Genomic DNA, 57,671 nt, shown 5'->3' with positions numbered 1-57,671 from the left:
CGCTGGAGAAGCACGGCGCCGTGCCGGAGAAGTGGACGGACCCGGATGTCGTCGAGGCGACGGAGGGGTACCTCCGCGTCCGGGCCGTCCTGAGTGAGGTGCTGCCCGAGCGGCAGCACGAGGCCTACGTGCTGCGTCACGTCGGCAAGTTCGAGAACGCCGAGATCGCCGAGATGCTGGGCATCAAGGTCACCTCGGTACGCAAGGACCTGTCCCTGGCGCAGGCCGCCCTCAAGGACGAAAAGGTGCGTCAGCGCCTGCGTGAGCACCTGCAGGACTAGGGCCTGGGGGTATCCCTTCGCGGGCCAACGGATGGCGCGGATCGGTCCGATCCCCTCCGCGTTCATCGGCTGGCCCGAGTGGGGCTATCGCCGATCGCCCTGAACCCCACGACCAAGAAGGACAGAAGCACGACCAAGAACGTGACCACGGATTACAAGCCCATCGAGAAGGAGACCAACCCCGTGCTCAACCGCATCTTGTTCATCGTCTCGATCGTCGTCACTGCCGTGACGTCGTTCATCGCCAGCATCGTCAGGCGCATTCGGGCCGCCCGCACTCCCGTAGCAGTGTGGGACGACCCGACCCTCAAGGCTCCGCAGTCGGCGGGGCTTACCCCGCGCAGGTCACAGCCCGCCCGTACACCCGTTACGTCGGAGCCCAAGAGGGCTTAGCAGCATGCGACCTGATGCCACGTCGAGAGGAGCGCGCATGGTAGGACGCTTCCGTTAGACGATCGCCGTACGGGCCGGGACCTGCGACTTCACAGTCGGGTCCCGGCCCTTCGTCGTATCGGGCGTAGGACGAAACCGAGCACAGGAGCACCATCATGAGCGCCTCCCCCGCCCACCGGATCGAGGTCATCGAGACCGGCTTCGACATGCGGCTCGCCGCGCTGAAGACGGCCGTCGACACCAAGGAGGACGACGAGGTCACCGACGCCATTGCCGCGCTCCTCGCCACGGTGGACACCGGCCTCGACGCCCACGACGTGACGGAGGCGTTCTCCGCGCTGCTCTCCGCGATGGAGGCCGACCTCGACGTCAAGAAGAACGACGTGCGGGCCGCACGGGGACGCGTACGCCAAGTCGCCCACCTGCGCCGCGCCCACCGCCGCCGCCAGCTGCGGGAGAAGGCCGCCCGGGTCGCGCCGCGCATCGCCTTCTACGTCTTCACCGTGATCGGCACGATCGTTTTCGGCATCGCCGTCGTGTTGATCCTGCTCGGCAACCTCGCCGCGGCCCTCCCGCTGTTCCCCGCCGCCGGCGCCGCCTGGGGCCTCGCCCGCGTCATGACCTGGGCCCTGCGCCGATAACCCTCCTGGGCGATAGGCGGCTTCATGAAGGGACGTGCATCATGGAGCCGGGCAGCGACTGCTGGTTATGGGCCGAGCCGACCGCCCGCCCGGCTCCGGGCCGGGCCGGGCCCCGGCACCCGAAAGGCCCCCATGAACACCAGCGAGATCGCCGCGATCATCAGCGGCACCACGTCCTTGATGGCCGCCCTCATCAACCTCATCACCTCAATCCGAGGCAGGTAACGGTCAGTGCCCCGGGCTCCGGTGGCAGCCCGGGGCACCGCCACGAGGATGGCCAAGTACCTCAACGTCCCCGAAGTCCAGCTGCCGCTCCCGCACCTGAGACGCGGATGTCCGGGCGCCAGGTGGGCCGGGCAAGGGCCCGCCACGGCTGCCCGGGCTTCCAGCCCTCCCCGCGAGGGCGCTCGCGCAGCTTGCCGATACCGTCCTTCACGGTCGCCTTGATCGCCGACACCACGATCGCCAGCTGCGGGTCACGCTGCCGGTAGCCGTCCATCGCCGCGAGGAAGTCGGCCGGCGGCATGTCCGCGTGCACGCCGATGTCGGCCATCGTGGCGAGGTAGGCGTCGCGCAGCCGGTTGTACCAGCCGTCCAGGTAACGGCCGTTGTCGTAGCGCACCCACGCCTCGATCGGCGTGACGTCGTAGCCGAGCTCCACCGCGTACGCCACGGCCGGCGTGGCGTACCAGGCCACCACCGTCGGGCGCTCACCCTTCGGCGTGAACGGGCTAGGCAGCAGGTCAGCGTCCAGGTCCGCCCACTTGTCCTTGGCGACCTTCACCCTCAACAGGTCGACGTGGGAAAGGTCGACCAGCCACGCACCGGGCAACTTCGCGTCGAACACCGGCGCTTTGATGTACGACGGCGCACCGAGGCCGACCAGGAGGCCGTTGGCGCCGGCGGCGAAGGCCATGTTCACGTCGACGCCCACCAGGTGCCGAAGGGTGCATTCGGCGTCGGTGAGCGGCCGTGCCCAGTCGTACGCCTCCTCCACCAGGACCTCGGCCGGGTGCGGCGGTGGAAGCGCGGCAGATCCTTCAGCTGTGGGTGCCCGTCGGGGGCCTCGCACGGCGCGCAGTCCACCGGGTCCTTGCCCAGCGAACCGGGGTTGTGCTCGGAATGCCGCCTACCCGTCGCGTCCGGCTCGGAGGCGCGGGTCGGCCGATGCAGCGCGGTCATCAGCTCCAGGCCCGTGACGGCGGTGGAGCCGCGCGGCGTCATCACCCGGGCCGCATAGGTGCCCAGCATCCGCGCGAGGTCTGCCGGCGGCAGCTGGGCGGCGTCGGCCCAGTGCCGGGTGTCGCTCACCGAACTATGGGCGCACCTCAGTGAAGTTGTCAGGCGTCGCGGTACTGGTTCCGGGCAACACGGACGACGCGGCCGGCCTTAAGCAGACCGTCTATGTAGACGGAGACGCCGTTGCGGTTGGCTTGCTTGCCCCCGGCGGTCAAAGCATCCGCAATATCACCGAGAGACATGGGCTGAGGCGACGCCCTGAGGATCTTGACGATGGCATCCGCCTTGGTGAGGTCTTGGACCGCCGACCCCGGCTCGGACACCGCTGCACTCAGCTTCTTGAAGGCGTCCCGCTTGGCCTTGAGCCCCTCGATATGAGCTCCGAGTCGGTCACGCTCGAGTTCGGCTTCACGGAGTTCACGCTCGACGCTGGCGAGGTCCTCGCTGTAGGAGTTCACGAGGAGAAGACTATAGAAACCTAGTAGAAGTTAGCTAGCTTTTCTTAAAGACGGACGCTGCTCGACCAGCTGGGTGCCGCGCGAACCCTACGGAGCGGCGATCAGGTTCAGTGAGACGAGCTCAGGCTCGAGATAGGACAGCAGAGTCAGTAGCCGAGGACCCGCAGGGATGTCTCGCGTACGCCGGAACTGGCCAAAGGCAACGGGCCAGTGTGAAAGACCTGAGGGAGCAGACGGCCGCTGTGCGGCGGCAGAACGGCTCGGGGGGAGGACATGGGAGAGATCGTCAAAGGGCTTGAGCGAGCGCTGCTGAGCCGTCCGGTGCCTACTGGTGACGCCGCTGTGCGTTTCCTGCTCAGGGCGCAGAAGGGCTCCACGAAGAACATGGCTGTCCTCCTGGGGATCTCCCAGCGCACGGTACAAAGGTGGGTCACGACCCGGCCGGGAATGCGTCGCCGTCCAAGTGCTGTGCATGCGGGGTTGATCGATGAGGCCGTCAGGGCACGGTGGCAGCCCCTGGTGCGCGCCCGCCGACGGGCCCGGGCCGAGGCCGACGGGTTTGTCTTCCACACCAGGGCGCGGTTCGGTTTCGCCGCTCCGGCAGGCTCGTCGGACGATCCGCGGGTACGGCTGATCACCCAGTACCTGTCGGGAGAAGTGGCCCGCGAGCTGTTCGCCGCCCGGGACGCCGGCGGGGGTGAGCAGCAGCAGATGGTGATCCTCGCCCGTGCTTTGGGGCATGCCTACTTCCGGGACGGAGGCCTGCGTGCCCATGGGCTCGGAATCGCCTTCACCGACGTGGAGTTCGCCGTTTTCTCCATCGACTGACGTGCACGCGGGTTCGAGCTCAGAGCGAGGGCGGCATCTGGTGCCGTGTCAGCATCGTGTCGTAGCACTGTGCTTCCTTTCGTTCGCGCCAGTCCCACTGGATGCGGCCGACAGGGCCGGTGCGCTGACCGACAGGCGGCTGCGGCGGGCGGAGCCTGGCCGCCTCCGCCATGCGCAGCAGGTGGACGCGGTCGTGGGGGCCGGCCAGCAGATGCTGGTCCTGGCCGGGCGCGAGCTGAGCGAAGGACACGGCGGCCTTCAGGGAGACGCGTGCCCACGGCGGCACCCGGTGCGAGGCGCAGCCGTCGGTGTAGCGGGTCCGGTCGTGCAGGGCCAGGGTGGCCGCGGCGGCGTCGTAGTCGCCGGGGCGGGCGGTGGCGAGCTGCTGGATGGATGCGCCGGTAAAGAGGGCGGCGGCGAGGGCGGCGGCCAGGCGGGGGTGGGCGGTCACGGTGGAGAGGCGTCGGGCGACTTCCTGTACTGCCTGCTCGGTGAGGGGTGTCGGTGGCGGGCGGTGCCGGAAGGTGATCGGCGGCGGTACGCACGGGGCGGTACAGGGGGCAGGGCTGTCGTAGGAGACCAGGCGGTCCAGTGCGGGCAGGGTGAGCCACCGGTTGGCCGGCCGGGCGGGCTCCTCCGCAGGCCGGGGTACGGGAGCGGTTGTGCCGTAGTAGTGGCGGCGGGCGGCCTGGAAGTCGGCGGTGATGGCGAAGTCGGCCGTCTGCAGGGCCTGGTGCAGGGCGGCGGGCAGGTGAGGGCGGTGGCAGACCAGGGTCAGGTGAATGCCGGTCAGGGCGCGCAGCTCCAGGAGGCGCATCGTGCGGCGGGCGGTGAGGCGGTGGGCGCGCAGGACGGTCAGCCGGTTCACGGGCAGGGCGTTGATCCAGGCGGTGGCGGCTTCCCAGGCGGGCTGACGGCCGGCGGGGAAACGGCCCGGGAGCAGGGGCGGTTTGCCCAGAGCGGCCAGAAGGTCGTGGGCGAGGCCGGTTTCGCTGGTGGTGCCCGGGCCGGGGTGCAGGGTGATCCGGCCGGACGGCGGATGGTGGGCGGCCAGGGCGGTGTGCGTGTGGATCGCGTCGTCGCCCGGGTCGAGGACCACGGCGACGGACGGTGGCACGGCTGGCGGCATGGTGACGTGGTGGTCAGGCGAGGCGGCTGAAGGCCCAGCGCAGCAGCTCCTGATCCACCCGGGGCGGCCGGTGCGGGCCAGGGCAGTGCGGGTGTGGGCAGTCAACTGGGCCCAGGCGCGGAAATTGCCGTGCGCGGCGTGCTGGTCGGCGAACGTGATGTCATCGGGGTCGGCGTCGACCCAGACCGGATGAAACAGCGGGATGGCCTCCAGGACCTCGCTGGGGGTGAGGCGGGTGAAGTGCTGCCAGATGAAGATGCGGGAGGACAGCATCGGTTCACGGCGCAGCACGGTGTGGCAGCCCTCCCCGCCGACGAAGATGATCGCGAGCTGGGTTGAGGGTTCGTCCCACAGATAGCGGAAGTACTCGAATGCCTCCCCGTTGAGCCACTGGGCCTCGTCCACGAGGAAGGTGCGGGGACGTTCAGCCAGGGCCGTCTTCAGCAGGCGGTCGAACTCACTGGGATGACGCGGCGGTTCACCGGCCAGGTCGAGCGCGGTGAACAGCTCGTAGCGCACCGCACGGGCGGTGGGACGGGCCCGGAAAGTGATCTTGCGGACGTCCTCGTGAGGCTCGAGTCCCCGCAGGCAGATGTTGACGGCGAGGGTCTTGCCGAAGCCGGCGCCGCCGTGGATGCACATCATGGCGCGGGCGGCGACGGTGTCGGAGATGTTCTCCCGGGCGGTGAGCAGGGCACGGGTGGTGACCACGGACGCATCGGGCAGGTCGACGTACTGGTAGGTGGCCGCGGTCACGAGGCGTCTCCGTCTTCAGCAGTCTGTGCATTGGGTTCGAGTGGGCCGTCGGAGGCAGGTTCGGACGGGACGGGAGCAGGCAGGCAGGGCGTGGTCCGGGTGGCGAGGGAAGGCGGGGTACGCCAGTCGGCCGGGGGCGCGGCGGGCGGGATGAGGTCCGGCATTGCGAGCTGCGCGAGGTCGGTCCCGGCAGTCTGGGCGAGTTCGGCCTCGGCCTGCGCGGTGGTCAGCGCGCCGAGCCGCTGAGGTGCCTCGGGCTGGATGGCGGCGGCGTAGCGCTCGCGCTGGGAAGCCTCCAGGTCCTTCTTCAGACGGCGCGCACGGGCGGCCCGTGCTCGCCGTACGGCGCTGACCTGTTCCTCGGTGGCCTGGTCGGCCAGGTCCGCGGGACCCAGATAGCGGCCAGTGGCCGCGTGGTACACCTCGATGCGGTGGTCGTGGTGGGGCATGAAGCGGATGCGGACCTGGATCCCGGTCTGGCCGGTCATCCACGGCCCCACGTAGTCGCGTTTCCTGAAGCGGATGCCGCGGGTGGTCAGCGTGCGGGTGCCGGCGTCCTCCAGGGTGAACGTCCACAGATCCGTCGCGGGCACGTCCCGCAGCGGAGTGGGATCCCCCTGCCACGCCTCAAGCGGAGTCTTTCCCCGCAACGGCGCCGGGCGGTGCTCGGTGTTCCACCAGAGCGTCCAGGCCAGCAGCCGGGCGGTGAAGTCCTCGAAGCCGAGCAGCACTTCGTCCTTCGGGCGGGAAGCCCGTTTGCCGGGGCGCGGCTGGCGGGCATAGCCGGGCAGCGCGGCCAGGAACATACTCTCCACCGCCCGGTTCAGGCCCTCCACGGTGCCCTTGAGGTGGGGGGTGTAGGCGGGCAGGTCCTCCACCGTCACGTCGAGGAGATCGAACGCGGCGGTCACCGTCCGGGACAGGAAGTCCTTACCGCGGTCCACCCGTACCTTCTCGGGCAGGCCGCCGATCGGGCCGTAGGGGTCCTCGCGCAGGACCGCGGAGCGCAGCGCGGCCAGTACCGACTCCCGCGACGGATCCCCCGGCGTGACCGCGACACCGGTGATCGCGTTCGTCGCGCAGTCGGTGAACCAGGTGATCCACGGCCTGCGGGCCTTGCCCTCGACGTCGACCAGCACCGCCGCTTGGACGTGGTCGGTCTCCCACACCTGGTTGCGCCAGCCGCGCGCCCGGGCCAGGAACACATCGTGCTTGCGTGCCGCACGTTCCCCTCCCGCAAGCCCCGCCCGCTCCCCCGGCGTCAGATCCCGCTGGATCGCCCGGTGCAGCGTCGGGATCGACGGAGGAGGCTCCCCCTCGCCCTTGGCCGCGCGAGCGGTCAGCTCACGATGGACCGCCGCGACGTTGCCCTTCCACAAGGCCAGCAGGCGGCGCACCTCCGGAGTGACGGAGAAGCGCCCTTGCTCTGGGCCCGCGCCCCGGGCTCCGCAGCCGCGGACTCGTCACGCTCGGCAGCGGCAAGCCACCGCCACACCGTGCGCTCGGTCACCTCCAACGACTCCGCCATCAGCCGTACATGGCGGGACGTCAGTTTCTGGTCCTGCCGCAGGGCGAGCAGCCGGCGCACGGCAGGGCCGCGCAGCGCCGACAGGGAGGAAGAAGGCAGACCTCCCCGCGCGTGCCCGTCCTCGTGGCTGCCAGCCTCTCCCATCCCGGAGGCGCCGGTCACAGCGGCCCCATGAGCCGTGCGCAGGCCCGCTCCAGCATCCGGCGGTCCACTACCGCACGGCTCTTGCCGTAGATCTCGGCGGTCAGGTGCGAGGTGAGCTTCGCCCAGGTCCGGAAATTGCCGTGGCCCACATGCTCGTCCACCCACGCGACATCGTCCTCGCTCACGTCCTCCCACAGCGGGTGGAAGGCCGCCATCACTGCGGCCACCTCGCCCGGGCGAAGACGAGGCACCAACTCCCAGGTCAGCACCCGAGAGGCCAGCGCGGGCACCCGGCGCAGCGCCCGTTCGCTGCCCGCGCCCGCCAGCACGAGTGCCGTGTCCGTGTCCGGGTGGTCCCACAGACCGCGCAGAAACTCCAGCGCCGGCCCCGGAAGACGCTGTGCCTCGTCCAGCACCAGCACGCGGGGCTGCCGTAGCGCGTTCACCAGCGTCAGGTCGGCCTCCACCGCCCCGCGCGGCAGCCGCCTGCCCAGCTCGAGGGCGTCCGCGAGCACCCGGCGCAGTTCCGGCACCGTCGGATGCACACCGACATGGACCCGGCGGACCCGGGCCGGGTGCGGCAGCTGGGACAGGGCGTACTGCAGCGCGACGGTCTTGCCCTGGCCGGCGTCGCCGTACAGACACACCACCGCCCCCACCGCGGCCGCGTGCGCGACCGTCCGCAGCACCGACCGCACAGCGGACGTGTGCACCACCTGCGCGCCCGGCACCAGGACCGGAACCTGCGCCAGATGCTTCTGCTCCCGCAGGATCACCTGCCCGCCTGTGCCTTGGCCGGCCACGACGTTCAGGCCGAGCTCGCTGAGCGGATCGGGCCTGCGTGGCCCGGCCACCACGTGCTCCCGCTCGACCATCAACGCCCGGCCCGCCCGGCGGTCCCTGCGGATTACCCGGTGCAGTGTCGACGCCGACGGAACCGACGCCCCGCCAGCCGCGGCCAGCCGGCGTCTCAGCTCAGCGACATTCCCTGCCACCTCGCCCAGCAGCGTCCACACCTCGTCCGACACCGCATACCCCTGCCGGACCGGCGCCTCCACCTGCCCGGTCGTCTTGGCCTGCTCCAGCCAGCGCCACACCGTACGCTCCGAGACACCCACCGTCTCCGCGACCGCACGCACATGCCGCGTGGCCAGTTCCCCCGCCTGCTGCCGCTCCAGCAGACGACGCACCACCAACCCCCTGGGCAGCACGGGCCCACGACCGGCCCCTACCTCTTGGTCCACCCCACGATCACACCGACCGGGCCAACCTCAGCACATAAGAACTATCGAACCTGAGACAACATCAGCTGCCATGCGATAAAGCCCCATGACAGCGATCCCACCCATTAATCTCTCACCTCATGACAGCGGCCTGCCCACCCGTAAACAGCCGCTGACCAGCCCCGTAACACCCACCCCTGGACCAGCGCGACCGACTCTCACCAACACCGACACCAACCCGAGAGATCGCACGCGAGGCCACGCTGAAGAGATCGCAGTCGACGGCGAGCCGGAGCCTGTAGTCATCAAGCTGGGCGTATGGGTCTCCAACACCAAGACCCGGCGCGACAAACTCACGGCCGATCAGCTCGACGCGCTGCGGAAACTGGGCGTGGAGTGGACGTAGTCGAAGGTGGGCCCGACGGCAGAGTCGGGCCCACCCTGCTCAACGAGGGTGAGGTGTCGCCGCGGCTCACGGTCTGTAGCAGTTGGGCGCACACGGTCGCTTCGGCGGCGAGGCAGGCCGGGCTGCCCAGGACGGGGAAGGCGGCGCGGACGCGGGCGGCGACGTTCTCCTGGAGCAGCGTGTAGGCGTAGAGCGTGGCGGCGTCGAACCCTTCCGGAGCTCGCCCCCAGCCCTCCCAGTCGAGAATCCTCAGCGGCGCGGTGACGTTGGCCCAGTGCAGGTCGGAGTGGGCGGCGGTCCAGCGGATCACGGCCGGGGCCGGGATGCCCACGAATTCGGGGATCGCCCGGTCCATGTACTGCTGTCGTACGGCGACGCGGTCGGTGTCGGCGGCCGCCACCTTCTCCAGAGTCCCGGCGAGGTCCTCCCACCAGGAGTCCGGCAGCTGGAGGACCGGGTCGTCGGACAGGGCCGGCTGGTCGACGAGGGCCGACAACTCCGCCCGGTAGGCGGTGCCGTCGTCGACGGTGTCGTGGACGGCCAGGAAGGCGGGCCGGCGCCTGTCGAGGTCCTCGAAGACGTGCTGGGCGTCGAGGGCGCCGTACACCCGGCGAGCCGACCGCGTCGACAGGTGGTACGAGGGTGGCTCCCTTGCTTACGGTGCCTGCGGTGAATATCGCACCTATCGGCAGAGTGGCTGGAGGAGGTGGCTGTGGTGACGAGCGGGCGACGAGGTTTCGCAGGATCTCTGGACCGGTGGCTGCTGTTCCTCATATCCCTCGCCGTGGCTCGTGGCGACCGGAGTGAGGCCGAGGCCGAGACGGCTACGGGTGTTCGTTCCATCGACGCCGTACTGACCGACCGTCCTGGGAGCGTCCGCAGGAAACAGGAGAACGAGAACTGGTCCCCTGCTCTGTACTTGATGGGGATGCTCTCGTTCGGCTGGTTTCTGCTGACCGCCGTATTCGGAGTCGCGCTCGTGCTGCTCATACCGGTCACCTCGCCACCATGGATCCGGGTATCGGCAGCCCTGCTGCCGGCCGTGCCCAGCGCGCTGTTCGTATCCCGGCAGATCTGCCACGCCCTCGTGCGTCGCGTTCTGCGCAACGGAACAGCGAGCAGGGGCCTCCTCCGTGGCCTGGCGTTCTGGTACGGGGATGTCATAGCCGGCCTTCTCACACTGGTGAGCTGGGTGGGCTGGGCCGCACTCCTGCGATGAACAGAAGCGGGATGCCAGGGCTGCTGTGAGCGCTGGCATCCCGCTTCCAGGGCGGATGTCGCCCTGGGTTCGAACTGTGAAAGCCGAAGCAGGGCGCTGTCACGTTGCTTGGCTGGATGGGATGATCTTCTGGTTGATCGTGTTGGAGGGGGCTGTTCGTAGAGGCCGTGTCGCCGTCGTACAAGGGGCACCTTTACCCGGTCGAGGTCATCTCCCACTGCGTGTGGCTGTACCACCGCTTCCCCCTCAGCTTCCGCGAGGTCGAGGAGCTGATGCTCGAGCGCGGGATCGTCGTCTCCTATGAGACGGTCCGCCGCTGGTGTGTGAAGTTCGACCAGGCCTACGCAGGCGCGCTGCGCCGCCGACAGCCCCGGCCCGGTGACAAGTGGCACCTGGACGAAGTCTTCCTCAAGATCAACGGGCAGAGCCGCTACCTGTGGCGGGCCGTCGACCAGGACGGGAACGTGCTGGGACGGCGCTGTCACGTTGTTGGGTGGGTAGGTGTCTGATGGCGTCGCGGCGTGGTGCAGCTCGGTTCCGGGCTGTGCTCAGGCAGCGTTGGCGAGGCCGGCGACGCCGGTGATCTGCTCCCAGATTGCGAAGCGGATGCTCATCTCGGCTCGGTGGGCGGCAGCGGTCATCAGGTGTCGCCGGGGCCGGAAGGGGGGCGAGATACCGCTGAACGCGGACAGGAACCGCTGGGCCCCGCCCACGGAGCGGAAGCCCTCCATCGCTCGTTCGCGTTGCCTCGTTGGCTGGTGGCTGTTCTCGGCTCGGTTGTTGAAGTACTTCGACTGCCGGTGCTCGACGGAGGGCATGACCTCGCGGTGGGCGGCGCCGTAGGAGCGGAGCTTGTCGGTGACGATCACCCGCGGCATCGCACCGGTCTTCTTCATCAGCCTGCGGAAGAAGCGCCTGGCCGCGGCCTTGTCCCGCCGGTTCTGCACGAGGATGTCCAGGACGTTGCCGTCCTGGTCGACGGCCCGCCACAGGTACTTCTAACGTCCGGCTCAGTGCACGCCTCGGCGCAGACGTTCACCTTCTGGCCGCAGTCGACACCGTTCCCCAAGCCACTCAGGACTTTGCCCGTGCGTTGTGCGAGACCGCCAGCATCGAACTGCGGGTCCTCGACAGTGAGCGCCTCCGCCCAAGCGAGCAATAACCTGGGCAGTGCCGCTGGACGAACTCATCGTCACCAGAGTCGACGAAGAACACCTGCGCCAGCCCAGCCGACCCATCCAACTGCGCCTGCCCCCAAGCGAACGCCTCACCATCGCCGCACAGTCGAGGTACCCACTCTGGGAGATCGGACCCGTGCGCCGCACCCCTCCACCACTACGGCCCCCGCAGCCCAATGGCCTGCCCACTTGCAACATCGCCCCCACCACCCGTAGAAGAGGCCGCCCCATACCAGCGATCACTGAACCTGATCTCCGGTCACCATAAGAGACACAAGCTGATCGCCCAGTCCGCTATCTGACAAACCCGCAGATCAGACCGCACACATCAAGACCGCCACCCACACCCGGGCCCCTGCCGAAGTACCCGCACCGCCTGACCAGACCAGCACACCAAACCGATAAGCCCAGGTAAGAAGCCGTTGTCTTTCCGGGTGTGATCGTTGAGTTTCCGCTGTTCAGGCATGGTTTCGATGTCGTTGCGGGAGAGTTCGGGCGTTCAGTTCGTGCTCGGCGATGCGGAGGTGACCGGTGACGTCGGTGATGGGGCTTTTGGAGGAGCGGGAGGCGGCTGCCCGGGTGCGGGTGGAGGGGCTTCAGGCGGAGGCGGAGCGGGTTCTTGCCGAACTCGGCGATGCGCAGGTGGTGTTGGAACGCCGGGTGATTGCGCTGGCGGAGCTGGCCGAGGCCCTGGCCGCTCCGGACGGACCAGCCGAGGTGCCCGTTCCCGGCCCGCGCGAGGAGGCGGTGGCGAAGGACAAGGTTCCGGTCGCGGGTTCGATCGTGCCGCGGTGGCACCGGGGAGTGACGGTGGAGGCGCTCTCTGCGGACTACCGGCGGATCGTGGAGCTGGTGGAATCCATGCCGGGCGACGGTGAAGGGATCTCGGCGAAGGAACTCGCGGGCAGGCTGGAACTGCCGCTGGTGCCGGCGAAGATCGAGGGAGTGCGCTCTCGGGCGAGGCGTCTGGCCGGGCGGGGCTGGCTGACCGTGTTGCCCTCGGGACGGTTCACGCCGCGGCAGCCCACCCTGGCCGTTCCCGGTCCGGGTGACGAGCCGGGCGGGCGAGGCGGCGGCTGAGGAGCATGACCTGCGAGAAGTAGATGAACGCCTCGCTGGACGCGGGCAGCGTCTCGAAGTCCCGCACCAGACGACGCGAATGCATCAGCCACCCCAGCGTGCGCTCTACTACCCACCGTCTCGGAAGTACCACGAACCCGGTCATGTCGTCGCTGCGTTTGACGATCTGCACGGTGAGCTGCAGTTTCTCCTTCGTCCAGGTGACCACGCGGCCCGCGTAGCCGCCGTCGGCCCACACCAGGCCGACCTTCGGGAACCGGGTCCGCAGCAAGGGCAGCATGCCGCGGGCGGCCTGCCGGTCGGTGATGTTCCCGGCTGTCACCAGCACCATCAGCAGCAGGCCGAGACTGTCCGTGATGACGTGCCGGCGCCTCCCGTTGATCTTCTTCCCGCCGTCGTAACCGCGTGAGACGGCGGGCACCGAGGCGGCGCCCTTGACGGACTGCGAGTCGATGATGGCCGCGGTCGGCTCCACCTTGCGGCCCTCGGCGACGCGGACCTTGCCACGCAGCCGGTCGTGCAGCTCCTTGACCAGGCCGTTCGCGCACCATCTGCGGAAGAACGCGTACACGCGGTCCCAGGCGGGAAAATCCACCGGCATGGAGCGCCACTTGATCCCGTTGTCGGTGACGTAGAAGACAGCATCCAGCATCACGCGGTGGCAATAGCCCTCCGGCTGACCGCCCCGGCCCTCCAGCCAGGCCGGAACCGGCATCGCCTCGCGCACCACGGCCCACTGCACGTCCGTCATGTCCGACGGATACCGCCGCACCCGCTCCGGCCGGTCGGCCGCGTTCCCGAACCTGTGCGCGAGACAATCACACGACGACACGCGGGAGTTGGACGCGACCGGGTACATCACGCAAGACTGGAACAACAGGGCCTCCCTGCACTCGAGTTGGCTTCGCAACCCTCGTGCTGCACCGGAGGTCCTGCTTTCATGCCCCCACCCGGCCAAGATCACCCGGCCAGGGATCCCGTTCGATCAGAACCGCCCCCATGATCGATAGGAATACGGCTTCTAAGACCACCAGCTCCTGATCAGAAACACCGCTCCCGGACAGAACAGCTCTCTGCCATCGGCATGCGCTGGACATGACCGTGAGCAGGACCGGCCGCCCCCGCCGCTAGCTCGGACCTGCTGCAGTGTGTGTGCCGACCGTATCGTGGAGCGTTCATTGTGCGTGCCAAGTACGTACGGATGGCGTTGGGGGCGGCGGGCGCTTGGTTTCCCTCTCCCGCCCGCCTACTGGCTCATGGCTCTCGGGGTTACCTCAGCCGGGCGGGGAACCTGCCCTGCCCGGAGCGCGGAAGCTCCACACCTGGGGTGCAGGGTGTGGAGCCCAGCTCACTCAGCGGAAGGGACCGTCGGTCGCGAAGGCGTGGGCTGCAAAGCGCTTGCCCATTCGGCGGTATGCGGAGGCGGTGGGGTGAAGGCCGTCGGCCAGGTCATCTGCCTCGTTCGGGCCGAGCAGTTCGCGTCCGTCGAGATAATGCAGGTGGGGATCGGACGCCTGTCGTGTCGCAGCGATCCGGGCCAGCTCGGCACGGACCACCGCCAGCGACAATGCCCCGCCAGCCACATCGGCCGGGTCGCCCAGGGCAGCGAGCCTCCCGTCCGGGCCGGTCGCGGTCGGGCCGGGGGCTTCCTCCAGGGCCGGACAGCTCACCGGAGAAATCAACAGCAGCGGGGTGTCCGGGTGCCCGTCCCGGATCGTGTCGAGGAACCCGTGGACCGCCGGGCCGAACGTCCGCAGCCGGAAGGCGGACAGGCTCACGATGTTGATGCCTACCTTGAGACTGATCAGGTCGGCGGGCGTATCGCGGATCGTCCGGGCGACATAGGGATCCAGCAGCGCGTTGCCCGCCTGGCTGAGGTTGATCACCTCCACCCCTCCGAGCGAAGCTGCCACCACCGGCCAGGTCCCGGTCGGGCCGTCGGCCTGGATGCAGTGGCTGATGGAACTGCCGTGATGCACCCAGCGGCGCCGCCCGTCCGGCAGCGGTGCCAGTACGTCGCCGTCAGCGCGCAGTGCCACCAGTTCCGTCGGGGTCTGCTGTGGCAGCCACAACTCGACGTCCTTCATGCCGGCCGGAAGCCCGGCGAACCGTACGGTCCCTGGTTCGCCCGGGATGAGTCGCTGTACGGCCCCGGGGCCCGCCATCCGCAGCACGTTGCCCACCGGCGCCTGCTGACGCCCGGCCAAGGCGCCGTCGACCACCAACTCCAGCATCCCGGTCGGGCGAGGGTGGGGATCGGAGTCGAGCTGGCCGGTGGAGGTGAGTACCTCGAACTCCAATGTGTGTGCATCGGTGCGGAACACCAGCCGCACCCCGAAGGCATCACGGTCACCCCGTAGACCGACGGGTCCTGATACTGCGCCTTGGTCCAGGCGGGCAACCGGCGCGGCATCACCCCTGCCTGTGTGGTCTCCAGGTCCAGCGCACCCCGTAACTCCACCGGCCCGCCCACCAGCGGAACCTCCCGCAGCGTCGCCACCGTCACCGCTCCTGTCCCAGGTCGATGTGGTCCGGAGATGACATCGACCTGGTGCTGTCGCGGCTCATCGACGCCCGCCGAACTCCCAGTCGTGGACCTCGATGTCCGCGTACAGGTCCGCGGTCAGGACGGCTCGTGCCGTCTGCGGATCCGGTGCCCTGAGCAGCACCGCCGTACCCAGCCAGGTGTCGCCGTCGTCGGACAGCAGCGGCCCGTACGCGACCAGCTCGTCCCCCTCGAGCGGCAGGGCAAGATCGGCGGCCGGGACCACGCCGAGGCCGAGCACCAGGTACCGGTTGCCACCGGTCCGGCCACCGGGGAAATCCCACATGGTGCGCCCCAGCACGTTGCGCCACCGGCGCAGCAGCACATCCCGGTACGCGCCGGCCTGGTAGTTGGGCTCGTCGAAGGCGAACGCGCGGGCGGCGGCGGGATCGGGCAGGTCGACGATGTGCACGCTGCCAGTGGGTGTCTCACCATCATCGGCGAAGGTCGGGCCGCGAGCGATCAGCTCCTTCGCGTACCGGTCCATGTAGGACCAGTGCTCCTCCACCAACTCCTCGCGTAACGCGAGGGAGCCGGGCCGGTCACGGTGGTAGCAGAAGAACTCCATGACCACAGACCCTTCCCCATCAAAGGCACCATCTCAACTGGCTTTTGGCAACGATGACCCCCGCGCTCCAAACCAGGCAGCATTGGCGGGGAAGACAAGTCCGGGCACATCCCGTGCATACAGCTGGACTACCGGGACCATCGCGACCGGCTCCGGCCCTACGGGCGCGTCGAGCGGCTTGTAGTGGTGCGGTTCGACGCACACCGGCCAGGGCTCGTCGGCCGGCCACAGCAACGGGCCCGCCGATGGAACTGTCCCCCGGGCCCGGCTGCCCGGCCCGGGGGTAGAGGAGGGTGACCTCGCGCGCCCTACCGATCAGCTCCGGAAAGACGGCCTCAGCATCGAAGGGAAGCGGAGCCAGCAGCCGGGGCCCGGGCGGCTGGGCCCGGGCGGTGTCCTGCTGCGCGCGCCCTGACAGCATGGCGTCTTTTGCTGCTTGTGGTCGTAACGCCGCCGGCGCTAGCCCCCGCCCCGCCTCCCGTTGCACCCCGTTCAGCCCGTCGGCGACAGACCCGCCACGTGCCGACGCTAGCCGGGAGTTCGTATCCCCAGAGCCCGTCCTATGACGGCACCCCGACCATGACGAACACGTACGGCACGCGGCTCGCCGAGCTCGGGCTGTCGGAGGCGATCGAGCGCGAGATCCTCGCCGGGTTCGAGATCGACGTCCTGGAGATCCGCGACCCCTCCCCCGTCGTCGGGGAGTCCGAGGAAGCCCGGCGCGGCCGGCGTCTGGCGCTCCTGCAGACCGCGCTCCTTGAGCACGCGGCGAAGTGGAACCTCAAGACCGTCATGACGTTCCACCAGAAGGTGGAAGAGGCCGCCGCGTTCGCGGAGAAGCTCCCGGCGACGGCTGCCGAGCTGTACGTCAACGACGCCACCGACGACGACCTGGCCGCCGCAGACAAACTGCCGAAGTCCTCCATCGACGCGGAGTTCTACGAACTCCAGGCCGGCCGCCACGTACCCCCGGACCGCGTCTGGTCGGCATGGCTGTGCGGCGACCACCTAGATGGTCAATTCCAAGGGTTAGGCCGTGAAGGTATGGGGACGCCTGTCTATCAAGCCCGATTGATACGGCTGGAGCTGGTCCGCATCACACAAGTGGCTTGAGGTGGGGCAGGCGTCTCGTGGGAAGTAGCGCTACGGCTGCTTCCTGCTTCGTGCCCGTTGAGGAGTGGGGGTCTGGCCAGGCCCGGAGTCAGGACTTCGCCGTCCAGCAGTCGGTGAGGGGCCTTTACGGGGCAGACGTTTGCGCGTTCAGGGGTTCCACACCATGGTCTGCTGGTGCACACGTCGGCCGTTGTGACGCAGCCCGGGGATTTGGGCTGCCGGACCGTGCTTGGTGAAGCCCTTCCGCTCAAAGAAGCGGACAGCCCGGGTGTTCTCCAACAATGTCTGCAGATGGCAGCCCTTGCCCGTCTGCTCCGCCACCTGCTCCAACCAGCGGTCCATCAGACCATCGGCTGTCCCGGAGCCGCGCGCCTCCGGGGCCACGTTGATATGCAGGTGTGCTGGCCAACGCGCATCGTCGAAGTCGCTGGCGGTCGGCCTCCGTCGGACCGCAGCCCATGCCAGATCGGCGAGAGCCCGAGCGAAGAACGCCGCCGGTCGTAACCTGATGAACAGCCTGTACTGCTTGATGGCCTCCTCCATGCGCTCGCTCTCGCTGGGAAACGCCGCACTGTTCGTACAGCCGGCCAGGTAGCCGACCAAACGGCTGCCATCGACGGCGAGGAAGAGCGAGGCGGGCGCCAGGTCCATGTATGGCTCAAGGTAGACGGCAGCCTCGGACTCGTCATGGCCCCACAGCGATTCGCTGGGAGATCCTGCCCCGGCACGGCCGAACAGGTACCGGAGGTCCGACCGATCCGCCTCGGTGAACGTGCGGATCTCCATCACGCTGCCACCCACCTTTCAAGATCGCCTATGAGATCGGGCGAGTCTGTCGCCGGTGCACTCCACGCCAGCGAACCCACGGTTGGTCTGCGGCAGACGCGAGTGCACCCATGATCATTGTGTGACGAACAACCTGGACACCCTCGCGACAGCACTCTATGCGACGACCGACGACCTGTTTAAGGAGCGGCCGGACTTGGCTCCGTGGCGGCCGGCTGTGGGGATTGCACCGCAGCTCACGGACGCCGAGCTGATCACTCTCGCGATGATGCAGGCCAGGCTCGGCTTCACTTCCGAGACCAGATGGCTCCGGCACGCCCGAACCCACCTGCGGCACCTCTTCCCCTACCTGCCGCAGCAACCCGGCTACAACAAGCGGCTGCGCATGGCTACCGAGTTGCTCCGCCGGGTCACCCGGATTCCGGCCACCAGCACCTCGGCATGGGCCGACGACGTGCGCGGACTCCACGCCCGTGGAATGCGGCCGCTCACGGGAGACCGTGAAGCGCTCCGACTTGGCCGGATGGGCCGAGTACGGCTACTGCGCCAGTCACAGCCGCTTTTTCTGGGGCCTGCTTCTGCACCTGGTGTGCACCCTCCAGGGCCTGCCCGTCGCCTTCGCTCTGACCAGCGCCAAGGCCGACGAACGCGAAACCCTGCTGGACCTGCTCGCGACCGAGCCGCACCTCGTCGCCGCCCGGCCCGGCCAGACACTGATCGGCGACAAGAACCACTTCGGCCGCGACTTCGAACACGAACTTGCGCAGCCGGGCCTCCAGTTCCTGCGTCCGACCCGCGCCCGGCGGATCTCTGTTCAAGCCGTTGCGGCAGGTCATCGAGTCGGTCAACGAGACGGTACTGACTTCGGCTCGTCAGGGTGAATCTTTGCGAAGTCTCTGAAGGGCCTCGAGGGGTGGCTGTATTCCGTGCTGTGTGAGGTATGCGGATGGGGGCGGGCTGACCGCTGCGGGGCGGCAGCGCCGCGAAACGGTACGGATGCAGGGAGCCGAGCTGTTCGAGCAGAAGATCAAGCCGCCGGAGGTCGCAAGGCGCCTGCGGGGAGTAATTGTCAATTCCTGTGGATCGGTGGTGCTCTTCAGTTTTCTTCAGGCTCCTGATCTTTGGCGTCGAGGATGCGGCGGAGACGTCGGATCTCGGCGATCAGGCGGGGAATGTCCTGGCGGGCGTTGGCGATGAAGTGGGCGTTCTCGTCCCAGCGTTCGTCCGCGACGTCGACATAACGTGGCTGCTGGACCAGGGTGGCGGCCACGATCTGCCGGTGGTCGAAGTCTGGCCAGCGTTCGCCGGTCCCGGTGTCGGGGACCGTGCTGATCGCGACGAGGCTCATGGCGAAGTCGTCGTCGAGTTGGCGCACGTGCCAGGGCCCTGGGGTGGCGGCACCGGCAAGATCCTCGATCTCGGAGAGTTCCTCGTCGGTCAGCGGATTGGGCGTGTCCATCAGGCTGCCTGCTCCTCACGCTCAACCAGCTGACCGCGTTCGAAGTGGGCGCCGGCGCGGACAAGTGCGACGAGGTGGGGCGCGTTCACCGCCCGCCAGCGGGCCTGGGCCGACTCGATGAGCTTGAAGACCATGGCCAGTCCCGCCGCGCGGGAGCCGGCACCCTTGGTGACCTTGGTTCGAAGCCGCACGGTGGCGAAGGTCGACTCGATCGGATTCGTGGTCCGCAGGTGGATCCAGTGCTCGGCGGGGAAGTCGAAGAACGCCAGCAGCTCGTCCTCGTCGTCCGTGATCCGCTTGACGACCTTGGGGTATTTCGCCTGGTAGGCCCGTTCGAAGTCGCGGACGGCCCTGGCCGCGTGGTCCTTGTCCTCGGCGTTGTAGATCTCCTGGATCGCGCGTTTTGCCGCGGGCTGGGCCGACTTGGGCAGCGCGTCCAGGACATTGGCGGTTTTATGAACCCAGCACCGCTGATGGCGGGTGTCAGGGAAGACCTCGTTCAGCGCGTTCCAGAAGCCGAGCGCGCCGTCGCCGACGGCCAGGACTGGGGCCCGCATGCCCCGGCGGGCGCAGTCCCGCAGCAGTCCTGCCCATGCCTCGGACGACTCGCGGTATCCGTCGGTCATCGCGATCAGTTCCTTCGTGCCGTCCGTGCGCACCCCCATGAGCACCAGGACGGCGGCCCTCGCCTCCTCCAGGCGGATGCGCAGGTGGACGCCGTCTGCCCAGACGTACACGTAGTCGCTGGCGGACAGGTCCCGGTCCATGAACGCGGTGTGGTCGGCCTGCCACTGTGCGGTCAGCCGTGTCACGGTGGCGGGTGACAGGCCGGCCGAGGAGCCGAGGAACTGCTCCAGCGCGGGCACGAAGTCACCCGAGGACAGGCCGTGCAGGTAGAGCAGGGGCAGCACCTCGCTGACCTTCGGGGACTTGCGGCACCAGGGCGGCAGGATCGCCGAGGAGAACCGCTTGCGCTCGCCCGTGGTCTCATCGACGCGCTTGTCGTTCACGCGTGGGGCCCGCACCTCGACCGTCCCGGCTGCCGTGGTGACCTTCCTGGGCTGGTGGTAGCCGTTGCGCACGACCAGGCGGCGACCGTCGCCGTCCCGTTCACCGGCCAACTCGGCTATGTAGCTGTTGACTTCCACTTCCAGGGCTGCGGCCAGCATCCGCCGGGCCCCCTCACGGACGATCTCGTCGATCAAGGAGCCGTTTGGCGTGGAACCGTCAGCATTGACTACCGTGAGCACGGGCGTGCCTTCCCGACCGACGCGCCAACGTCGGCCTACTCGATGACCATCACAGGATCATTCGGGAAGGTACGCCCTCCACGTTGCCTCGCCGACACCGATCCACAGGTCATGAGCATTGCTCGCCTGCGGGTGAGCCTGAAATCTGCCTACCAGTGGCACCAGCTGTGGCGGTACGGCGGTCGTGAGGCTCTGGCCTCCCGTGGCCCGAGCGGGTCGCTGTGACTTCGATCGATAGGTGGCCCCGCGTCCTCGGCCGTCGACGAGGTCGGCGGGCTGTGAGGATCTGTAGTTGGCCCCGCGAGGATCGATAGCTGGCCCCAGCTAGTCCCGCATCTACTGGTGCGGGACGTTCATGTCCTGTCTCGCTGAAGCGGAGGCAGTCTCGGTCGATGTGAGGCATCGGCGTACGTCTCGCTCAATCCCGGGCAACTGCCGTTGTTTCTCGCGTGTCAGCCCGGCGCGTCCATCAGGGCGGTGACATAGGCATCCAGCCGCTCCTCCACAGCTCGCGTCGTCAGCTCTGTCCTCCCGGCCTCCCGCCACGGCTGCGACACCGACTGCACTTCTTCCGAGGCGGCCAGCGCGTCCCGCACCCGCCAGTACAGCCGCTCGCTCACGCTCGCAGCCAGCACACCGCCAGCCTCCTCGTACGCCTCGGCGAACCGCCGACCCCAAGCCGGGCCGTGCAGCAGCGCGAGATTGACGGAGCAGTGCGCCACATCGAGATCGGCCGGGCCCCAGGAGGCTGCTGCCCAGTCGATGACGCCCGTGATCCGGGCGCCTTCCGGGTTCGAAGGTGACACGTCGAACAGCACGTTGCCGGGCTGGAAGTCCCGGTGCAGGAAGCGCCCTTCATAGGGTGGCGCGGGCCTGCGGATCACTTCGATCGCTGCGGCCCATACGGCCGCGTCGGCGCCCTTGGGGACCACGACGGTGTCGGCGGTCGTCAGCGTCGCATATTCCCGGGGCCGCTCAGCAGGGCTCACCGCGTGGATCGCCACAAGTTGACGGGCCAGCAGGCGAACGCGCGCCTCCATTCCTTCATCGTCGAGGACCGTTCGGCCCGCCAGATGGGTCATCAGGAGCGACGGATACTCGCACTGCGCGGCAGTCGTATCAACCGCGACCAGTGAAGGAGCCGGCACGCCGGTCCCCGCGAGCAAGGTCAGAGCGTCGGCCTCCCCAATCAGCCCGTCCTCGGCGTGCTCCATATAGAACGGGTCGACGTAGCTCCGCAGTACCAGGTCCCGGGTGCCTCCGTCCCGTGTGCCAATGATCAGCCTCCGCATTTCGGCGGTGATGCCGCCGTGCAGCACCTCGGCTTTGACGATCCGTTCGCCGGCCTCCAGGTGCCGACCCACCCAAGCCAGCGTCAACGGTCGGACAGTCGCGGCCTCATCGTGGTTCATCACCGTGCCACCTCATCATCCGGACGGCGGCACGGACGAAGGATTTTCCAGGTATCGATGGCCGTGCGGCTCAGTCCTTCCAGCAAGCCTGGGTCTGGACGCAGGTGCTCGACGAGGCGCCAGTCAGAAGTCAGTTGGGCGAGACAGACGGACACTCGGCGTCTCACTCAGCCTGAGACGCAGCAGGTCAGACGGCCACCGTGCCTCAGCTCCAGCGAGACGGGACACTTCAGGACCGATGTTCGGCCGCGGCAACCTGGTTGATGAGTTCGGCAAGGCCCCGGTAGTAGGGGCTGGTTCTGTGCCTGATGCGGTGCCGTACTGCCTCCGCCTGTTTGCCTCCCATGTCGAAGGTCTGGAGTGCGGCCTTCCAGCGCATGGTCCAGCGTTTGCGTCCGGTGCCGGTCGGGTCCAGGCTCATGACGGCCAGGTAGACGCACTTGAGGGCGGCCTGGTCGGTGGGGAAGTGCCCTCGGGCCCGGACGGCCTTGCGGATCCGCGCGTTGATGCTCTCGATCGCGTTCGTGGTGCAGACGATCTTGCGGATCTCCACGTCGAACCGGAGGAAAGGCACGAACTCCGCCCAGGCCGCCTCCCAGAGCCGGACGATCGCCGGATACTTCCCGCCCCAGGTGTCAGTGAACTCCACGAACCGCTCCAGTGCGGCGTCCTCGGTCGGCGCGGTGCAGACGGGCCTGAGCGCCTTCGCGATCTTCTCCCAGTCCTGCCGGGCCGCGTAACGAAAGCTGTTCCTCAATAGGTGGAGCCGTACGGAAACGAGGTGTCGCCTTCTGTGGTGTGCCTCGTTGACCTGGTATGGCGTTGTCGGAGGGGAAGCACGGTCGACTCGCCGTGCGGTTCGAGGTGTTGTCGCCACATCTGGACGAGCGGCTGCGGAGGCTGCTGCTGGCCACCGAGGCGAGACTGCTGGGGCACGGCGGTGTCCGGGCGGTCGCACGGGCCGCGGGGGTGAGCGAGACCACGGTCCGCAGGGGAGTCTTCGAGCTGGAGGCGGGCGAGACCACGGCGTCCGCGGGGCGGACCCGGAGGCCAGGCGGGGGCCGCAAGCGTGCGGAGCAGGTCGATCCGGCTCTGCTTCCCGCGCTGTTGGCGCTGGTCGAGCCGGATGAGCGGGGCGATCCGATGTCGCCGCTGCGGTGGACGACGAAGTCGCTACGGATCCTCGCGGACGAGCTGACGGGCCAGGGCCATCCCGTCTCGGCGATGACGGTGGGCAGGCTGCTGAAGGACAACGGATTCAGCCTCCAGGCCCAGGCCAAGACCTTGGAGGGCGAGCAACACCCGAACCGGGACGCCCAGTTCCGCTACATCAACGAGCAGGTCAAACGACACCAGGCCGACGACGAGCCCGTCATCAGCGTGGACACGAAGAAGAAGGAGATGCTCGGCCAGCTGCCGAACCCCGGTCGGCAGTGGCGCCCGAAGGGTGACCCGGTCCGGGTCGATGACCACAGCTTCTTCTCCGGGCCGACGGGCGAAGCCGCCATCCCTTATGGAATCTACGATCTTTCGGCGGACACCGGCTGGGTCAACGTTGGCGTGGATCACGACACCTCGGTCTTCGCGGTCGCCTCGATCCGCCGCTGGTGGCAGGCCCGGGGCCGCCATGACTATCCGCGGGCCAGCCAGCTGTTGATCACCGCGGACGCGGGTGGCTCCAACGGCTACCGCTACCGCCTCTGGAAGGCGGAGCTAGCCAAATTCGCCGCCGAGACCGGGCTGGCAGTCACTGTCTGTCACTTCCCTCCCGGCACCTCGAAGTGGAACAAGATCGAGCACCGACTCTTCTCCCACATCACGATGAACCTGGGCATCGCGGTCAGCAAGGCCCAGCTGAAGAGCCTGCCGATCGAGTACCACGACACGCACGGCACCTGGAACTACACCGTCCGCCCCGACGGCCCCTGCGACGGCGAGCCCATACCCCTCACAGACCGTGACGCTGCCCGCCGACGGGTCCTCGACCTGCTGGCCGAGCCGGCCCTGACCGGGATGAGCCGCGAGGACCTGACCGCCCTGGCCGGCAAACTCACGCCCGAGCTGGGCCCGCTTCGCGAGGAACGACTGCACCGCAAGCGCGGCGGCCCGCGCCGCCACGGCGCCGGAGACAACAAGCGCCCGGTCCTCGCCCCCGCGGACCGCATCCTGCTGAGCGTGATCTACCTCCGCCACGTGTCCTCGCAGAACCTCCTCGCCGAGATGCTGGGTCTGTGCCGGCGCACCCTCGGCCCGTCCATCAAGGAGATCCGACGCCTCCTCCAGGAACACAGCATCTCCATCACGCCCACCACGCTGTGCTTTTCAAGCAGCCAGGAGCTCGAGGATTTCGTACGCTCCGGGACCCCGGTCACCGCCCGCCTCCAGCGCACCCACCACCTGGCCGACCCTGCCCTGACCGGCATGGACCGCATCGAACTGGCCTCGCTCATCGACCAGTTGTCGCTTCAGCAAGCCGCCTTGATCGAGCGGCGCCACCACCAGCATCGGGGCGGACCACGCCAGCCCGGCACCCGCGGCGGCGTCTTCCGGCAGAAGATCACCGATGCCGAACGCCTCCTGGCCGCAGTCCTCTACGAGCGCAAGCTCGGCACCCGACAAGTCCTGGCAGACACCTTCGGCGTCAGCCTCGGCACCCTCAACAACGCGCTCAAAGACGCCCAACCCGTCCTCCGCGAAGCCGGAATCACCCTGCCTCCCGCCCCGACCCGCTTCGCCACCGGCGCCGAACTGCTGGCATCCATCGACAGCAACACGCCGACAGGTTGATTCTTTACGGCTCCTAACTGCTGCGGAACTCCTTCCGCTATGCCGCCCGCCAGGACTGGGACAAGATCGCGCGTCTCCTCAAGCCCGTCTACACAGCTCCCACCGAAGAAGCCCCCCGGGACCGGTTCGCCGAGTTCGCCGACACCTGGGGCAGGAAGTATCCGGCGATCGTGAAACTGTGGGAGAACGCCTGGGAGGAGTACACCCCGTTCCTGCAGTTCGACACCGAGATCCGCCGCATCGTCTGCACGACGAACGCGATCGAGTCGGTGAACACCCGTATCCGCCGGGCGGTCAAGGCCCGCGGACACTTCCCCCACGAGCAGGCCGCCCTGAAATGCGTCTACATGGCAATCATGTCCCTCGACCCCACCGGCAAGGACCAGGCCCGCTGGACCATGCGCTGGAAGACCGCACTGAACGCCTTCGACATCACCTTCGACGGCCGCCTCTCAGCAGCCCGCCAGTAACCCCAACCACCCCCAGTCACACCACTCGTTCGACAGACCCACACTCGGGCTACCGCCCTGCCCACCCTCAGCCCAGCACGCGAAACGGTCCGCCGACTCCGTCGGCGGACCGTCATGAAACATCGAGGCTAATCCTTCGGCCGCTAGAGAAACACTCCAGACCGTCTCAACGATTGCCGTGGACGCGTGCGTGAACTCGCGCCACAACTCGGTCTCTCCGGAGGGGGACGGTCGGCACGACGCGTCCCGGCTCAAAAAGTTCCCTACCCGCTTCGGCCAGGGAAAAGCGCCCATTCTTGGACGCTTCACGGCCACGGATTCCATTCACGGGACCCCCACACGGTGGGGGCCTCTTCACCGGTTGGTTTCGATTGCTTCTGTTGCGTCTCCTAAGACGCACATGCAACTCTGACGAAGGTTTGGCCTCGGCATTGCTTTGATTTTGAGAACTTTTGTCAGTTCCGGGGATCCGCATCAGCGGCATGGATTCACCCCCGCTAGGGACACCCACGGATACAAGCGGGCACCCAGCGGCGCGGTACGGGGAGCGGTGCCGGACCAGCACTACATCTGCTGGTCCGGCACCGCAGACGGGGAGGCAGGACCAGTCGTGCTGATCGAACGAGGCGAACAACTCGCCCAACTCCGCCGGAATCTGCAGTCCTGTGAGAAACACAGGATAGGACACGTGGCCCTGGTGACGGGCCCGGTGGGCATGGGCAAGACACAGCTGCTGGAGACGTTCGGCAAATGGGCGGACTCCACCGGCGCGCGGGTGCTGACGGCCGCCGGGTCCCGTGCGGAACAGGGCCTGCCCTTCGGGGTACTCGGGCAGCTCCTGCACGGCGCCCGGTTGGCGGGGTGCGACACCACGCGGGTGGAGAAGCTGATGGCCGAGGCCGCCGACGCCATTCCCACGGCCGAGGCCAGGTGGGCGGCAGCGGACGAACTGCCGGCCGAAGGACCCATGTGGCCACCGCTGTTGCGCGATGTCTTCGCGACGCTTCTCGAACTGGTCGACCGGGGTCCGCTGGTGCTCGTGGTCGACGACCTCCAGCACGCCGACGCGACGTCCCTGCACTGCCTGTTGTACGTGACCCGGCGGCTGCACCACGCCCCGATCATGGTGTTGCTGTCCGAGACGTCGACGTTGCGCCCGGCGAACTCCCTGTTCCATGCGGAGCTGGGAAGCCGGCCGAGGCTGTCCCATCTCACGCTGCCCCCGCTGACCGTGGACTCGGTCACGCAGCTGCTGCAGGAGCGCGACGGAGAGCCCGGGGGTGCGGGGAGCAGCGAGGTGGTGCAGGAGGCTCAGCGCCTGCGGCACATGACCGGTGGCAATCCGCTGCTCGTCCAGGCGCTTGTGGGCGAGCCCCACCGGCGCGAGGAGGAGGGCGGGCCCGCCCCGCTGCCGCGCGTCGGGGACGCGTTCGGCCGGGCCGTGCTCCACAGTCTCTACCGCCACGAACCGGAGGCCAGGAAGGTCGCGCGGGCGCTGGCGGTGCTCGACCGGCCGGTGTCGCAGGAGCTGCTCGGCCAGCTCCTCGGCCTGCTGCCCGCTTCCGTCACGTCGGCGCTGCGGGTCCTGCACAGCTCGGGGCTCGTCGACACCGACCGGCTGCGGCACCCGCGCATTCTGCACGCCGTGCTGTCCGACACGCCGACCGAGATACGGCAGTGGCTGCACGAGCGGGCCGCGAAGACGCTGCACGAGTACGGCGCCGAGTCGAGCGTGGTCGCCGGGCACCTGGTCGCCTCCGGGTTGACCGGGGAGGAGTGGGTGGCGCCCGTGCTGCAGGACGCCGCCGAGCACGCCCTGTCCGCGGGCCGGCCCGACCTGACGGTGGCCTATCTGCGGCTGGGCTGCGAGGCCGGCACGGACGAGGAGCGGCGCAAGGCCCTCACGAGCATGCTGGTCAGCGCACGTTGGCAGGTCAATCCGCTGGCGGCCAACGGTGACCTCGACAGGCTGGTGCGGTCGGCGAAGACCGACGGGTACCCCGTCTCGGCGGCCGTCGCCGCGGTTCCGTACCTGCTGTGGCAGGGGCGGGCGGAGGAGGCCGCCGAAGCGGTCGCCGCAGGTCCGGAGGCGAAAGCCGGCGAGACGGCGGGCCCCAAGGACGGACGGCTGCAGGCGATGCGGCTCCTGGTCTCCCTCTCCCACCCGGACTTCCTGGTGTCGGCGCGGAAGTCGCAGGGGCTGTGGAGCAAAGCGGCCACCGCAGCCCACTCGGTCAGTCCGCTTCTGCAGGCCGTCTCGGTGCTGGGCAGCGCCCTGCTCCCGACGGACGAGGTGGACAGTACGGCCGCCGCCGAGCAGTTCCTGCAGCGGCACCACCTCGACCGGGGCGACCGCGGCATGCTCGTCGCTCCCCTGCTGGCACTGCTGTACGCGGGGCGTGCCGACCGGGTCGTGGCGTGGTGCGGCATCCTGCTCGGTCGGCCCGAGACCCGCCACACCCCTGCGTGGCGGGGCGTCGTGCGGTCGATCCGCGCGGAGGCGGCGCTGCGCCTGGGCGATCTGCCCGAGGCGGAACAGGATGCCCGTGCCGCGCTGGAGGACCTGCCCGCCCCCGCGTGGGGAGTGGCCGTCGGCGGGCCGTTGGGCACACTGATCTCCTGTGCGACGGAGGCCGGTAGGCATGCCGAGGCCGAACGCTGGCTCGCCGAGCCCGTACAGACGGGGATGTTCCGCACCCCGGTGGGCGCGCACTACCTGATCGCCCGGGGCTCCCACCACCTCAGCACGGGTCGGCACCAGGCCGCCTCCTCGGACTTCCAGCGCTGCGGTGCCATGATGCGCGGCTGGAACCTGGAGGCCACGGGGCTGGTGCCCTGGCGACTGGAGCTGGCGCGCGTACAGATCGCGCTCGGCAACCGTACCCACGCCGCGCAGCTCCTTCGGGAGCAGCTGCACGTTCCGCACGGCCTCGACGAGCGGACCCGGGGCAGGGCGCTGCACCTGCTCGCCTCCACCGCCGCGCCCGACCACCGTCGCAAGCTGCTCTCCAAAGCGGTGGAGCTGTTCCAGTCCTGCGGTGACCGGCGAGGCCTCGCCCGCGCACTGGCCGACACCAACCAGGCGCTGCGACAGTCCGGGGGAGGGGAGCGCACCCGGCATTTCGTGTTCCGTGCCGACGACGCGGCAAAGGGTCCGGACGCCGTGCCCTGGGTGCGCCAGGCGCCGGAGCAGCAGGGCAATCCGCGTGCCGCGGAAGACGGTGACCGGGACGACGTACTGAGCGAGGCCGAACTCCGGGTGGCGGTGCTGGCCGCGCGGGGGCAGACCAACCGGCAGATCTCCGACGCGCTCTTCATCACCGTGAGCACGGTGGAACAGCATCTGACGCGGACCTACCGGAAGCTGAACGTACGTCAGCGCACCGACCTGCCGAGCTGGCTGCTGGCGATGGACGACCATCAGCCGCGGGAGGTGCAGGACAAGGTGAGCTGAGCGGCTGTCGCCGTCGACGACGTGGCCCGGACCGGTGTGAACCCGGTCCGGGCCACGTCGCGTCGAGCGGCGGGATCAGTCGGCCGGGCCGTCGCCGAGCTGCTCACGGATGAGGTTGATCAGCTCGTCGTCGTCCTCGGTGGCGGCGATCCGGTCGGCCATGGGCTCGTCGGCAGTGTCGCCGGCATCGGCCCTCCGGACCGTCCTGCTGTTCCTGCCGGCCGGGCCGGTCGCCGTCCACGTGTCGAGGAAGGCCTGCAGGCGGACGGTGAGCCGCGCCTTCGACAGCTCGTCCGGCGGGCTGTCGGCCACCATGGCTTCCAGCGCGTCCAGCGCTCCGATCAGCGGCCCGACGTCCGTGACCGGCGCGGCGCCCGGCAGCGTGCGGTGCAGATGGTCGGCGAGCGCGGCCGGTGTCGGGTGATCGAAGACGAGCGTTGCCGGGAGGGGCTGCCCACACTCCCGGGCCAGCAGGTCCCGGAACTCGACCGCGGTCAGGGAGTCGAATCCCAGGTCGCTGAAGGGCCGTGAGTCGTCGATGTGGTCGTCCGGGGCGTAGCGGAGGACGACGGTGAGGGTGTGCCGGATCAGCCGGCCGAGTTCGGCCAGCCGCTCGCCGGCGCTGAGCGTGGCGAGCCGGTCGCGCAGACCGGTGTCGCCCTCGTCGTCCGGTACCTCCGCCGTCAGTGCGCGGACGGCCTCCGGCAGTTCGGCGAAGAGCGGGCTCGGCCTGCCCGAGGTGAACACCGGTGTGAACCGTGCCCAGTCGACGTCGGCGACCGTCAGGGCGGACTCTCCGCCGTCGATCGCCTGCGCCAGCGCGGCGGTGGCGAGCTGCGGGTCGAGGGGGGCGAGACCGCGGCGGTGCAGGTACTCCTCCGCCTCCCCCGTCGCGGCCATGCCGGATCCCGCCCACGGCCCCCACGCCACCGAGGTGCCGGCCAGCCCGCGGTCCCTGCGAGCGCGGACCAGCGCCTCCAGGTACGCGTTGCCCGCCGCGTAGAGAGCCTGCCCGCCGCTGCCCCAGGTGGCCGCGATGGATGAGAAGACCACGAAGAGTTCGAGGTCCGCGTACGTGTCGGCGTCGGTGGTGAGCATGTGCAGGTGGGCCGCCCCGCGTACCTTTGCGTCGGTCACCGCCGCGATGGCCTCGGGCCCGGTGCGTTCCAGCAGCTCCGACTGGGGAACGCCCGCGGCGTGGACGATACCGGTCAGCGGCAGGTCCGCCGGGACGGAGGCGAGGAGTTCGGCCACCGCTTCCCGGTCGGAGACGTCGCACTGCGCGACGGTCACCCGGGCGCCCTTGGCCTCCAGCTCGGCGAGCAGTTCCGCGGCGCCGGGGGCATGCAAGCCTCTGCGGCCGGTGAGCAGCAGATGCGCGACGCCTCGGTCCGCCAGCCATCGGGCCACGGTGGCTCCGAGCGCACCGGTGCCGCCGGTGACCAGTACCGTGCCCGGTCGCGACGGTGACCAGGCCTGTGCGGCCTGCTCCGCCTGGCCGGCCCGGAGGAGGCGGCGGCCGAGGACGCGACCGCCGCGCACGGCGACCTGGTCCTCGCCCGTGACTCCGGCGAGGACGGCGACCAGCCTGGCCGGGTTCCACGCACCCTGGTCGGCGGGCAGGTCGATCAGACCGCCCCAGCGCTTGGGGTTCTCGAGCGCGGCGACCTGTCCGAAGCCCCACAGCTGCGCATGCTCGGGCTGGGTGACCCGGTCACCCGCGTTGACCGCGACGGCGCCGCGGGTCAGGCACCACAGAGGTGCGCCGAGCTCGGCGTCTCCGAGGGCCTGGACGAGGGCGAGTTCCATCGGCAGGCCAGCGTGCGGTCCTGCCACGTGGACGACACCGGTGATGCCGCCCGTGACGGCGTCGGCGGACGCGCGGAGGCGTGCGGCCAGGTCGTCCCGGTCGGGTCGGGCCGCGTCCACCGCCAGGCGGACGACCTCGGCACCGGCGGACCGGAGCGCGTCACCGACGCCCGCGTCGTCGTCCGCGTCGCCCGTCTCGATGACGAGCAGCCAGGTTCCGTCGAGCACGGCATCCGGCACGATGGTGGGCCGCCAGTCGACCCGGTAGCGCAACCCGGCGAGTGCCGAGTCCTCCCGGGAGCGCCTGCGCCACGAGGAGAGCGTCGGCAGCAGGGTCCCGAACTCGTCGGGTGCGTAGGGGAGTCCGATGGTGTCGGCGAGTCCGGCGAGGTCCTCGCGCTCGACGGCTTCCCAGAACCGGGCCTCGACCTCGTCGGAGAGCCCGGCAGTGCCGGCCTGCGCACCGATCGCCGGCGCCTCGGGCCAGTAGCGCTCACGCTGGAAGGCGTACGTCGGCAGCGTGACACGACGGCCCGCGGGCAGCACCGCCGACCAGTCCACCTCGACACCCGAGACCCACAGACGACCCAGCGCCGCCAGCACCGACTCGCCCTCGCCCCGGTCCTTGCGCAGCGACGGCGCGAAGACACCCTCGCCGACGGACTGCCGGCCCAAGGCGCACAGCACGCCATCAGGGCCGAGCTCAAGGAAACGCGTGGGCCCGGCTAGCGAGGCGATCGCCTCGGCGAACCGGACAGGCTCACGGATCTGGCCCACCCAGTAGTCCGGGCTCGCCATGTCCCCGGGCGCCGTGGCGACGACGGGAACGGTCGGGGCGTTGTACGTCAACGACTTCGCGACCGCCGCGAACTCGTCGAGCATCGGCTCCATCAGGTGCGAGTGGAACGCGTGGGAGACGGTCAGCCGCTTGACCCGTACGTTCTCGGAGCGCAGCCGCTCCTCCAGCGCGCCGATCGCATCGGCGTCACCGGAAACCGTCACCGACATGGGCCCGTTCACGGCCGCCAGGTCCACCCCTTCGGGCAGCTCCAGCCCGTCCTCGGCCACCTCCACGGCCAGCATCGCACCGCCCGACGGCAACGCGTCCATCAAACGACCACGCGCCGACACCAAACGGCACGCGTCGTCCAGGGACAGCACCCCGGCGCAGTGCGCGGCGGCCAGCTCACCGATCGAATGACCGACCAGGACGTCCGGGGTGACACCCCAGGACTCCACCAGCCGGAACAGCGCGACCTCGACCGCGAACAGCCCGGCCTGGGCGTAGACCGTGCGATCCAGTGCCTCGCCGTCCTCGAACACCACGTCTCGCAGAGGCCGTTCGAGATCCACGCGTGCACACACCGCGTCGAAAGCGTCGGCGAACACCGGGAAGGCGTCGTACAGCTCACGCCCCATACCGACCCGCTGCGCACCCTGACCCGTGAACAGCAGCGCCAGCCCTCCGTGCACGACCCGGTCTCGCACCAGGCCCCGGGCATGCTCGCCGTTGGCCAGCGCGCTCAGGCCGGCCAGCAGTTCGTCGCGGTCGGCACCGGACACCACCGCGCGGTGCTCCAGTCGGGCGCGCGACAGCAGGGTCCGCGCCACCGTCGCGAGTGCCAGGTCCGGCCTTCCGGCGAGGAACCCGCGCAGCCGCTCGGCCTGTGCCGCCAGCGCCTTGGGCGACCGGCCCGACAGCAGCCACGGCGCCGCGGCGTCATCCCGCGGGTCGGCTGCGTCCACCACATCCGCGGGGGCGTCCGTTCGGGCCTGTTCGAGGATGATGTGGGCGTTGGTGCCGCTGATCCCGAACGACGAGACGCCCGCCCGGCGCGGACGGTCCACCTCCGGCCACTCCCGGTTCTCCGTCGCCAGGCGCACCGCCCCCGCCGACCAGTCGACCCGGGACGAGGGCTCGTCCACATGCAGCGTCGCCGGCACGATCCCGTGCCGCATCGCCAGCACCATCTTGATCACACCCGCCACACCCGCAGCCGCCTGCGTATGACCGATGTTCGACTTCACCGACCCCAGATACAGGGGCTCCGCCCGGTCCTGCCCGTACGTCGCCAGCAGCGCCTGCGCCTCGATCGGGTCACCCAGCCTCGTACCCGTACCATGCGCCTCCACCACGTCCACGTCCGACGGAACCAGCCGCGCGTTCGCCAGCGCCCGCCGGATCACCCGCTCCTGCGACGGACCGTTCGGCGCCGTCAAACCGTTCGACGCACCATCCTGGTTCACCGCCGAACCCCGCACCACGGCCAACACCTCATGGCCACGCGCGAGAGCATCCGACAGCCGCTCCACCAGGAGCACACCAACGCCCTCGCCCCAGCCGGTTCCGTCGGCGGCGTCCGCGAACGCCTTGCAGCGGCCGTCGGCCGCCAGTCCGCCCTGGCGCTCGAACTCCGCGAACACCGTCGGCGTGGACATCACCGTGACACCACCGGCCAGTGCCATGTCGCACTCGCCGTTGCGCAGCGCCTGCGCCGCCAGGTGCAACGCCACCAACGACGACGAACACGCCGTGTCCACCGTCACCGCCGGGCCCTCGAGCCCGAAGGCGTACGCCACCCGGCCGGAGAGGACCGCCGCGGCGTTCCCTGTGGCCACGTGTCCTTCGATGGGCTCACCCGAGGCGGCGACCACCTGGGGGTAGTCCTGGCCGTTCGTGCCGGCGAAGACGCCGACCGTGCTTCCGCGCACTCCGCGCGGATCCACCCCGGCGGACTCGAACGCCTCCCACGAGGCCTCGAGCAGCAGCCGCTGCTGCGGGTCCATCGCCAGCGCCTCGCGCGGCGAGATCCCGAACAGCCCCGCGTCGAACTCCGTCACCCCGTCCACGAAACCGCCCTCCGGCGCGAACGCCGCGCGGGCGCTGCCGGGGTTCCAGCCACGGTCGTCCGGGAACCCGGTCATCGCGTCGACTCCGCCCGTCAGCAGTCCCCACAGTTCGTCGGGCGTCGCCACGCTGCCGGGGAGCCGGCAGCTCATGCCGACGATCACCACCGGCTCGTCGGCCGCGTCGGCGCCGGTCCCGGTGAGGGTCCCGGCGACCGCCGGCTCCGCCGGCTGTTCCGCGCCGAACATCTCCTGTTCGAGGAAGCCCGCCAGTGCCTCCGGGGTCGGCCGGTCGAACACCAGCGAGACGGGCAGGGTCAGACCGGTGCGGGCACCGATCAGGTTGCGCAGCTCCACGGCTGCCAGCGAGTCGAAGCCGAGGTCGCGGAACGCCTGGCGGGCACCGATCACGTCCGCCGAGCGGTGCCCGAGCACCGCCGCGGCCCACGCACGGACCGCGTCCAGCAGCAGGCCGCCGCGTCGGCTCGACGGCGCCGCCGCCAGCTCGGCCCTGAACCCTTCGGCCGGGCCGAAGTCACCGCTCGGGGCCCGTACGGCAGAGGCCGCCTCGGACAGTTCGGACAGCAGGACGCTCGGCCGGCTCTCGGTGAGCCCGGCGGCGAACAGTGACCAGTCGATGTCGGCCACCGCCGGCTGCGGTTCGGCGTCGTCGCCCGCGATGACCTGTTCGAGCGCCGTCACGGCCAGTTCGGGGTCCATCGGCGAGAGGCCGCCGCGGCGCAGTCGCCCGGCCACGGCCTGGTCCTCGGCTGCCATACCGTTGCGCGCCCAGGGTCCCCAGGCGATCGACGCCCCGGGCAACCCTTGGTCGCGCCGCCCGCGCATCCACGCGTCGACGAAGGCGTTGGCCGCTGCGTAGTTGCCCTGTCCGGCGCTGCCGATCGTCCCGGCCAGCGACGAGAACGCCACGAAGAAGTCCAGGTCGTGCGGCCGGGTCAGTTCGTCGAGTGCCACAAGGCCGGACGCCTTCGCCGTCAGTACCGCCTCGAAGCGCTCGGGGGTGAGCGTGTCGAGGGTGCCGTCGTCCAGCGCGCCCGCGGCATGGACGACTCCGGTCAGCGGGAGTTCCGCCGGGAGCTGAGCCAGTGCCGCGGTCAGTGCTTCCCGGTCGCTCACGTCGCCCGTCGCCACGATCACCCGCGTGCCCCGCTCGCCCAGTTCCGTGACGAGTTCGGCCGCGCCGGGGGCCTTTGTGCCGCGCCGGCTCAGCAGGAGCAGGCACGGTACGCCTCGGTCGGCCAGCCGGCGGGCGACCACCGCGCCCAGCGCGCCGGTGCCGCCGGTCACCAGGACCGAACCGGGCCGCGACGGCGACCACGATGTGCCACCGTCACCGGATTCCACACGCACCAGGCGGCGTCCGTACGCCGCGGAGTCGCGCACGGCCACTTGGTCCTCGCCCGTGCTTCCGCCGAGGACGGCGGCCAGCCGGGCCCCGCCCCGTGCGTCCAGGACGGGCGGAAGGTCGACCAGGCCGCCCCAGCGGTCCGGGTGCTCCAGTGCGGCGACCAGTCCCAGTCCCCAGGTCTGTGCCTGTACCGGGTGGGCCAGCACGTCCGCGCGCCCGACGGAGACCGCTCCGGAGGTCAGCGCCCAGCAGCGAGCGGTGATCCCGGCATCGCCGAGTGCCTGGAACAGGTTCAGGTTCAGAGTGAGCCCGGCGGGCACCGCCGAGCCCGGAGCCGACTGCTGCGCCCAGGCGGCGAGCGAGACCACTCCGTGCACCGGGCCTGCGGCGGCGAGCTGGGCGGCGAGTGCAGCCCGGTCCGTGTCGGCGCTCACGTCGAGCCGGAACGGCTCGGCACCGGCGGCGGCGAGCGCCGCGGCGACCGCGTCGGCCGGTGCGGATGCGGCGTCGTCGGCGGGCGTCTCCGGTACGACCAGCAGCCAGCGGCCGGTCAGGGACGGGGCGGTCGCGGGCAGGCCGGCGACCGGGCGCCACGTCGTGCGGTAGCGCCACGATCCGAGCACGGATTCGCGGCGCCGTTGACGGCTCCACGAGGAGAGCACCGGCAGCGCCGGGGTGAGCAGGTCGAGGGAGTCGTCGGAGCCGAGGAGGCCGGCGAGCTGGTCCACGTCGGCGCGTTCGACCGCGTCCCAGAAGCGGGTGTCCACCGCGTCGGCGGCGGGCACGGCGGCTGCGGTGACGGCGGCTTGCGGCCAGTACCGCTCGCGCTGGAAGGCGTACGTCGGCAGCGTGACGCGATGGCCTTCGGGCAGCACCATGGCCCAGTCGACCGCGACGCCCGAAGCCCAGAGGCCGGCCAGCGCACGCAGCACGGTGGCGGCCTCTCCCCGGTCCTTGCGCAGCAACGGCAGAGGAGCGTGGTCGGAGACGGTCTGCTGGGCAAGGGCGCAGAGCACCCCGTCGGGGCCGAGTTCGAGCAAGCGGGTGGCGCCGGCGTCCGCGGCCTGGCGTACGGCGTCGGCGAAGCGGACGGGCTCACGGATCTGGGCGACCCAGTAGTCCGGAGTAGCCATGTCCCCCGGCGCCGTGGCGCCGATGGGGATGGCTGGGGCGTTGTACGTCAACGATTCCGCGACGGCGGCGAACTCGTCGAGCATCGGCTCCATCAGGTGCGAGTGGAACGCGTGGGAGACGGTCAGGCGCTTGACCCGTACGTTCTCGGAGCGCAGCCGCTCCTCCAGCGCGCCGATCGCGTCGGCGTCGCCCGAGACCGTCAGGGAGGTGGGGCCGTTCACGGCCGCCAGGTCCACGCCCTCGGGCAGTTCCAGCCCGTCCTCGGCCGCCTCCACGGCCAGCATCGCGCCGCCCGACGGCAACGCGTCCATCAGCCGACCGCGCGCCGAGACCAGGACACACGCGTCGTCCAGGGACAGCACCCCGGCGCAGTGCGCGGCGGCCAGCTCACCGATCGAATGACCGACCAGGACGTCCGGAGTGACACCCCAGGACTCCACCAGCCGGAACAGCGCGACCTCGACCGCGAACAGCCCGGCCTGGGCATAGACGGTCCGGTCCAGTGCCTCGCCGTCCTCGAACACGACGTCACGCAAGGGCCGTTCGAGGTCCACGCGTGCACAGACCGCGTCGAAAGCGTCGGCGAACACCGGGAAGGCGTCGTACAGCTCACGCCCCATACCGACCCGCTGCGCTCCCTGGCCCGTGAACAGCAGCGCCAGCCCGGCGGGCTCGGCCTCGTCGCGGATCACGGACGGCACGGGCCTGTCCTCGGCCAGGGCACCGAGCCCGGCCAGCAGTTCGTCGCGGTCGTCACCGAGCACGACCGCCCGGTGCTCCAGCGCCGCACGCCCCGTCGCCAGCGACCACGCCACGTCCCGTGCGGCGACGTCGAGCTCCGCGTGCACGCGGACCAGGCTCTCCGCCTGGGCGCGCAGCCCCTCGGCGGTGTGGGCCGAGACGACCCAGCCCAGGGTGTCCGCCGCGGCCACCGGGAGGGCGGCCTGCGGGGTGGGTTCGGCCTGTTCGAGGATGATGTGGGCGTTGGTGCCGCTGATGCCGAACGACGACACGCCGGCCCGGCGGGGACGGCCGGCCTCCGGCCACTCCCGTGCCTCCGTCAGCAGCCGCACCACGCCCGCCGACCAGTCCACCTGCGACGACGGCTCGTCCACGTGCAGCGTCGCAGGAAGGATGCCGTGCCTCATCGCGAGCACCATCTTGATCACGCCGGCGACACCGGAAGCAGCCTGCGTGTGCCCGATGTTGGACTTCACCGAGCCCAGGTACAGGGGTTCGTCGCGGTCCTGCCCGTACGTCGCCAGCAGCGCCTGCGCCTCGATCGGGTCACCCAGCCTGGTGCCCGTACCGTGCCCTTCGACCGCGTCGACGTCCGACGGGGTCAGCCGCGCCGCCGTCAGTGCCTGGCGGATGACCCGCTGCTGGGAGGGGCCGTTCGGGGCGGTCAGGCCGTTGGACGCGCCGTCCTGGTTGACGGCCGAGCCGCGCACGACCGCCAGTACCTCGTGGCCCAGACGTCGTGCGTCGGACAGCTTCTCCAGCACCAGTACGCCGACGCCCTCGCCCCAGCCCGTGCCGTCGGCGGCATCCGCGAACGCCTTGCACCGGCCGTCCGAGGCGAGGCCGCCCTGGCGCTCGAACTCCGCGAACACACCCGGCGTCGTCATCACCGTCACGCCACCGGCCAGCGCCATGTCGCACTCGCCGTTGCGCAGCGCCTGCGCCGCCAGATGCATCGCGACCAGCGACGACGAACACGCCGTGTCCACGGTCACCGCGGGCCCCTCGAGCCCGAAGGCGTACGCCACCCGGCCCGAGATCACACTGTTGGCGGTGCCGGCGAGAAGGTAACCCTCGGCTCCGTCCAGGCCGCCGGCGTCGCCGTACCCGGACGAGGAGGCTCCCGCGAACACGCCGACCGGCCGGCCACGCAGCGAGCGCGGATTCATCCCCGCCGACTCGAACGCCTCCCACGAGGCCTCGAGGAGCAGCCGCTGCTGCGGGTCCATCGCCAGCGCCTCGCGCGGCGAGATCCCGAACAGGCCCGCGTCGAACTCCGTCGCGCCGTCGACGAAGCCGCCGGCGGCCGATACGCCTTCCATGGCGTCGGCCGGCCATCCCCGGTCGGCCGGGAATCCGGCGACGCCGTCGCCCTTGCGCGCGATCAGGTCCCACATCTGATCGGCCGAGCGCACCCCGCCGGGGTAGCGGGCGCTCATGCCGACGATCGCGATCGGTTCGTCCGCGCCGGCCACGACGGTGCCCTGGACGGCCGGGGTCGCCGAGGCGAGCGGACCGGCGTGCTCCAGCAGCTCGCCGGCCAGATGTGCCGCGAGCGCGTCGGGGTTCGGGTGGTCGAAGACGAGGGTCGCAGGCAGCGCGAGTCCGGTCTCCGCGCCCAGCAGGTCGCGCAGTTCGACGGCGGTGAGCGAGTCGAAGCCGAGATCGCGGAAGGACCGGTCGGCTTCGACGGCCGCCGCGGAGGGCAGGCCGAGGCAGACGGCGGCACGCGATCGGATCAGGTCGAGCAGCATGCCGTGGCGTCGTCCCTCGGGCGCGGCGACGAGGCTGTCGCGGAACCCCGAGGTCTGGGCGCCGGCCGTCGGTACGGGCGCGAGTGCCGCGGCGGCCTCGGGCAGTCCGGTGAGGAGGGCGCTGTCGCGGCCGGACACGAAGGCGGGGGCAAACCGCGCCCAGTCCACGTCGGCGACGGTCACGCAGCTCTCGCCCAGGTCCACGGCGCGGGCGAGGGCGACGATGGCGAGGTGCGGGTCGAGGGCGACCAGACCGTGCCGGTGCAGGTGCTCCTCCGCGCCGCCCACCTCGGCCATGCCAGGTCCGGCCCAAGGTCCCCATGCCACCGAGGTGCCCGTGGTCCCGTGCGCCCGCCGCTGTTCGACGAGCGCGTCGAGGTGGGCGTTGGCGGCCGCGTAGACGGCCTGCCCGCCGCTGCCCCAGGTGGCGGCGATCGACGAGAAGACGACGAACAGGTCCAGTTCCTGGCCGCGCTCACGGGTCAGCTCGTCGAGATGTGCGGCGCCGGCCACCTTGGCGTCCAGGACGCGGGCGATCTCCGCGTCGTCGGTGTCCGCGAGCGGCCTGGCCTGTCCTGCTCCGGCGGCGTGCACGATGCCGGTCAGCGGGTGCGCGTCCGGGATCTCGTCCAGCACCGCCGCGAGCGCGGCCCGGTCGGTGACGTCGCACGCGGCGACGGTCGCCTCGGTGCCGAGAGCGGCCAGGTCGGCCACGAGTGCTTCGGTGCCGGGTGTGTCCGCGCCCCGGCGGCCGAGCAGCACCAGGTGGGGCGCCCCGCGCCCGGCGAGCCAGCGCGCCACGTGTCCGCCGAGCGCCCCTACCCCGCCGGTGATCAGGATGGTGCCGGTGGGCGTCCAGGGCGTTGTGACCGGGGCGCCCGCGTTCGTACGGACCAGGCGTCGGCCGTACGCACCCGAGGTGCGCACCGCCACTTGGTCCTCGCCGGTGCCGCCCGCGAGAAGGGACACCATGAGTCGGGTCGCGCGGGCGTCGGGCTCGGCCGGGAGGTCGATCAGGCCGCCCCAGCGGCACGGCTGTTCCAGGGCCGCCACTCGGCCGAGTCCCCACGCCTGTGCCTGCTCGGGGCTGAGCAACGGGTCGAAGCGGCCGACCGACACCGCCCCGCTCGTGACCAGCCACACAGGGGCGTCGATCTTCGCTTCGTCCAGCAGCCTCAGAAGGGCCACGGATTCGGTCACCACCGCGGTGGACGGGACCACCACGACGATGCCGGTGACGGTGTGCGGGGCGGCGCCGAGGCTTTCGGCGTCGCCTGCCACCGCGCGTACGTCGGCACCGGCGGCGCGGAGTGCGTCGGCGAGGGCGGGCCGGGGCTCGCCGACGAGCAGCCAGGTGCCGGACAGGGTGCCGGCCGACGCGGCCGTCTCCACGAGGCCGGAGAGCGGGGTCCAGGTGGTGCGGTAGCGCCAGGACTCGGTCAGCGACTCCTCGCGGCGCGAGCGCCGCCACGCCGAGAGGGCGGGGAGCACGGAGTCCAGGTGCTCCGATGTGTCCGGGAGTCCGATGGTGTCGGCGAGTCCGGCGAGGTCCTCGCGCTCGACGGCTTCCCAGAACCGGGCCTCGACCTCGTCGGAGAGCCCGGCAGTGCCGGCCTGCGCACCGATCGCCGGCGCCTCGGGCCAGTAGCGCTCACGCTGGAAGGCGTACGTCGGCAGCGTGACACGACGGCCCGCGGGCAGCACCGCCGACCAGTCCACCTCGACACCCGAGACCCACAGACGACCCAGCGCCGCCAGCACCGACTCGCCCTCGCCCCGGTCCTTGCGCAGCGACGGCGCGAAGACACCCTCGCCGACGGACTGCCGGCCCAAGGCGCACAGCACGCCATCAGGGCCGAGCTCAAGGAAACGCGTGGGCCCGGCGAGCGAGGCGATCGCCTCGGCGAACCGGACAGGCTCACGGATCTGGCCCACCCAGTAGTCCGGGCTCGCCATGTCCCCGGGCGCCGTGGCGACGACCGGGACCGTCGGGGCGTTGTACGTCAACGACTTCGCGACCGCCGCGAACTCGTCGAGCATCGGCTCCATCAGACGCGAATGGAACGCGTGCGAGACGGTCAGGCGCTTGACCCGTACGTTCTCGGAGCGCAGCCGCTCCTCCAGCGCGCCGATCGCATCGGCGTCACCGGAAACCGTCACCGACATGGGCCCGTTCACGGCCGCCAGGTCCACCCCTTCGGGCAGTTCCAGCCCGTCCTCGGCCACCTCCACGGCCAGCATCGCGCCGCCCGACGGCAACGCGTCCATCAAACGACCACGCGCCGACACCAGGACACACGCATCGTCCAGAGACAGCACCCCGGCGCAGTGTGCGGCAGCCAGTTCACCGATCGAGTGGCCCACGAGGACACTCGGGGTCACACCCCAGGACTCCACCAGCCGGAACAGCGCCACCTCGACCGCGAACAGCCCCGCCTGCGTGTAGACCGTCCGGGCCAACAGCTCCGCATCCTCACCGAACACCACCTCACGCAGAGGCCGTTCGAGATCCACGCGTGCACAGACCGCGTCGAAAGCGTCGGCGAACACCGGGAACGCCTCGTACAGCTCACGCCCCATACCGACCCGCTGCGCACCCTGACCCGAGAACAGGAACGCGGTCCTGCCCTCGCGCGCGGTGCCGGTGACGACCCGGTTCGAGGGCTCGGCAGCGGCCAGGGCGGACAGGCCGTCCGCGAGGTCCGACGGGGTGCTGCCCACGATGACCGCTCGGTGGTCCAGGGCCTCTCTGGTCGTGGCCAGTGACCACGCCACGTCCTGCGCGGCGAGCTCGTGTTCCGCGGACGCCCGGCTCAGGCGCTCAGCCTGGGCGCACAGCCCTTCTGCCGTGTGGGCCGAGACGACCCAGCCCAGGGTTCCCGGTGCGTCCACCACATCCGCGGGGGCGTCCGTTCGGGCCTGTTCGAGGATGATGTGGGCGTTGGTGCCGCTGATCCCGAACGACGAGACGCCCGCCCGGCGCGGACGGTCCGCCTCCGGCCACTCCCGGTTCTCCGTCGCCAGGCGCACCGCCCCCGCCGACCAGTCGACCCGGGACGAGGGCTCGTCCACATGCAGCGTCGCCGGCACGATCCCGTGCCGCATCGCCAGCACCATCTTGATCACACCCGCCACACCCGCAGCCGCCTGCGTATGACCGATGTTCGACTTCACCGACCCCAGATACAGGGGCTCCGCCCGGTCCTGCCCGTACGTCGCCAGCAACGCCTGCGCCTCGATCGGGTCACCCAGCCGCGTACCCGTACCATGCGCCTCCACCACGTCCACGTCCGACGGAACCAGCCGCGCGTTCGCCAGCGCCCGCCGGATCACCCGCTCCTGCGACGGACCGTTCGGCGCCGTCAAACCGTTCGACGCACCATCCTGGTTCACCGCCGAACCCCGCACCACGGCCAACACCTCATGGCCACGCGCGAGAGCATCCGACAGCCGCTCCACGAGCAGCAGGCCCACACCCTCGGACATACCGGTGCCGTCCGCGTCGTCCGCGAACGCCTTGCACCGGCCGTCCGAGGCCAGGCCGCGCTGCCGGTCGAACTCGGTGATGACACCAGGTGTGGACATCACCGTGACACCACCGGCCAGTGCCATGTCGCACTCGCCGTTGCGCAGCGCCTGCGCCGCCAGGTGCAACGCCACCAACGACGACGAACACGCCGTGTCCACCGTCACCGCCGGGCCCTCGAGCCCGAAGGCGTACGCCAGCCGGCCCGAGGCCACGCTGGTCGCGGTGCCGGTCATCACGTGCCCGGCCGCCGAGTCCGGCAGGTGCATTCCCAGGCCGTACTGGGCGTGGGCGGCACCGACGAAGACACCGGTGGCCGATCCGTGCGCGTCGGAGGGGCGGATGCCCGCGGACTCGAACGCCTCCCACGAGGCCTCGAGCAGCAGCCGCTGCTGCGGGTCCATCGCCAGCGCCTCGCGCGGCGAGATCCCGAACAGCCCCGCGTCGAACTCCGTCACCCCGTCCACGAAACCGCCGCGTGCGGCCTCGCCCGCGACGACGCGCGCCGGCCAACCGCGGTCCGCCGGGAAGCCGGCGATCGCGTCCGCGCCGGTGCTGACCATCGACCACAGGTCTGCCGGGGAGGCGACCCCGCCGGGCAGCCGGCAGGCCATGCCGACGATCGCGACCGGCTCCGCGTGCGTGGCGGCGGCCGGCTCAGGTCGTACGGCGGCCTCCAGCGCGGGCTCGCCGCCCAGCAGGCCGACGAGGTGGTCGGTGAGCACCGCCGGGGTGGGGTGGTCGAAGACCAGGGTGGCCGGGAGCCGGAGACCGGTCGCGGCGTTCAGGCGGTTGCGCAGTTCCACGGCCGTCAGCGAGTCGAAGCCGAGGGCACGGAAGGCCTGGCGGGCACCGATCGCGTCGGTGTGGGCGTGCCCGAGGACCGTCGCGGCGTTGCCGCGTACGAGATCGAGCACGGCCTCGCGCCGTTCCGCGGCGGACAGCCCGTGCAGCCGCCGCGCGAGGGTGGTGTGGGCGTCCGAGTCGCGGCCGGCGGCCCGCCGGCCCAGCGGGCGGATCAGCCCGCGCAGCAGGGCGGGGACCGCAGCGTCACGGGAGCGGTCGAGGGCGACGGGCACCAGGTGCGGGAGGTGCATGGCGGACGCGGCGTCGAAGAGCGCCAGGCCCAGCTCGGTGTCCAGCGTCGGGACCTTCCTGCTGCCGGACCTGGTCGCGGACGGTGCCGTCGAGGGGTCGAGCACATGGCCGGTCATCGCGCTGGCCTGTTCCCACAGGCCCCAGCCCAGGGACTGGGCGGGCAGGCCGTGGGAGCGGCGCCAGGAGGCAAGGCCGTCGAGGAAGCCGTTCGCCGCGGCGTAGTTGGACTGACCGCCGGTGCCGAAGGTGGCCGCGGCGGAGGAATAGAGCGCGAAGAGGGCGAGGTCGGCGTCGGCCGTCAGTTCGTGCAGGTGGACGGCCGCGTCCACCTTGGGCCGGAGTACGGCGTCCAGGCGGGCGGGCGTCATCGCCTCGAACACGCCGTCGTCGAGGGCCCCTGCCGCGTGTACGACGCCGGTGAGCGGGTGCTCGGCGGGGACGGCCGCGAGGACCTCCGCCAGCGCGTCGCGGTCGGCGGCGTCGCAGGCCACGACCTCCGCCCGGGCTCCGAGCGCGTGGAGGTCGTCGAGCAGCTCGGCCGCGCCCGCGCTCTGTGTGCCCCGGCGGCTGAGGAGCAGGAGGTTCCGGGCGCCGTGCTCGGTGACGAGGTGCCGGGCGAGCAGTCCGCCCAGGGTCCCGGTGCCGCCGGTGATGAGGACGGTGCCGTCGGGGTCGAGGGGTGCCGGCACGGTCATGACGTTCTTTCCGACATGACGGGCCTGGCTGATGAAGCGGAACGCGGAGGCCGCGTCCCGTACGTCCCACACGGTGGTGGGCAGCAGGGTGAGCGCGCCGTTGTCGAAGAGGGCGAGGACCTCACTGAGGATCTCCCGCATACGGTCGGCTCCCGCTTCGGCGGGGTTGAACGCCCGGTAGTGCGTTCCCGGGTGGTCGGCCGCCACCTGCGCGGTGTCGCGCAGGTCGGTGCGGCTCATGTCGGCGAACCGGCCGCCGTCGGCGAGGAGACGCAGCGACGCGTCGACGAACTCGCCTGCCAGCGAGTTGAGGACCACGTCCACGCCGCGGCCGCCGGTGGCGGACCGGAAGCGGTCCTCGAAGGCGAGGTCGCGCGAGGAGCCGATGTGCGTGTCGTCGAGGCCGGCGGAGCGCAGCGTGTCCCACTTGCCGGGGCTCGCCGTGCCGAACACCTCCAGGCCGAGGTGGCGGGCGAGCTGGAGCGCCGCCATGCCGACGCCGCCCGCCGCCGAGTGCACGAGCACCGACTCTCCGGGGCGGGCGGCCGCCACGTCGGTCAGGCCGTAGTACGCCGTGGAGAAGACGACCGGCACGGTCGCCGCCTGGGCGAAGGACCAGCCCGCGGGGACGGGCGCCAGCAGGCGGCGGTCGGTGACGGCGCGTGAGGCGATGCCGCCGCTGAAGAAGCCGAACACGCGGTCGCCCACGGCCAGATCGGTGACGCCGGGTCCGGTCTCGGTCACCACGCCGGCCGCCTCGGCGCCCATCTGGGCCTGGTCGGGGTACATGCCGAGGGCGATGAGGACGTCCCGGAAGTTCACTCCGGCAGCGCGCACGGCGACCCGGACCTGGCCGGGTGCCAGGGGGGCGTCGGCTTCGGGGGTGGCGACGAGGGCGAGGTTCTCGAGGGTCCCCTCGTCGGTGACGTCCAGCCGCCAGGCGGCCGTTCCGGCGGGGAGTTCGAGCGCGTCGGCGGTGTCGCGGTGCGCGAGGCGGGGCACCCAGGCCCGGCCGTCGCGGACGGCGAGCTGCGGTTCGTCGTCGACGACGGCCCAGGCGGGCCAGGTCTCGTCGTCCCCGCCCGCCGGGTCACGGTCGAGCAGCACGATCCGGCCCGGGTGTTCGGTCTGCGCCGAGCGCAGCAGGCCCCAGACCGCCGCTCCGGCGAGGTCGGTCACGGCCTGTCCGGGGGCCGCGGGGACGGCGCCGCGCGTGAGGACCACCAGGCGTGCCTGCGCGGACCGTTCGTCGGCGAGCCATTCCTGGACGGCGTGCAGGACGTCGTGCGTGGTCTGCCGGACCGCGTCCGCCGTGTCGGCCCCGGGTGTGGGGTCGGGCAGGGGGAGCACCGTGACCGGTGCGTGCGGGGCCGTGTCGGTCGGGTGCGTACCGGAGGCGGACAGGCCGGTGGTGACCCAGTCCGTGGTGTCGGGTGCTGTGTTTCCGGTGTCCGGGAGAAGCGTCCAGTCGAGGGCGAAGAGGGTGCTGCGGACCGTGTGGTCCTGGGCTCGGCCCAGTGCCTGGGAGAGGGCGTCGGGGGTGATCTCGCGCAGGACGAGGGAGTCGATGGTCACCACCGGCAGTCCTGCCGGGTCGGTGGCCCGGACGTCGAGCCCGTCCGCTCCGACCGTCAGCGTCACCCGCAGGAACGTGGCGTCCGTGGCGTGGAGGGACACTCCCTTCCACGCGAACGGCAGCCGTGCTCCTTCGTCTCCGGCCACGGTGACCAGGCCCGCCGCGTGCAGCGCGGCGTCCAGCAGCGCGGGATGTATCCCGAACCCGTCGGCGTCGGACTCCTGATCCAGTGCGATCTCCGCGAAGACCGTGTCGCCCTGCTGCCACGCGGCCCGCAGCCCCCGGAACGCGGGGCCGTACACGTATCCGGCGTCGGCCAGGCCGTCGTAGAAGCCAGCGGTCTCCACCGGTCGCGCACCGGCCGGGGGCCATACCTCATCGCCGGTCGTGCCGGGGCCTGCCGGGGCAGGGGTCTCCGAGACGCCCAGCAGGCCTGCGGCGTGGCAGACCCATTCCGCTTCGTCGGCGGGTCGGGAGAAGATCTCCACCGGGCGGTCGCCGTCGTCCTCGGCCGCGCCCACCGCCACGCGGATCGCCACGCCGCCGGGCGCCGGGGCGAGCGGTGTCCGGAGCACGAGTTCGCGCAGTACTCCGCAGCCGACCTGGTCGCCGGCCTGCAGCGCCATCTCCACCAGCGCGGTGCCGGGCACGAGTTGCGCGCCGAGCACGACATGGTCGGCCAGCCACGGGTGGGCGGACGGTGACAGGCGGCCGGTCAGCACCACGCCGCCGTCGGGGAGGGCGACGACGGCGCCCAGCAGGGGGTGGGCGAGCCCGGACTGGCCCACGGCCGAGACGTCGCCGGTCATGGCCTGCTTCGGCCAGTAGCGCTCGCGCTGGAAGGCGTACGTCGGCAGCTCGATCCGGGGGCCGGCGGACAGCAGGCTCGACCAGTCGACGTCCACGCCGGCGGTCCATGCCTGGGCCAGCGCGGTCAGGAACCGCTGGGGTCCGCCTTCGTCGCGCCGCAGGGTGCCCAGGACGGTGCCTTCGGCGTCGGCGGCTTCGAGGGTCTGCTCGATGCCAGGGGTCAGGACGGGATGCGGACTGGACTCCAGGAACACCGACCGGCCATCAGCCAGCAACGCGGCCGTCGCCTCGTCGAACCGCACCAACGACCGCAAGCTCTCATACCAATAGCCCGCATCCATCACCGCCGTGTCGATACGCCCACCGGTCACCGACGAATACAACGGCACCGACGAGGACTTGGGCACAATCGGAGCCAGATCGGCGAGGATCCGCTCCCGCAACTCCTCCACCTGCACCGAATGCGACGCGTAGTCCACCGGCACCCGACGCGCCCGAACCCCACGCCCCTCACACAAAACCATCAAAGCATCGAGCGCATCCGGTTCACCCGACACCACCGTCGAACCCGGACCGTTGACCGCGGCCACCGAGACCCGGCCCCCAAAACCCGCCACCAGCTCCCCGGCCACCTCCGGACCGGCCGCCAGCGACACCATCCCACCCCGGCCCGCCAACACCCGCAGCGCACGCGAACGCAACGCCACCACACGAGCACCGTCCACCACCGACAGACCACCAGCCACCACCGCAGCCGCGATCTCACCCTGCGAATGCCCCACCACCGCCGACGGCACCACACCACACGAACGCCACAACCGCGCCAGCGACACCATCAACGCCCACAGAACCGGCTGGACCACATCCACCCGACCCCACAACACCTCGTCCCCGCTCTCCAACACCTCCCACAACGACCAGTCCACATGCGGCTCCAACGCCACCGCACACTCCTCAAGACCCTCCCGGAACACCGACGACCAGCCCGCCAGCTCCCGACCCATCCCCAACCACTGCGACCCCTGCCCCGGAAACACCAACACGGGTCCGGTCTGCGCGGAACCCGCGACACCGGTCACCGCGTCGGCGACCTCGCGGCCCTCGGCCAGGGCCTCGAGCGCCAGGCGCAGGTCTGCCAGGTCCGAGCCCAGGAGGACGGCGCGGTGCCCCAGAGCGGCACGCGTCGCCGCGAGCGAGAAGCCGATCCGACCGACCGTCGGTCCGCCGTCCGCGTCCAACTCCCGGACGTGGTCGAGCAGACGCGCGGCCTGACCCCGCAGCGCCTGCTGCGTACGCCCCGACAGCACCCACGGCACCACACCACCGGCCTCCACCACCGGAGCGGCAGGCACCTCGTCGCCGTCGGGCTCGGGCGCGGCCTCAAGGATCACGTGCGCGTTCGTACCGCTCATTCCGAACGAGGAGACACCGGCGCGGCGCGGCCGGTCCGTCTCCGGCCACTGACGCACCTCGGTCAGCAGTTCGACGGCCCCGGCCTCCCAGTCCACCCGGGAGGACGGCTCGTCCACGTGCAGTGTCGGCGGCAGCACTCCGTGCCGCAGCGCCATGACCATCTTGATCACGCCCGCGACGCCCGAGGCCGCCTGGGTGTGCCCGATGTTCGACTTCAACGACCCCAGATACAGGGGCTCTTCACGGTCCTGCCCGTACGTCGCGAGCAGCGCCTGCGCCTCGATCGGGTCACCCAGCGTCGTACCCGTACCATGCGCCTCCACGACGTCCACGTCGGCGGTGCCCAGGCGCGCGTCGGCCAGGGCCCGCCGGATGACCCGCTCCTGGGAGGGGCCGTTCGGCGCGGTCAGGCCGTTCGACGCACCGTCCTGGTTGATGGCCGAGCCCCGCACGACGGCCAGCACCTCGTGCCCGTTGCGCCGTGCGTCCGAGAGCCGTTCCAGCACAAGCAGGCCGACGCCCTCGCTCCAGCCGGTGCCGTCGGCCGCGTCCGCGAAGGCCCTGCAGCGGCCGTCCGAGGAGAGTCCGCCCTGCCGCTCGAACTCGGCGAAGATGCTCGGCACGGCCATGACGGTGATGCCGCCGGCCAGTGCCAGTTCGCACTCTCCCTGGCGCAGGGCCTGCACGGCCAGGTGCAGCGCGACCAGCGACGACGAACACGCCGTGTCCACCGTCACCGCGGGACCCTCAAGACCGAGGGTGTACGCCACGCGGCCCGAGATCACACTGTTGGCGCCGCCGGCAAGGACGTGTCCTTCCGTGCCCGTGGCCAGGTCGGTGCCCATGCCGTAGCCGGACGAGGAAGCGCCGACGAGCACGCCGGTGGAGGTGCGGTGCAGGGAGAGCGGGTCGATTCCGGCGTGCTCGAGCGCCTCCCAGGAGGCCTCGAGGAGCAGGCGCTGCTGCGGGTCCATCGCGAGCGCCTCGCGCGGCGAGATGTTGAACAGGCCCGCGTCGAAGTCCGTCGCCGCGTCCACGAAGCCGCCGCGCAGCGCGTACGACGCGCCGACGACGTCGGCGTCCCAGCCGCGGTCGGCCGGGAAGGGGCCGGTTCCGTCGGTGCCGGACACGACCGTGTCCCACAGCGCCTGTGGGCCGTCCACGCCGCCCGGCAGGCGGCAGCTCATGCCGACGATGACCACCGGGTCGTCGTCGGGCGAGGGCGGGGCGGGGAGCTGTACGGCCGTCGCCGGGGTCCGCGCTCCGCCGGACAGCTCGCCGAGCAGGTACTCGCTCAGCGCCACCGGGGTCGGGTGGTCGAAGACGAGGGTCGCCGGCAGTCGCAGCCCGGTCTCGGCGGTGAGGACGTTGCGCAGCTCCACGGCGGTCAGCGAGTCGAAGCCGACGTCCCGGAAGGCCCGGCGGGGTTCCACGGCGCCCGCTCCGGCGTGTCCGAGCACCCTCGCGGTGTGGGTGCGGACGGCTTCCAGCAGCAGGCGCGGCCATTCGGACTCGGGTGCGGCGGCCAGTTCGTCGCGCAGTTCCGAGGACACCGTGTCGGCGTCGGGGGCACCGGCTGCGTCGCCGGCCGCCGCTGCGGCTTCGGGAAGTTCGGCGAGCAGCGGGCTGGGCCGTCCGGAGAGGAAGGCCGGCGCGAACCGCTGCCAGTCGACGTCCGCGATGCTCACGTACGTCTCGTCGCGGTCCACCGCGTCACCGAGCCCTCTGACGGCGAGCGTGGGGTCCAGCGCCGCCAGCCCGCGCCGGCGGTGCGCCTCCACGACCTCGTCGTCCTTGGCCATGCCGATCTCGGCCCACGGCCCCCAGGCGATCGCGGTGCCGGTCAGGCCGCGCGCGCGGCGGTCGGCGACCAGCGCGTCGAGGTACGCGTTGCCGGCGGCGTACGCGCCCTGTCCGCCGCTGCCCCAGGTCGCGGCGATGGAGGAGAACACGACGAACAGGTCGAGGTCGTCGGTGAGTTCGTCGAGCAGTGCCGCGCCCGTGACCTTGCCGCCGATCACCTCGGTGAGCCCGGCCTCGTCGGTCTCGAGCAGCGGGCTGCCGTCGCCGACCCCGGCGGTGTGCACCACACCGGTGAGGGGGAACTCGGCGGGGACTGCGGCCAGCAGGGCGGCCAGCGACTCCCGGTCGGCGATGTCGTGGGCGGCGACCGTCACCCGGGCGCCGAGTTCGGTCAGTTCGGCCGTCAGGTCGTCGGCGCCGGGTGCGTCCTGGCCGCGGCGGCTCGCAAGGAGCAGGTGCGGTACGCCGCGTCCCGCGAGCCACCGGGCGACGTCGGCGCCGAGTCCGCCGGTGCCGCCGGTGACGAGTACGGTGCCGTCGGTCGTCCACTGGCGCGTGGGGGCCTCGGCCCGTGGGGCCCGTACGACGCGGCGGCCGTAGGCCCGCCCGTCGCGCAGGGCCACCTGGTCCTCGCCCCGGTCGCCGGCGAGGAGCGTCGTCAGCAGTGCACCCGTGGTGCCGTCCACGGTCGGCGGCAGGTCGATCAGGCCGCCCCACACCGCCGGCCGTTCGAGCGCGGCGACGCGCCCCAGGCCCCACAGCAGTGCCTGTTCGGGGCGGGTCGGCCGGTCGCCGTCTCCGGTGGACACCGCGCCCCGGGTCAGGCACCACAGGGTGGCGCCGGTCTCCGCGTCGCTGACCGCCTGGAACACCGTGAGCAGCGCCGCGAGTTCGGCTGCCGCCGCGGTCTGCGACGGGTTCCCGTCCGGGCTTCCGGCGACGTACAGGACCGCGTCCGGGGCAGCGACGGCCACCCGCTCGGCGATGGCGGACCGGTCGTCGGTGGGTGCCAGCGTCATCTCGCGGACCTGGGCTCCGGCGGCGCTGAGCGCGTCGGCCACCTCCCGCGCGGGTGTGGTCTCCCCGGAGGTGAGGAGCAGCCAGGTGCCGGTGGGGGCGGTGGAGTGGGGGTCGCCGGCGAGCGGCTTCCATGCGACGTGGTAGCGCCACGAGTCGAGGACGGCGTCCTCGTGCCGGGAGCGCCGCCACGAGGAGAGCGCGGGTACGAGCTCCTCCAGTGCCCCGGCGTCGTCCCGTATGCCGAGGGTCTCGGCCAGCGCGGCGAGGTCCTCCCGCTCGACGGCCTCCCAGAACCGGGCCTCGTCACCGTCGGCGGGCGTGGGAGCGGCGGCCGGGGCGTCCGTGTGGGGCTCGGGCCAGTAGCGCTCGCGCTGGAACGGGTAGGTGGGCAGGTCGACACGGCGCCCTTCGGGCAGTACCGCGGGCCAGTCCACGTCGGCTCCGGAGGCCCACAGGCGGCCGAGCGCGGCGAGGCCGGCCTCCTGCTCGCCCCGGTCCCTGCGCAGCAGGGGTGCGCAGACGAGGTCCGCGGCGTTCTGCTGCGCCAGGGCGCACAGCACCCCGTCCGGGCCCAGTTCGACCACGCGCGTCACGCCGTCGGCGCGCAGCTGCGTCACGCCGTCGGCGAAGCGGACGGGCTCGCGGACCTGGCTCACCCAGTAGCCGGGGGTGGCGAGGTCGCCCGGTGCGGTGGTGACGACGGGGATCTCGGGGGTGTGGTACGTCAACGACTGTGCGACGGCGGTGAACTCGTCGAGCATCGGCTCCATCAGGTGCGAGTGGAACGCGTGCGAGACGGTGAGCCGCTTGACCCGGACGCCCTGCGCCCGGAGTCGCTCCTCCAGTACCGTGATCGCGTCGGCGTCACCGGAGACCGTCACCGAAGTGGGGCCGTTGACGGCCGCGAGATCCACCCGGTCGGGCAGCTCCAGCTCGTCCTCGGCGGCCTCCACGGCGAGCATCGCTCCGCCGGACGGCAGCGCGTCCATCAGCCGGCCGCGCGCCGACACCAGCCGGCAGGCGTCCTCCAGCGACAGCACTCCCGCCACGTGTGCGCAGGCCACCTCGCCGATCGAGTGTCCCAGCAGGACGTCGGGGAACATGCCCCACGTCTCCAGGAGGCGGAACAGCGCGACTTCAAGCGCGAACAGGCCGGCCTGGGCGTAGACGGTCCGGCCGAGCGCTTCCGCGTCGCCGAACACCACGTCGCGCAGCGGCCGTTCCAGGTCCATCCGCGCGCACACGGCGTCGAAGGCCTCCGCGAACGCGGGGTGGGCTTCGTACAGTTCGCGGCCCATGCCGATGCGCTGGGCGCCCTGGCCCGTGAAGAGGAACGCCGTCCGGCCCTCGCCGACGACGCCCGACACCACGCCCCCGGCGGTTGCGCCCGTCGTCAGCGCGGCGAGCCCGGCGAGCAGGTCCTCGTGGCCGGTGCCGGACACCACAGCGCGGTGTGTCAGGTCGGCCCGGGTGGTCGCCAGCGACCACGCGACGTCGGCCGGGCTTTCGGGCCGCTCGCGGAGCTGCCCGGCCAGCCGCTCGGCCTGCACGCGCAGCGCGGCGGCGGTCTGTGCCGACACCGGCCAGACGACCGGCCCGTGGGGCCGTGCGGGCCGCGCCTCGGCGGGCGCCGAGACGGTGGCGTCCGGCAGCCCGTCGGGGTCCGGGGCCGGCGCCTCCTCGATGATCACGTGGACGTTGGTGCCGCTGATGCCGAACGCCGAGACGCCGATCCGCCGGGGCGCCTCACCGCGCGGCCACGGCCGTGGCTCGCTCAGCAGACGGACGCCGCCGCCCGGCCGGGCGGCGTGGGGGCTTTCCTCTTCGACGTGCAGCGTGCGCGGCAGCTGGTCGTGGTGCATCGCCAGGACGCTCTTCATCACGCCGGCGACGCCGGCGGTGGCCTGCGTGTGGCCGATGTTCGACTTGAGGGAGCCCAGCCACAGGGGGTGGGCGGTGTCCCGGTCGCGGCCGTAGGTGTCCTGGAGGGCCTTGAGCTCGATGGCGTCGCCCAGTCTGGTGCCGGTGCCGTGCGCCTCCACCGCGTCGATGTCGGCGGGGGTGAGCCGGGCGGCGGCGAGCGCGGCACGGATGACGCGCTGCTGGGACGGGCCGTTGGGGGCGGTGAGGCCGTTGGACGCGCCGTCCTGGTTCATCGCGCTGCCCCGGACGACGGCGAGGACGTCGTGCCCCAGCCGGCGCGCGTCGGAGAGCCGTTCCACCACCAGGACCGCGACGCCCTCGCTCCAGCCGGTGCCGTCCGCTCCGGCCGAGAAGGACTTGCAGCGCCCGTCGGAGGCCATGCCGCCCTGCTTGCCGAACTCGCTGAACGCGTCCGGGGTGGTGATCACGGCGACGCCGCCGACGAGTGCCCGGCCGCACTCGCCCTGGCGGAGCGCCTGCACCGCCAGGTGCAGCGCGGCCAGCGACGACGAGCAGGCGGTGTCCACGGTGACCGCCGGGCCCTCCAGGCCGTACACGTAGGAGAGCCGGCCGGACAGCACGCTGTGGGCGCTGCCGGTGAGCTGGTAGCCCACCGTGCTCTCCGGCATCCGGCCGACCGTGGCGTACCCGGTCGGCGAGGCGCCGATGAAGACCCCGGTGTCGCTGCCGGCCAGCGAGTGCGGGTCGATGCCCGCCCGTTCCAGGGCCTCCCACGACGCCTCGAGGAGCAGGCGCTGCTGGGGGTCCATCGCGAGGGCCTCGCGAGGGTTGATGCCGAACAGCGCGGCGTCGAAGTCGGTGGCGTGCGGTACGAATCCGCCCCGGCGGGCGTAGCCCTCCGGGGCGGGCCCGGTCTCCGTCCAGCCGCGGTCGTCGGGGAAGTCCACGATCGCGTCGGTGCCGTCGGCGACCAGCCGCCACAGCTCCTCCGGCGCGCCGACGCCGCCGGGGAGCCGGCAGCTCATCGCGACGATGGCCACCGGTTCGCGGGCGGCATCCCGCATCTCCCGGTTCTGCCTGCGAAGGCGTTCGACCTCCTTCAGGGAGGCCCTGAGGGCTTCTACGGCCTTCTCGTCACGAGTATTCATCGAGTTCTCCACCGCTCAGGGATGGTCTCGGCCGGCACCGACGACGCGCCATCGTAGGAAGCGGTGATCCGTACCCGGCAACCCCTAGCCGACCCCAGACAGCGTGGTCAGCCCGTGTGACGTGGCGTTGACGAGGACGGCGAAGTTGCCGGTGCCCTGCCGGTTCTCGTAGAGCTTCTGGTGGCCCTCGGCGATGTCCTCGAAGGTGCCGCACCAGGTGATGCACGGGTCGAGGCGGCCCTCGGACATGAGCCGGATGACGGCCCGGTTCTCGCGGGTGTTCGAGCCGTGCGAGCCCTGCAGCCGCTTGCTGCGCATCCAGAGGTAGCGCAGGTCCAGGTCGCCGTTGTACCCGCTGGTGCCACCGCAGATGACGACCATGCCCCCGTTGTCGCACACGAACATCGAGGTCGGCAGGGTCTCCTCGCCGGGGTGTTCCACGACGATCCGCGGGTTGCGACGCTCGCCGAGCACCTCCCAGAACTTCGCGCCGAAGCGGCGGACCTCGGCGGTCCACGCCTTCGCCGCGGCCTTGTCGTCGAGGTCGGGCAGCCGCCCCCAGTGGTGGAACTCGGTGCGGTCGATCACCCCCTTGGCGCCGAGGTCGAGGGCGTACTTCGCGCGCTCCTCGCTGGAGACGACGGCGATCGGGATGCCGCCGCGCAGGTTCGTGACCTGGATGGCGGCCGAACCGATGCCGCCCGAGCCGCCCCAGATCAGCACCGGGTCTCCGGGCCGCACGTCGTGCGGCGCCCAGTTGGTCAGTTGGCGGTACGCCGTCGCGCCGGACACCAGGAAGCTGCCCGCCCGTTCCCAGGACAGGTTCGCGGGCTTCGGGTGGCACTGCTGTTCCTTGACGCGCGTGAACTGGGCGAAGGAGCCGTAGTTGGACTCGTAGCCCCACGCGGTCAGGGACTTCGCCGCGAGGGGGTCGACACCCATCCGGATGTCCTCCGCGGTCTCGTCCCAGATCGCGCCGGAGGTGACGACCTCGTCGCCCACCTTGAACTGCGTCACGCCCTCGCCCACGGCCCAGACCACGCCGGAGGCGTCGGTGCCGCCGATGTGGAAGTCCTCGGTGGCGCCGTGCAGTTTCTGCCGCATGGCGATCACGTCGATGGGCTCCCCGAGGGAGGCCCACACGTTGTTGTAGTTGATGCCCGCGGCCATGACGTAGACCAGGACCTCGCCGCGCCCGGGCCGGGGCACGGGCATGACCTCGGTCTGCATCGCCTTGACGGGCGGCCCGAAGCGGTCCTGCCGGATCACGTTCGCGTACATCTGCTCAGGAATCACGCCCAGCGGCGGGGGATCGCCCAGCTCGTACAGCGGTTGTGACACGGTCGCCCCCTCACCCGGTGCCGGCGCACGCGTGTGCCGGCCCGATTCGGATCTGCCTCATTGATGACACTCATGCGGAGCGGGACGCTACTCACCGCCCCACGGCCTGGACACCCCCTACTGGCGCGCCGGAACCCCAGTCCTGGGGCCCGCGGGCGCACCGGGGCCGGCCGCCCCCTGACATCCGGCGCCGGCTGCCCCTGTTCCCCCGGCTTCCCCTTGTCCGCGCGCCCGCGAGGTGCTGGCATCACGGCAGCCTTTCCGCACGCGAGAAGTGGACGACCACATGACGACTCACGACACCACCTCGACCTGGGTCCGCGCCTACGCGCCCGCCCCGGCCGCGCCGATCCGGCTCGTGTGCCTGCCGCATGCCGGCGGCTCGGCGAGCTTCTGGCTCCCGGTGGCGAAGGCGCTGTCCCCACAGGTGGATGTCGTCGCGATCCAGTACCCGGGCCGCCAGGACCGCCGTCACGAGCCGTGCATCGACAACCTTCCCGAACTCGCCCTGCGCATCCACGAGGTGCTCGGTCAGCTGGACGACAGGCCGACGGCGCTGCTGGGGCACAGCATGGGTGCCACCGTCGCCTTCGAGCTGGCCCAGCTGATGGAGACCGACCGGCCCGCGGCCCACGTCTTCGTCTCCGGCCGCCGCGCGCCCTCGGCGACGCGCCACGAGACCGTGCACCAGCGCGACGACGACGGCCTGCTCGCCGAGGTGCGCGCGCTGGCCGGTACGGACAGCCGACTGCTGCAGGACGAGGAGATCATGCGGATGGCGCTCCCCTCCGTCCGTAACGACTACCGTGCCGCCGAGACGTACGAGTGGAAGCAGGGCGAGCCGCTGAGCTGCCCGGTCACCGCGCTGATCGGCGACGCCGACCCGAAGGCGCACATCCCCGAGGTCGAGGCCTGGGCGCGGCACACCACCGGCTCCTTCGCCATGGAGGTGCTGCCCGGTGGGCACTTCTTCCTGCTCGACCACAGCGCGCGGGTGCTGGACGTGATCCGCACCGCGCTCGCCCAGAGCTGAGCCGGCAGTCCACCGACGCACAGGGAGCGAAGGCATGAGCGCGCTGTACGACCTGAACGACCCCGCCCTGGCCGCCGACCGGTTCGGGTACTACCGGCGGCTGCGGGAGACGGATCCGGTGCACCGTACGCCGCTGGGCTACTGGGTGCTCACTCGCTACGACGACGTGTCCGCGCTGCTGCGCTCCCCGCACTCTTCGAGCGCCTTTCCCAAGGAGCCGGGCTGGGCGATGACGCGGGGCGGGCCGACCTGCCCCGTGATGCGCAGCGTGGACAAGTGGCTGCTGCTCCAGGACGGAGCGGACCACCGGCGGCTGCGCAAGCTGATCGCGCGGGTGTTCACGCCACGCTTCATCGACCGGCTGCGGCCGCGCATCACGGAGATCGTGGACGGCCTGCTGGACGCCATGGGCGACGGCGAGGTGGACCTGATCCGCGACCTGGCGCTGCCGATGCCGGTCGCGGTGGTGGGGGAGCTGCTCGGCATCCCCGTCGAGGACCGTGCGCGCTGCCGGGACTGGACGGACAAGGTGGGTTACGTCCTGGACCCGGACGTCTCGCCCAGTCGGCGGATCGCCATGAACAAGGCCGAGCCCGAGTTCCGCAGGTATCTGCTGGACCTGATGGCGTCCCGGCGCGGCGCCGACCCCGAGCACGACCTGCTGTCGGTGCTGATGCAGGCGGAGGACGGCGACCAGCTCACCGAGGACGAGATCGTCGCCAACATCCTGCTCATCTTCAACGCCGGTCATGAGACCACCGTGAATCTCATCGGCAACGGCATGCTGGCTCTGCTGAAGCAGCCGGAGGCGCTGGAGGCGCTGCGGGCGGACCCTTCGCTGATGCCGACGGCCGTGGACGAGCTGTCCCGTTTCGACCCGCCGGTCACGCTGGCCACCCGGATCGCCACCGCCGACCTGGAGATCGGCGGGAAGACGATACCGAAGGGGGCTCACGTCATGGGGCTGCTGGACGCGGCCGGGCGGGACCCGGAACGCTATCCCGACCCGGACCGGCTGGACCTGGCCCGCACCGAGCCGAAGACGCTGGCGTTCAGTGCGGGTCCGCACTTCTGTCTGGGAGCGGTGCTGGGGCGGCTGGAGGCCGCGACCGTCTTCTCCCATCTGCTGGAGCGGTACGGGAAGATCGAGCTGGTGCGGGAGGACCTGCCGGTCAACAAGCACTTCAACCTGCACGGCCTGCTGGAGCTGCCGCTGCGTCTCACGCACTGAGCTCCCGCACCGGTGGGTCCGGCGTCAGAGCGTGCGCAGCACCTCGCGCAGTGCGGCGATCACCTGGTCCTGTCGTTCCTCGGAGAGCGAGGCGTACATCGGCAGGGAGAAGATCTCGCCGGCCAGTGCCTCGGTGACCGGCAGCGAACCCTCGGGCTGCCCGAGGTGGGCGAAGCCGGTCATCGTGTGCACCGGCCACGGGTAGCTGATGTTGAGCTCGACGCCGTGGGGGCGCAGCGCCTCGATGATGGCGTCGCGGCGCGGGTGCCTCACGACGTAGAGGTAGTAGACGTGGTCGTTGCCGGAGACCACCTCCGGCAGGACGAGGTCGGTGTCCGCGAGCGCCTCGGCGTAGCGGTCCGCGACGCGGCGCCGGGCCTCGACGTAGCCGTCGAGCCGGCGCAGCTTGCGGCGCAGGATCTCGGCGTGCACCTCGTCCAGGCGGGAGTTGTGGCCCGGGGTCTGCTCGACGTAGTAGCGCCGCTCCATGCCGTAGTAGCGGTACCGGCGCAGTGCGGCGTCGGTGGCCGCGTCGTCGGTGACGACCGCGCCGGCGTCACCGTAGGCGCCGAGGACCTTCGTCGGGTAGAAGGAGAACGCCGCGGCCTTGCCGGTGGTGCCGGCCAGGCGGCCGTGCTGCCGGGCTCCGTGGGACTGGGCGCAGTCCTCCAGGAGCGCCAGGTCGTGGCGGGCGGCGAGCTTCTCCAGCGGGGCGAGGTCGACGCACTGGCCGTAGAGGTGGACGGGGAGCAGGCAGCGGGTGCGCGGGGTGACCGCGGCCTCGGCCTGCGCGGTGTCCATCAGGTAGTCGCTCTCGCGAACGTCCACGAAGACGGGCGTGGCGCCGACCTGGTCGATGGCGATGACCGTGGGGGCCGCGGTGTTGGAGACGGTGATGACCTCGTCGCCCGGTCCGACGCCCAGGGCGCGCAGGGCGAGGACGAGGGCGTTGGTGCCGTTGTCCACGCCGACGCCGTGCGCCAGCCCGTGGTAGGCGGCGAACTCCTTCTCGAAGCCGGTCGTGGAGGGTCCGAGGACCAGTTGTCCGGAGCGGAAGACCTGATCCACCGCGTCGAGGATGTCCTCGCGCTC

The 57,671-nt window shown here is 71.1% G+C and carries 23 protein-coding genes and 12 pseudogenes (2 of these 35 only partly in view); 16 read left to right on the top strand and 19 right to left on the bottom strand.

Annotation, left to right across the window (positions count from 1 at the left end):
• From K1J60_RS45420 to K1J60_RS45410, 3 genes are all read left to right on the top strand, one after another.
• Positions 1-281, top strand: partial view of an RNA polymerase sigma factor gene (locus K1J60_RS45420; protein WP_220644292.1) — the 3' portion only. It extends 250 nt beyond the left edge of the window; 281 of the gene's 531 nt are visible here — the last part of the coding sequence; its start codon lies off the left edge, out of view; it ends in the stop codon at positions 279-281.
• A 78-nt stretch (positions 282-359) separates the two neighbouring features.
• A complete protein-coding gene (locus tag K1J60_RS45415; protein WP_220644293.1) occupies positions 360-674 on the top strand; it encodes a hypothetical protein in 315 nt (104 codons plus the stop codon).
• 155 nt (positions 675-829) lie between these two features.
• Entirely contained in the window at positions 830-1,315 is a 486-nt protein-coding gene (locus K1J60_RS45410) for a hypothetical protein (RefSeq protein ID WP_220644294.1), read from the top strand.
• A 65-nt stretch (positions 1,316-1,380) separates the two neighbouring features.
• Here the strand turns inward: K1J60_RS45410 and K1J60_RS46760 are convergent, their stop codons facing one another.
• The 3 genes and pseudogenes from K1J60_RS46760 to K1J60_RS45400 all read right to left on the bottom strand — a co-directional run bounded on the left by K1J60_RS46760 (position 1,381) and on the right by K1J60_RS45400 (position 3,012).
• Positions 1,381-1,509: a hypothetical protein gene (locus tag K1J60_RS46760; protein ID WP_259407470.1), complete on the bottom strand. Its 129-nt coding sequence runs from the start codon at positions 1,507-1,509 to the stop codon at positions 1,381-1,383.
• A gap of 128 nt (positions 1,510-1,637) precedes the next feature.
• Positions 1,638-2,620: pseudogene (locus K1J60_RS45405) on the bottom strand (telomere-associated protein Tap); the annotation flags it as partial.
• 35 nt (positions 2,621-2,655) lie between these two features.
• Positions 2,656-3,012, bottom strand: coding sequence for a hypothetical protein (locus K1J60_RS45400; RefSeq protein WP_220644295.1), 357 nt, complete (start codon positions 3,010-3,012; stop codon positions 2,656-2,658).
• Positions 3,013-3,285: 273 nt separating this feature from the next.
• Here K1J60_RS45400 and tpg point away from each other — a divergent pair, with 273 nt between their 5' ends.
• A complete protein-coding gene (tpg, locus tag K1J60_RS47380) occupies positions 3,286-3,840 on the top strand; it encodes a telomere-protecting terminal protein Tpg (protein WP_220644296.1) in 555 nt (184 codons plus the stop codon).
• Between the two features lie 19 nt (positions 3,841-3,859).
• On the opposite strand, the gene K1J60_RS46750 is transcribed toward tpg, so the two are convergent.
• The 4 genes and pseudogenes from K1J60_RS46750 to K1J60_RS46745 form a co-directional block, all read right to left on the bottom strand.
• Positions 3,860-5,725 carry an ATP-binding protein gene (locus K1J60_RS46750; RefSeq protein ID WP_259408412.1) on the bottom strand — a complete coding sequence of 622 codons (1,866 nt, stop codon included), beginning with the start codon at positions 5,723-5,725 and terminating at the stop codon, positions 3,860-3,862.
• Positions 5,722-7,313 (bottom strand): annotated as a pseudogene (locus K1J60_RS45380) (transposase). The gene K1J60_RS46750 and the pseudogene K1J60_RS45380 overlap by 4 nt, the downstream one beginning before the upstream one ends.
• Before the next feature lie 98 nt (positions 7,314-7,411).
• A complete protein-coding gene (locus tag K1J60_RS45375; RefSeq protein WP_220644298.1) occupies positions 7,412-8,587 on the bottom strand; it encodes an ATP-binding protein in 1,176 nt (391 codons plus the stop codon).
• Positions 8,588-8,973: 386 nt separating this feature from the next.
• Positions 8,974-9,633 carry a hypothetical protein gene (locus tag K1J60_RS46745; RefSeq protein ID WP_259408410.1) on the bottom strand — a complete coding sequence of 220 codons (660 nt, stop codon included), beginning with the start codon at positions 9,631-9,633 and terminating at the stop codon, positions 8,974-8,976.
• 108 nt (positions 9,634-9,741) lie between these two features.
• Between K1J60_RS46745 and K1J60_RS45365 the strand changes: the two genes are divergently transcribed.
• Together K1J60_RS45365 and K1J60_RS45360 are read left to right on the top strand one after the other, a co-directional pair.
• Positions 9,742-10,245, top strand: a complete 504-nt coding sequence (locus tag K1J60_RS45365; RefSeq protein WP_220652012.1) for a hypothetical protein — start codon at positions 9,742-9,744, stop codon at positions 10,243-10,245.
• Between the two features lie 152 nt (positions 10,246-10,397).
• Positions 10,398-10,715, top strand: a pseudogene (locus K1J60_RS45360) (IS6 family transposase); the annotation flags it as partial.
• Between the two features lie 78 nt (positions 10,716-10,793).
• Here the strand turns inward: K1J60_RS45360 and K1J60_RS45355 are convergent.
• Positions 10,794-11,240, bottom strand: a pseudogene (locus K1J60_RS45355) (IS6 family transposase); the annotation flags it as partial.
• Between the two features lie 714 nt (positions 11,241-11,954).
• Here K1J60_RS45355 and K1J60_RS45350 point away from each other — a divergent pair.
• The gene (locus K1J60_RS45350) at positions 11,955-12,503 is read left to right on the top strand and encodes a hypothetical protein (RefSeq protein WP_220649035.1); all 549 of its coding nucleotides are present in this window, start codon (positions 11,955-11,957) and stop codon (positions 12,501-12,503) included.
• Here the strand turns inward: K1J60_RS45350 and K1J60_RS45345 are convergent.
• The 3 genes and pseudogenes from K1J60_RS45345 to K1J60_RS45335 all read right to left on the bottom strand — a co-directional run bounded on the left by K1J60_RS45345 (position 12,433) and on the right by K1J60_RS45335 (position 15,616).
• Positions 12,433-13,254: an IS5 family transposase gene (locus tag K1J60_RS45345; RefSeq protein ID WP_220652013.1), complete on the bottom strand. Its 822-nt coding sequence runs from the start codon at positions 13,252-13,254 to the stop codon at positions 12,433-12,435. The genes K1J60_RS45350 and K1J60_RS45345 overlap by 71 nt on opposite strands.
• Before the next feature lie 601 nt (positions 13,255-13,855).
• Positions 13,856-15,042 (bottom strand): annotated as a pseudogene (locus tag K1J60_RS45340) (GDSL-type esterase/lipase family protein).
• A gap of 25 nt (positions 15,043-15,067) precedes the next feature.
• Positions 15,068-15,616, bottom strand: coding sequence for a YciI family protein (locus tag K1J60_RS45335; RefSeq protein ID WP_220652079.1), 549 nt, complete (start codon positions 15,614-15,616; stop codon positions 15,068-15,070).
• 588 nt (positions 15,617-16,204) lie between these two features.
• Here K1J60_RS45335 and K1J60_RS45330 point away from each other — a divergent pair.
• A pseudogene (locus tag K1J60_RS45330) lies at positions 16,205-16,627 on the top strand (DEAD/DEAH box helicase); the annotation flags it as partial.
• A 249-nt stretch (positions 16,628-16,876) separates the two neighbouring features.
• On the opposite strand, the gene K1J60_RS45325 reads toward K1J60_RS45330, so the two are convergent.
• On the bottom strand, positions 16,877-17,515 hold the full coding sequence (locus K1J60_RS45325; protein WP_220652094.1) for a GNAT family N-acetyltransferase: 639 nt from the start codon (positions 17,513-17,515) through the stop codon (positions 16,877-16,879).
• A 121-nt stretch (positions 17,516-17,636) separates the two neighbouring features.
• Here K1J60_RS45325 and K1J60_RS45320 point away from each other — a divergent pair.
• A pseudogene (locus tag K1J60_RS45320) lies at positions 17,637-18,370 on the top strand (transposase); the annotation flags it as partial.
• 78 nt (positions 18,371-18,448) lie between these two features.
• Positions 18,449-18,574: pseudogene (locus K1J60_RS47490) on the top strand (IS630 family transposase); the annotation flags it as partial.
• Positions 18,575-18,611: 37 nt separating this feature from the next.
• On the opposite strand, the gene K1J60_RS45315 reads toward K1J60_RS47490, so the two are convergent.
• Positions 18,612-18,974, bottom strand: coding sequence for a hypothetical protein (locus tag K1J60_RS45315; protein ID WP_220649903.1), 363 nt, complete (start codon positions 18,972-18,974; stop codon positions 18,612-18,614).
• A gap of 17 nt (positions 18,975-18,991) precedes the next feature.
• Positions 18,992-20,224 (bottom strand): annotated as a pseudogene (locus K1J60_RS45310) (IS256 family transposase); the annotation flags it as partial.
• Between the two features lie 123 nt (positions 20,225-20,347).
• Between K1J60_RS45310 and K1J60_RS47485 the strand changes: the two are divergent.
• Positions 20,348-20,443 (top strand): annotated as a pseudogene (locus K1J60_RS47485) (helix-turn-helix domain-containing protein); the annotation flags it as partial.
• A 233-nt stretch (positions 20,444-20,676) separates the two neighbouring features.
• Here the strand turns inward: K1J60_RS47485 and K1J60_RS45305 are convergent.
• Both K1J60_RS45305 and K1J60_RS45300 read right to left on the bottom strand, forming a co-directional pair.
• On the bottom strand, positions 20,677-21,636 hold the full coding sequence (locus K1J60_RS45305; RefSeq protein ID WP_220652078.1) for a phosphotransferase family protein: 960 nt from the start codon (positions 21,634-21,636) through the stop codon (positions 20,677-20,679).
• Between the two features lie 343 nt (positions 21,637-21,979).
• A pseudogene (locus K1J60_RS45300) lies at positions 21,980-22,402 on the bottom strand (transposase); the annotation flags it as partial.
• Between the two features lie 50 nt (positions 22,403-22,452).
• On the opposite strand from K1J60_RS45300, the gene K1J60_RS45295 reads away from it, so the two are divergent.
• The 3 genes and pseudogenes from K1J60_RS45295 (at position 22,453) to K1J60_RS45285 (ending at position 28,347) form a co-directional block, all read left to right on the top strand.
• Positions 22,453-24,423, top strand: a complete 1,971-nt coding sequence (locus K1J60_RS45295; RefSeq protein WP_220652077.1) for an ISAzo13 family transposase — start codon at positions 22,453-22,455, stop codon at positions 24,421-24,423.
• Between the two features lie 17 nt (positions 24,424-24,440).
• Positions 24,441-24,893: pseudogene (locus K1J60_RS45290) on the top strand (transposase); the annotation flags it as partial.
• A 550-nt stretch (positions 24,894-25,443) separates the two neighbouring features.
• Positions 25,444-28,347 (top strand): helix-turn-helix transcriptional regulator, encoded by a 2,904-nt coding sequence (locus K1J60_RS45285; RefSeq protein WP_317619764.1) that lies wholly within the window; start codon positions 25,444-25,446, stop codon positions 28,345-28,347.
• Positions 28,348-28,422: 75 nt separating this feature from the next.
• Here the strand turns inward: K1J60_RS45285 and K1J60_RS46805 are convergent, their stop codons facing one another.
• A complete protein-coding gene (locus K1J60_RS46805; protein WP_263013092.1) occupies positions 28,423-52,974 on the bottom strand; it encodes a type I polyketide synthase in 24,552 nt (8,183 codons plus the stop codon).
• Positions 52,975-53,058: 84 nt separating this feature from the next.
• Entirely contained in the window at positions 53,059-54,315 is a 1,257-nt protein-coding gene (ccrA, locus tag K1J60_RS45170; RefSeq protein ID WP_220652075.1) for a crotonyl-CoA carboxylase/reductase, read from the bottom strand.
• Positions 54,316-54,601: 286 nt separating this feature from the next.
• On the opposite strand from ccrA, the gene K1J60_RS45165 reads away from it, so the two are divergent.
• Together K1J60_RS45165 and K1J60_RS45160 are read left to right on the top strand one after the other, a co-directional pair.
• Complete coding sequence (locus tag K1J60_RS45165) at positions 54,602-55,348, top strand: thioesterase II family protein (protein WP_220652074.1); 747 nt, start codon at positions 54,602-54,604, stop codon at positions 55,346-55,348.
• Between the two features lie 34 nt (positions 55,349-55,382).
• Positions 55,383-56,579 carry a cytochrome P450 gene (locus K1J60_RS45160; RefSeq protein ID WP_220652073.1) on the top strand — a complete coding sequence of 399 codons (1,197 nt, stop codon included), beginning with the start codon at positions 55,383-55,385 and terminating at the stop codon, positions 56,577-56,579.
• A 24-nt stretch (positions 56,580-56,603) separates the two neighbouring features.
• Here the strand turns inward: K1J60_RS45160 and K1J60_RS45155 are convergent, their stop codons facing one another.
• Positions 56,604-57,671: the 3' portion of a DegT/DnrJ/EryC1/StrS family aminotransferase gene (locus K1J60_RS45155; RefSeq protein WP_220652072.1), read on the bottom strand. Its footprint extends 42 nt past the window's final position; the window shows 1,068 of its 1,110 coding nt (coding positions 43-1,110); its start codon lies off the right edge, out of view — the gene reads right to left on this strand; it ends in the stop codon at positions 56,604-56,606.

It is taken from the genome of Streptomyces akebiae (assembly GCF_019599145.1).
Lineage (GTDB): Bacteria > Actinomycetota > Actinomycetes > Streptomycetales > Streptomycetaceae > Streptomyces > Streptomyces akebiae.
This window is presented reverse-complemented; position numbering and strand designations above follow the sequence as displayed.

What these genes read in the sequence shown, in the direction of transcription:
- K1J60_RS45295 (WP_220652077.1), top strand. Translation starts at nt 22,453, where the DNA reads ATGGCGTTGTCGGAGGGGAAGCACGGTCGACTCGCCGTGCGGTTCGAG.
- K1J60_RS45345 (WP_220652013.1), bottom strand. Translation starts at nt 13,254, where the DNA reads ATGACGGACGTGCAGTGGGCCGTGGTGCGCGAGGCGATGCCGGTTCCG.
- K1J60_RS45325 (WP_220652094.1), bottom strand. Translation starts at nt 17,515, where the DNA reads ATGGAGATCCGCACGTTCACCGAGGCGGATCGGTCGGACCTCCGGTAC.
- tpg (WP_220644296.1), top strand. Translation starts at nt 3,286, where the DNA reads ATGGGAGAGATCGTCAAAGGGCTTGAGCGAGCGCTGCTGAGCCGTCCG.
- K1J60_RS46805 (WP_263013092.1), bottom strand. Translation starts at nt 52,974, where the DNA reads ATGAATACTCGTGACGAGAAGGCCGTAGAAGCCCTCAGGGCCTCCCTG.
- K1J60_RS45410 (WP_220644294.1), top strand. Translation starts at nt 830, where the DNA reads ATGAGCGCCTCCCCCGCCCACCGGATCGAGGTCATCGAGACCGGCTTC.
- K1J60_RS46760 (WP_259407470.1), bottom strand. Translation starts at nt 1,509, where the DNA reads ATGAGGGCGGCCATCAAGGACGTGGTGCCGCTGATGATCGCGGCGATC.
- K1J60_RS45165 (WP_220652074.1), top strand. Translation starts at nt 54,602, where the DNA reads ATGACGACTCACGACACCACCTCGACCTGGGTCCGCGCCTACGCGCCC.
- K1J60_RS45305 (WP_220652078.1), bottom strand. Translation starts at nt 21,636, where the DNA reads ATGAACCACGATGAGGCCGCGACTGTCCGACCGTTGACGCTGGCTTGG.
- K1J60_RS45160 (WP_220652073.1), top strand. Translation starts at nt 55,383, where the DNA reads ATGAGCGCGCTGTACGACCTGAACGACCCCGCCCTGGCCGCCGACCGG.
- K1J60_RS45335 (WP_220652079.1), bottom strand. Translation starts at nt 15,616, where the DNA reads ATGGAGTTCTTCTGCTACCACCGTGACCGGCCCGGCTCCCTCGCGTTA.
- K1J60_RS45315 (WP_220649903.1), bottom strand. Translation starts at nt 18,974, where the DNA reads ATGGACACGCCCAATCCGCTGACCGACGAGGAACTCTCCGAGATCGAG.